This window comes from Noviherbaspirillum aridicola (assembly GCF_019656455.1).
GTDB classification, from domain to species: Bacteria; Pseudomonadota; Gammaproteobacteria; order Burkholderiales; family Burkholderiaceae_D; genus Noviherbaspirillum; species Noviherbaspirillum aridicola.
On record NZ_BPMK01000022.1, the window covers coordinates 1 to 57129 of the forward strand.

A 57129-nucleotide genomic window follows, 5' to 3' on the forward strand; every position below is an offset into this window, starting at 1 on the left:
GGTGCCAGGAATACAATAACGACCGGCCGCACAGCTCACTCGGGTACCTGACGCCAAAGCAGTTCGCAGATAGTTTTTTAACCGCAGACTCTAATTTGGTTTCGTACTAAATTGGGGAGCAGGTCAGCTTGAACCAATATAGCATAAGGACACGAAGGTCCATTTTTACTGGTCAAACATGTTGTCTTGGCGCAACTTCCGTGTATTCGCGGGTAGGACTAGCAACCGAAAAGCTGCGGGCATTAGTAACGATTTTTCAGGTATTTCTTTCGTGTCTAGAAATGATAACGGGGCAGAACTCTGCTCCCGGCAGCAAATACTCGAGGCAGAAATTTATCGCGCTACCGAAGGCAGAAAAGTGATTATTTTTGAGCCAGACGTGCTTGAATATCAGCATCAAGTAGAGCTGTTTCGCCGGTTAGGCTTTACTGTCGACGGAGCACAGGACCTGTCGGACATTGTCTCGCTCGTCCGGCACTCGTCTGTAATCGACCTGCTAGTTATTGCCGCTGACCGTCACATCGCACGAACTGGTGCCGTTATAGTAGACCTCTGTAAGTTGCTTCACCCTCGAGCTCAAATTCTTCTTGCGCTTCCCTCCGATAGTGCGGTGAACACCAGTGAGGTGAAAAGCTGCGGCGGGGAGGCTCTTACCAAACCCATGCCCGTCGCAGCAGTTATCGCAGTGGTACTGAAGCTTTTTAACCGGGCGACTGTCGCATAAGACAGTCAGCATACGAATGCTTGCGCTAGGCTCAATACGTTCCTATCTACCGGTCTCACCCACGACTTCATGAAACTCAAGGCACACCTTGCACTACTCGCTTTAGCCGTTCTGCTGCCGGTTGCAGCTTTCTCGGCATTTGCTATAAGGTCTCTGCTGAACTCGGAGCGAGAAGCTGCGATGCACAGCATGCACGAGCTTGCGCGCGCTTCGCTACTCGCAGTCGACCGGGAACTTACTCATGCCATGGCGACGGCGAATATGCTAGCGCTATCCGCCCTTCTCGCCAAAGGTGACCTAGCTGGCTTTCACGCACAAGCAATCGCTGCAAATAAGGGACGGCCTACAAACACAATTCTTTTCGACGAGAACGGCAAGCAACTCCTCAATACACTCATTCCATTCGGAACTACTATTGACGTAGACAATACGAAGAGTTTTCCGCGCATACAATCAGTCCTTCAGACAGGAAGGCCAAGTATCTCCGACTTAGTTGTAGGCGAAAGAACCGGCCATCATGTCGTGGGAGTGGCTGTCCCCGTATTCCTTGCAAGTGGTAAACGGTACGTGGTAACCCAGCGGATTACGGCCGAGCATCTGAGTGAAGGCTTGCCGAAGACAAACGTGCCGTCCGATTGGTTGATTGCCGTCTATGATAGAAGCGGAACGATTGTTGCAAGGAATCGGAATCCGGTGAAGTACGTTGGTACGCCGCCCGTAGAGCCACTGCATAAACTTGTTCTTGCTCGGGATAGAAACGAGTTCCAGGTCCCGATGCGAGAAGGAGGCGATGCGATAGGCGTGCTCGCATGGTCTGATTTCTCAGGCTGGTCGGCCGCGGTTGGCGTCCCTGTTAAGACCATTGAAGCCGCAGCTACCAAAGCTGTCTCTGTAACGGCACTTGGTCTCATAGCTGCGATTGCCTGTGCAGTTATCGGCGCCCTTATCCTTAGCACCCGAATCTTGCGAGCACTCGAGGGTGTACGCGCTTCCGCAGCGCTGCTGACTGAGTGTAAAGCGCCGCCCGTGATAGAGACCGACATAGCGGAGGTAAGTGAAATTCATCAGACCCTGCATCACGTGGGGAACGTGCTTGAACAAACAGAGGCGGCGCGTACTCGGCATTTATCGGAAGCTCAGAGCGCACGTGCGGTAGCTGAGGCGCAAAATAAAGCGAAGGACCAGTTCTTGGCGATGCTCGGCCACGAACTGCGCAATCCACTAGCTGCAATAAGCGCAGGTACGACTCTGCTACAATTTGCTACTGATAGTTCAGGTAATAACAAGGCAGTTGTAGATGCCATCTCGCGTCAAACCGACCATCTCAACGCACTTGTCGACGATTTGCTCGATGCCACAAGAGTAATGACAGGTAAGCTTGAGTTGAAGCTCGCTGTTGTTGACCTCGGCCACGCGGCTCGTTCGTCGCTTGACGCGTTGATGGCGCGCGGAATTGCGAAAGACTCCACCGTCAAGTGCGATATCTCCTCAGTGTTCATCAAAGCAGACCGCACCAGACTCGACCAGATGCTGACAAACCTGCTTGAGAATGCGTTCAAATACACTGAGAGGGGTGGCGCTATTGCAGTAATGGTCGCGGAAGAAGATTCGCGCGCCATATTTCAAGTATCAGACAACGGGGTTGGAATCGATAGCCTAGTTTTACCGAAGTTATTTGATGTCTTTGTGCAGGGACCTGTTACGAACCGCAGCAAAGGTGGCCTGGGTATCGGCCTTGCAATCGTCCGAGCTCTCGCCGAGCTGCACGGCGCCCAGGTGACCGCCACAAGTGCGGGGGCAGGGAAAGGCGCGACCTTCGGCCTTGAGTTTCCCTTAGTGGGAGCGTATACGGAACCTTCGTTTGTCAGGAACGCTCAGCTGCCGAATCAGCCGTGCAAAAAGATTTTGGTCATAGAGGACAACGCCGACATACGAAACCTCACGTGTCAGCTCCTCGAAACACTTGGACATGAGGTAATTGCGGCAGCGGATGGCGCAACCGGCATTCTCCGTGCAGAGCAGGAAGGGCCGTCCGTGGCACTCGTTGACATCGACCTCCCGGATACGTCTGGTCACAACATCGCTCGACATCTTCGAGCGAATCCTGCCACATCTGGTATTAGGCTATTTGCTCTTACGGGATACGGTCAAGAATCAGACCGGGAGGCTGCGCTAGAAAGTGGATTTGAACGCCATTTTACTAAGCCGCTCGGCATTGAAGAATTGGGGCACGCTCTCGAGCAATGATGGCCCGGAGAGAATTATTGTCATAGGCATTGCCATCTTCGTAGTTCACTTCGAATTTGCCTTTTTCTCTGAAACGTCGTGTGTGGCTTCTCGCGCAGTGCCTAAAGTCGACTTAACCTTCTCTCCGGCCTGCTCGATTGGCCCTTTCCCGGTATTGGGGTCGTCCTTTCGTTCGCAACCAGCGACTCCTACAAGGCTCACCAACACCGGAAGGATGCGTAGCCCGTGCAAGCAGGCGGCTAACAACTGATTGACCTCGCTCTTCTTATCTGAACGCATATTACTTCCGGATATAGTGCCTTAACACTGCCTCTATCTCTTCTGGTTTCATTTGCCTCGCAGTGCGTATCAACTGACCCTCACTTTCACTAGACCTAGTGCCGTTCGTACCGATACTCTACTAGCTCTCCGGTAAGCGGGCTGACTTTCTGGCGCTCGTATTTGCGACCTACCTGTCTACGAGATTGAGGTAGAACACACCGCGTCAGGAATGACAGGGAAAGGCGCCTGTTTTCCGCTAGCCTACACGTGTAGTTTCGACATCCGCCGCCAGCCGGAGAAGGACGATGGTTAAAGTCAGCTCGCAACCTCGCAGAACTGAACTCGGGGTCTCCTTTCTTGTGAAGGTCTCGGGTAAAGAGCACTCTTGCTTGATTTCAAAAGGCACTCTAGATTGGCTCGCTGCCAGAGGTACTGTCGACACTAGGGATTCTGATGAGATGGATGTCTTCCATGCCTTCGAGCGCTCTGTTTTGCGCGCTGCATCCAATGTCATAGCTGTCAATAGCGAAAGAAAGTTGTAGGTCCTGACTGCAAGGGTAATCGAGAAGTGCTCGAATGACCTGTGAACGACATCTTCTGTTCTCCCCCAGTTGTTCGATGCCAAAAGTTCAGTATGCGCGGCTCGCCAATAGCGTAGGCAAGAGAAGCTGGGCAAGTTGATTGAAGAACAAATCGAACTGGCGTCGGTCGAATGTACTTTATAACCAGATGGATGACTGCACAATGAAGAGAATAGTCGGAATGTTGGCGGCTCTTGGGTTGATAGCAGCCCCTACTGCATGGGCAAACGCTGAATTGGCCAAGGCGAAAAATTGTATGGCGTGTCATTCTGTTGACAAGAAAATGGTCGGGCCAGCTTATAAAGACGTTGCAGCAAAATACGCGGGACAGAAGGGAATTGAGGACAAGCTAGCTCAGAAGGTGATTAAGGGGAGCAAGGGGGCGTGGGGCGACATACCGATGCCCCCCAATGCGAACGTGAACGAAGCCGAGGCACAAACGCTCGTGAAGTGGATTCTCAGCCAAAAGTGAGGGTAAAACAGTATCGGCTACCTAAGCGGCAACAAGGCGCTTCATCCATTCCAGCAATACCGTAGGTAGTAGGTCTGGCCGAGGAAGTAGCGCGTACTGGTGAGCACCGAATACTGCCGGTAGGTAGCTTGCAGCCTGCCTGTCTATCGTCAGGCAGAACGAATTCATTCCCTGAAGTCGTGCTTCGGTGACTGCCTGACGCATGTCTTCCACGCCGTACCGGCCCTCGTACTCATCAACATCGTTGGGCTTTCCGTCAGACAGTAGGAGCAATAGACGGTGACGCGCCGGCTGACGCATCAGAACCGCGGTCGCATGCCGGATGGCAGCACCTGCGCGGGTATAGTGCTCTGGTTCGAGTGCCGCGATTCTTTGGGCTACATCGTTGTTATGGCTCTCTTCAAATGATTTGACTGCTCGTACTGTGACGCCATGCGGCCCTTCCCCGGAAAATGCCATCACTGAATAGGGCTCGCCCAGTCCTTGTAGCGCGATAGACACAAGCAGCAGCGCTTCCCGTTCGACGTCGACAATTCGCTTGTTGGCCGACACCCAACCGTCCGTCGAGCCGCTTATATCGATAAGCAGAACAATGGCCATATCGCGCTTGGCAGGACGATACGTCTGATACAGGGCCTGGGCCATTGGCATGCCAGCCTTGAAGTCGGAATAGCTGTCTATGTACGCCTGGAGGTCAATCTCTTCGCCTTCCAGCTGTTTGCGCATCCGGACACGTTGTGCCCGAAGCATCTCAAAGCGCCGGCGCACGACCTGCAGCATCCCGCGGTATTCATTCAGTGTACGGTCGACCCACTCCTGCGGTCCCTCGACAGGTGGCAGCAAGCGGACCGTCGCCCCCGCCTCGTGGTACGCCCCTATGCGATAGTCCCACTCGGGGTACCGCAGCTTCGACTCGGCTTCCGCTGCCTGTCCGGATTGCTGCCTGACCCGTGGCACCGGCGCATCCTCGGACAGCAAGACTTCCTTGGGGCGACCGGGCGTGGATACCAGCCGGGCCTCTGGAAGCTCCGACAACGAGTCCGCGAACTCCTCAGCTGCTGTACTTTCATCTCGGTCCGTCGGCCTCTGCATCCCTATGGGGTCTTCCGCCTGTTCGTGGGGTTGGGATGTCTGCACCATCCATGCGCCCTGTTTCTTGTCGTCCTCATCATCGCAGGCATCCCGTACCTCGGGACGCCGTGACAGCGTCGCACTGCGAGGCGGGGAGGCATTTGGCTCGGTATCGTCAGAACTGCTGCTTGCAGACATTGACACGCTTGTCGCTTGTGCCGGGTAGAGCTCCCCAGTCCATAAATCTTTGAAGAGCAAGCGACTTTGCTTACCAAGACCTGGAGAGCGCCGCGCCAGCTCCTCGGAAAGTCCCAAGGAGAGGTCCAGCGTTGCCGAAGGCGAGTCCGGTACGGGATGAGCAGAACTTTGCGTTAGTAAGGACCTGACAAACTCCTCTAATGGGCGGCGATATGCGGGAAAATCCCGCAAGGGCGGCCGGCATGTGAGAACTTCCGCGGAAAGGGTGTCCAGCCCGGTCCGCGTGCCTGGTAGAAGTTCGACGAGCAGCTTGTCTGCGGCATGGGCCTCAAGAACCAGGTAAATGGCTTGGTGCAGTGGCGACGTAGCGTTCACGATATAACCGGCACTGCCGCGTCTGGCACGGGCGGCCTGCTGTAGGGCGAGGATTCGGTAGCGCTCCAATGCATGTGGGCCGGACAGACTCCCGGGAAGCCAGATACTCTCGCCGTCGGTGGCGGGAATAGCCGCCTGGACGCGTGGCCCCTCTTTTCGCCTAAATACTTTGGTAAGGAATGTCGCTGGCGCGGGTGGTTGAGCGACCTTTAGTGCGTGGCTCCGGCCAAAAGCCGCGGTAATCAGCAGGTCAAGGCGCTGGGCGACGTCTTTAAGATAGATGCGGTCATCAACCGCCGAATCCTTCCGATGCCGCCGCCAGAGCTCCTGTACGTAGACCGTCGCATGTTTGGCGACGTCAGAGATAACTTCTTCAGCTTCGGGCACCGTACCTCCTTGTGGCCCTAAACGAACGTGGCGTCGACGAGGTCGCGCATTCCGCCTACCAGTGACTGGTCATCCGAGAGCGGCGATACCAGGGCCGAATAGCACGCTTCCTTCACTGAAATTCCGCTTGAAATCAGACGCGCCGCCGAAATCAACAGCCGGGTGCTCGGCACTTCCGCGAGACCTCGGTCTTGGAGTGCACGCAGACGGTGCCCAAGTGACACCAGCGCCGTCGCAGTGGCGTGGTCACAGCCCCCTTCACGCTCGACGATATCCGCCTCACGCTCTGCCGGCGGAAACTGAAAATCGAGCGCGACGAAGCGCTGACGTGTACTAGGTTTCAGGTCTTTCAGCATACGCTGATAACCCGGGTTGTACGACACCACAAGCTGGAAACCGGGCGCGGCCTCGATGGTCTCCCCGGTTTTATCGATAGGAAGGACTCGGCGGTAGTCGGTCAGCGGGTGAAGGACGACGACTGTGTCCTGCCTGGCTTCGACAACTTCATCCAGGTAGCAGATTGCGCCCTCACGGACCGCGCGAGTAAGTGGCCCGTCCTGCCACTGCGTGCCGTCGTGGCGAATCAGGAAGCGACCAATCAGGTCGCTCGCCGTGAGGTCATCGTGGCAGGATATGGTGATGAGCGGACGCTTCAAGCGCCATGCCATGTGTTCCACAAACCGGGTCTTCCCGCAGCCTGTCGGTCCCTTGAGCATTACTGCCAGATTCTTCGCATGGCACTGCTCGAAAATCCGGACTTCGTCCCCCGAAGGCAGGTAATAAGGCTCAGTGCCATCAGGAGTGTTGCTGGTAATGGTCATGCTCTGGCCGCTGCCCCTGCGGCGGTGCGCGTGGTGCGCTCCGGCTCAGTAGTAAGCTCGAACCGTGGCGCGTGACGGAAGAAGTCCACGATAAAGAGGATGACGCCGACCGCAAAGAGCGAGGCGGTCGCAATGAGCATCAGGAAGTGCACCTGAATCTTCAGCTGTGCGTCCAAATAGCCGAGACCGAGAATTCGCTCCAGGTAGACCTGCCCGATGCCGGCGGTGGCGAAGGAGAGTGTCATGCCGAACATACCCGCCAACTGAAGCCAGAACGACCAGTAACCAAGCTTCGTACCTTGCTCGGGACGTCCTGGTGCCATGGCCGGCAACGCGTAGCTAATCATCGCCATGACAATCATCGCATAGGCACCATAGAACGCGGCATGGCCGTGCATGGCTGTAATAAGCGTGCCGTGGGTCCACTTATTGACCGACGGCCACGTATGGGCAAGGCCAAGCAATCCTGCACCAAAGAGCGTGAACAGGGCGCTACCGACCGTCCAGTGCAGCGCGAGCGTATTGGGATGGGCCATTCCCGAGCGACGGATAGCGGAATACGCATAAATCGACATTGCCACCAGGGCGACCGGTTCCAGCGCGCTGAACAGGCCACCGATGGGCAGCCAGTAGCTAGGCACGCCGACCCAGTAGTAGTGGTGCGCAGTACCGAGGATGCCAGCGATGAAAACCAGACCCACAATCACGTACAGCCACTTCTCCATCACTTCCCGGTCGGCTCCAGACAGCCGGATGAGCAGGTAGGCCAGGAAGCCGCCCTGAATCATCTCCCAGACACCCTCGACCCAAAGGTGGATGGTCCACCAACGGTAGAAGATGGAGACGGTGTAGTTTTCGTAATGCAGCAGTGCCGGGAGGTACAGCACTGCTGCCCCCGCCACGCCAAGGAGCAGAACCCCTTCGGTGGTGGTGAACCGGCCGGATTTCTTAATCGTCATGCCAATGTTGTAGAGGAACATGAGCATCACGATGACAATGACGATTTTGTGTGGCAGCGGCTGCTCCAGGAGCTTGTTGCCAGTGCCATACCGGAACAGGTAGCCGATGACGGCCGTGACACCCATAACAACCCAGAGGGCGAGCTGTATGTAAGCCAGCTTGACGCTATGGATTTCGGTGCGGGATTCGTCCGGCACCATCCAATAAGTGGCGCCCATGAAGCCGGTCAGCACCCAGACGATAAGCAGGTTGGTATGGATGACCTTGGTGACGTCAAACGGCAGGATGTACAGCAGCGGGTCGGGACCCAGATACTTGGCGGCTGATAGCAGGCCGAACACGATTTGCAGGCCGAACAGCACCATCGCCACCGCAAAGTACCAGTAAGCGACTGATTGGGATTTGTAGCGCATTGTGGCTCCCCTGATTACTTGAGCGAGGCGAGATAGGCAGTCAGTTGGTTCAGTTGCTCGGGCGTCAGTGCCTTCTCGTAGGTGTTAGGCATAAAGGAGACGCCGTTAGCTGAATACATGGCACCAGGAACCAGATGGGCGCTGGGATGCGTAATTGATTCCTTGATGTAGCCCTCGACGTCCTTGGCCTTGCCCTTGTATTCCCCTGAGGCGAGCGTCTTCTCGGCCCTCGTTGCAAGTCCCGCCAACGTCGGTCCTGCCATGTTCACCCCTGGCGCGATGGAATGGCAGGCGTTACAGGCAGGGGATGCAGACCTGAAAATTCGCTCGCCCAGAGCAATCGGGTTCTCCTGGCCACTAAGTGGCCGAGCACCCGGAGGGGTTTGTCCGGCTTCTTTGGGCTGACCAATGGTCTGGGCCTGCCGTTCTGCAGACATGTCGGTTCCTGGAATCGAGGCGCCGGTCACGAGGATGGGGCGCGGAGGCCAGCCCTGGTTATCGACTTTGCTGACCCAGTCGAGAAACGAGATAAGGTTCTTGATTTCGTCATCGCTCAGGTTCTGCTTGGGCATGAGCCGGCGGTGCTTCTGCTCGTCGTAGAACTGAGAGGGGTCCTTCATGTACGCCGTCAGATACGCTTCACCGCGGTGCTGGGTAATTTTGGTTAGGTCGGGTGCATAGTAAGCACCCTCTCCAAAGAGCGTATGGCAGTTGATGCAGTTGTACTTGTGCCAGACGTTCTGGCCCAGTTTCACTTCCTCGGTAATGTTCTCCGCGTTCGTCAGTTTCGGAAACTGACGGTGACTATCGACGGTGAGGGCGAGGAAAACAGCGGCTGCAATCCCCGTCGAAATGATGGCGAAATGTCGTGCCTGTCTTTTGTTCATCGTCAGCCTCGCTGGTTAGACGCCTATGCCTGACCAGTAGGCGATGGAGATGTAGCCCGAGTAGAGCATTGCAACGACCATCAACAAGACGACGACATAGCTAAAAAGCTTCAGCGGACCATGCATGAGGAGGCTCCGTTTGTTGTTTCTGCATTTTCAAGAGCAGCGTCGCACCAGTACTGTGCAGCTTGACAAGAAAAATGCTGTGGCTATCCCCAATGACGAGTCTTATTTGCGAATAGTCAATATGCCCGAGTTTCCCTGTCACTACAGAATTTCTGTCGCCAACAATACAGCTGCCCGCTCTAGTTCTTGGAAGAAGGGAACACGGTAGCGCCAAGCGCACTTATTCGGCCGTTTCCAAACTTTGCAGAGCTGCGGTGTCAAAAGCGTACGAACGGAGCCAGGAGCGTCAATGAGAACCCCTCCTTACCAAATCGACTGTCAGCGCGGGCGACTTGCCGGGAAGTCATTGGACGACATAAATGCGCTGAGAGACCGTATTCACTATCTACGCAGTGCACGTAAAGACCTCTCGGCGAAACGAGCCTACTTCAAGCCCGGCATTTCGGCTGACGAAGGAATGGGCGCGCTAGATGCCGAACTTTCTCAGCTTGTGAGGAGAATGTGCGAGCTATATCGCCACAATGCCGAGTGAACGGAATTGCAAGAGAATGTGCTGTCCGAGACTCGTTCAAGACAAGCTCGCAATAGGACTGCGCTTGCTCTCAGCCTTCGCCTCTGCGCTATACCGCTTGTGTGTAACCCAAGCGACTTTCAGGTCCAGTCTTGCAAGCGCAAAAGCAGACGAGATAGCTCCGTATCGAGAATATCGGCGATATCCGAGGCCGAAACATCCGGACCAAACATCAAGTGTTGCGCTCGTAGCGAATCACGGGCGTGCTTCAGCCACTCAATCCGTTGGCGTAACTCTTGTAGATGGGGGGCCGGCTGCGTATCGTTGAATCCACGGTACAAGGAGGCGCGTGGCTCTTTAGGAAGATGGTGCATAAGGTGTCCGTTGTCGGTACACGTTGGGACACCAGCGGCGACGAGTCAATCGTGCTGCTTTGCTTGAGACAGGTCACAACATGGCGGCTTTGCTCCTGCAGTAGCGCCAGAATTCCGCCGTTGGCCTGCTTCAAGCTGCGCCTTCCACGGTTGACCAGCTCACTAGAGAAGTTCTTGCGCCGGCGGCGTCATTTCCGATGATTTTTCTCGAGGAGGTCTGATGAGACAGCTACTCCAAGTTCTTCTACGAAGATTCGCTTCTGGTTATCGTCATCGACGACATGACTCACAACGACCTGCTACACCACGCATGTCTCTCGCCTGTTTCCACAGGCCGGGTACTAGAAGGAACTTCGCCCGCGCGCAATTCTCTGTCTAGCAGCACTTCTTGACACTTCGACCCATAGCGCATGGATGCTACTTCGTCTTCGCAGGCCGCAAGCATCGCCACTGCCTTCGCCCTATTCCCGTATCCCGCCGCACTTCTTGCTCCCGACTCGTCCGTCTTGGCAGCAAATCCGGCGTTTCTCAAGCTTCTCGCCGCGGAAGCGGATTGCATAAACCGCCAAGTGTGCGACGTGTTTTCGTGCACAACACACTGTAAAGACGACCTCAGCGGAAGAGTTCAAGACGCGATTACCGAAGCTCTGCAGAAAAAGGAGCCTTCCCAGTTTCGAGTTGCATCAACGGTGTTTGGGGAAGGAGATGGGGACACCGGAAGCGCCCAGTGGCTTTTTACGCACAGCCCAATTCTGAACGATGTGGGTGGGGTAACTCTCATCCTGCAGACATGTTTCCAAGTGTTGTCTATTGGAGAGATTGTGGGCCTAGAAGATACGACTGGGGGCAATCCGGTAGACGAGCATGCGCGCCCTAACGTCGAGCCCACACGAAGAACTGTCCCGAACTCCGACCATGCCAGTGGGTTGCTCAGTAACGACGAGCGTACGCGAATGCGGCTCGTATTCGACCAAGCCCCTGGTTTCATGGCAATCCTCGTCGGCCCATCTCTAACATACGACGTCGTCAACAAGGCTTACTATCAGTTAGTTGGACACCGTGACCTAGTCGGCAGGCCCGTCCGGGAAGCACTTCCGGAACTGGCAGGCCAGGGATACTTCGAGCTTCTTGACGAGGTCGCGTCAAAGAAGGAACCGTTTGTTGGGCACGAGATGGAAGTTCGCTTCCAACGCACGCCAAACAGTCCGCTCGAACAGATTTTCATCGACCTGCTTTTCCAGCCAATTCTAGAACCCGACGGCACCTTCATCGGCATCTTTATCCAGGGACATGACGTCACTGGACGCGTGCATGCTCAGAAAGCCCTTAACGAAAGTAACGAGCGCTGGCGCGTAGCTGTCGAGGGTTCGCGGGACGGCGTGTGGGATTGGAATGTGCTCACTAACGAGGTCATATACTCGAAACGATGGAAAGAGATACTAGGCTATGACGAGAGTGAGCTCCAGGACCGCTTCTCCACTTGGCGCGAGCTTCTTCATCCGGAGGACCGGGACGTTGTACTCGAGAAGATGAATACAGCAGCACGCGACGATGTTCCATTTCACGTCGAGTATAGACTGAAATGCAAGGACGGCTCCTGGAAGTGGGTGCTATCAAGAGGTATCGTCGTAGCACGTGACGACCGTACTGCGCTACGACTAGCCGGAACGATGTCCGACATATCAGGGAAGAAGGAATCTGAGGAAGCGATATGGCGGCACGCCAGCTTCGACGCACTAACCGGACTTCCAAATCGCAGGCTCTTTCGAGATAGACTAGAGCAAGAAATCAAGAATGCCGAACGCTCAAGAACAAGCATGGCCGTCATGTTTATCGACCTTGACCGCTTCAAGGAAGTCAATGACTTGCTTGGCCATGATGCAGGAGACCGTTTGTTGAAGGAAGCATCGGCGAGGCTGCGTAGCTGTATTCGTGCTTCAGATACGGTAGCTCGTCTCGGCGGAGACGAGTTCACAGTGATTCTTCCCGACCTATCTGACAATGCTCATCTTGAGCAAGTCGCCGAGAAAATCATCCATTTTATCTCGCTCCCCTTCCAGGTCAACGGCGATGCCGCCTACATCTCCGCGAGCATCGGGATTACTGTCTATCCGAGAGATGCCAAGGACGCAGAGGAGCTTATTCGAAATGCGGACCAAGCCATGTATGCGGCGAAAAATGCAGGCCGCAGCCGGCTGCGTTTCTTCACGCGGGCAATGCAGAAAGACGCTCAAATGCGCCTCCGGCTGGCACGAGACCTTCGCTCGGCATTGTCGAAGAGGCAGCTGCATGCCTTCTTTCAGCCGATAGTTGACCTGAAGACCAACAGCATCGTTAAAGCCGAAGCGTTACTTCGCTGGGAGCATCCTACTCGTGGATGGATATCGCCGACCCTATTCATCCCACTAGCCGAAGAAACAGGACTAATTCACTCGATAGGTGACTGGATACTTGGTGAAGCGGTAGCTTACTCGAAGAAGTGGACCAAGCATCTCGGACGCCCCTTCGAAATAAGTGTGAATCGTTCTCCTGTTGAATTTATGGTGGGTTCCAGCGACTTCGCGTGGAGGCACATTTTTGCGGATGGCGGACTAGACGGTTGTGGCATCTCCGTCGAGATAACCGAAGGCGTGCTGCTCAACGCGTCCAGCCACGTCGCCGAAACACTGCTGCAGTTCCGAGACGCGGGCATTCACGTCGCTTTAGATGACTTCGGCACCGGGTATTCGTCGATGTCCTACTTGCTAAACTTGCACATTGATTACCTAAAAATCGACCAGTCGTTTGTGCGCGATATTGTGAATAACCGGGGAAGTCAAACAATTGCCGAGACCATGATAGTGATGGCCCACCGCTTAGGGATGAAAGTAATAGCGGAGGGTGTGGAAAATCAAGAGCAAGCGGCGTTTCTACGTGAGGCGAGCTGCGATTTTGGACAAGGCTATCTCTTCGAGAGGCCGCTTCCCGCAACGAAGTTCGAAGAACTTCTCGAAAGTGGTCCAATCGCGGTCCTGCAAGAAGCCGCAAGCACTCCCAAGCCTAGGACAAGCGTTCACCGCAGGGACGACGGGTCACTGGTTGGTATATGAGTAAAGCCGATGGTCGAGGACTATAATTCGATGAATCGACGTCACTGAGTCGAAAGCAAGAAGTATAGGGAAAAGTGCAATAGGTGCGCCTCCGCCATTCTTGCTTCTATTTTAGAAGCCCGGCTGTGTATGTGTTAAGCGCTCTTGTAATGTCGGCATATCTAAAAGGCTTGGGAAACACTAAATTGAAGCCTGCAGCAATGGCAGCAGACCTATCATCGTCGCTGACGTATCCAGTAATAGCTACCAGCGGTATTTCAGATAGTTCCGGGTCTTGCCGCATCTCTCGCGCCACATCCAGACCACTCATGCTTCCGAGATTCAAGTCGCAGAAGATGATACTTGGCTTTAAGGCTCTGGCTAGTTCGAGTCCTGCTCGGCCAGTGTGTCGAATGTGAACCTCACACCCGTGTATCTCAAGGATATCTCCCAGAAGGCGAGCAAAGTCCTGGTTGTCTTCAACCACTAACGCTCGAGTATTGATTGTCCGGGTCTCCATTAATCATCCTTCTCGGTGAGCTGCGCCTGCCCTCCTTCATTCGCCACAATTTCGTTCAGCAGGCGCACCAATTCGACTGTATTGACCGGCTTAACAAGATGGTGCTCGAAAACAGCATAGTTTACTGCATCAATGTCCTGGGACTGTCCATACCCACTGACAGCAACGAGATGTGTGCGCGCTGTTGCCGGCAAGGAGCGCAGTTGGCGGGCCAGTTGGTAGCCGTCAATTTCGGGCAATCCGATGTCTAGTAGACACACGTGCGGCTGAAAGTCACGCGCTCGATTCAGCGCATTAGTCGGGTAGTACTCCACCGTAGTCTCAAACCCCGCCGAGGTAAGAAACATACCAAGCATGTCGGCGGCGTCGATATTGTCATCCACCAGTAGGACCCTACATGGCCAGTTAGCCCTAATCGAAGCAGGCCGGTTGCCTTCGACCGTGCCAGCGGCTTTTTTCACGGAGATTCGAGGCAAAGTGACTGTGAAGGTACTTCCCAAGCCGACGCCTTGGCTACTGGCTCCAACAGTACCGCCGTGTAGTTCTACTAGGCTCTTCACCAAGGCAAGGCCAATACCAAGCCCGCCTTGAGCGCGGTCCGCAGTCCGCTCTCCTTGTGAGAAAAGCTCGAAGGCGCTGCGCACAAGGTCGGGGGTCATGCCAATTCCGTTGTCACGGACGCAGATTGTTACACGATGCGGGTCGGCTTCAAGGTTCAAGTCAACACGCCCCCCATTTGGTGTGTACTTCGCCGCATTGCCAAGCAGGTTCGCCAGTACTTGAACGAGTCTCTTCTTGTCCCCCAACACCATGGCCTTCTCCAGAGGGAAGTGCATATTGAGAGCATGGCCGCGCTCCTCAGCGAGCGGCCGAATCTGTTCGACGGCCTCAGTCACCACCGCCTGAATATCAACCGGTTCTTTCTCCAACTTAGCCAGGCCCCGCGTCACTCGTGAGACATCTAGCAAGTCGTTCACTAGTTCCGTCATGTGGTGCGCGTGTCGAGCTATTACCTCACTTATTTGCCTTGTGCGGTCGTCCACAGAAGGCAACATCGCCAACAGCTCGGCGGCAGCGCTTATGGGCGCAAGAGGATTACGTAACTCGTGAGCAAGCATTGCGAGGAACTCGTCCTTGCGGCGGTCAGATTCCTTCAATGCCTCCTGATTGAGCTTATGTTCGTGTATGTCTGTGCACGTTCCCATCCACCGAATAATCCGACCGCTTTCGTCCCGTACAGGAAGCGCCCTCCCTAAAACCCACCTGTACTCCCCAGAGCGGTGGCGTAACCGATACTCAATTTCATATGGCTCACCGGTTTCTAAAGAATTGCGCCAGAGTTTCCAAGCGCGCGCTTGGTCGTCAGCGTGAAACATGTCGTTCCAACTGGCCCCATCGGTAGAGCCAACCGGCATTCCCGTGAAGTCGTACCATCGCTGATTATAGTAGTCGTGGTACCCGTCTGGACGGGTGGACCAGACCATCTGCGGCATGGCATCCGCAATTGTGCGGAACTTGGCTTCACTCTCCCGAAGGGCCGCTTCGCTGCGAACCTGCTCGGAGATGTCCATTTGCGCAACCACAGCGCTAACGATATCGTCGTGTGAATTTCGAACTGGACACGCTCTCAGAAGGATGGTGCGCCGCGAGCCAGGCATTCCGAAAGGTTCGATATCGACGACGTCACCTAATACTTCCTCTCCTCGCAATGCTCGCGCTATTGCCCACTCGTTTGGTTGAACGCGTTGGCCGTGGCGCTCCGATTGGTCCGCCCACCAACCTTTCCATTCCCCATACTCATCTACCGACTCGGATTGAGGATAGTCTCCCCAAAGGCGCCGGTTCTCGGCGTTGGCTAAGATAATGCGGCCTGATTGGTCAGCGAAGCTGATTCCAACAGGAGCGGCATCGAGTAGAGCATTCAAACGGCCTTGCTCAGTGCTTGCCAACCTGGCGGCATCTCTGGCTGCTTGCTCATTTAGCCTACTACGCTCTTCTGTGCGCTGATGCTCAGTAACGTCGTAACCTTCGATAAAAATTCCGCTGACGGCCCCGTGTTCATCGCGCATCGGCTGAAAAACGAAGTCGATGAAGATGGTGTCTAACTGCGCGTGTGGTTGCCTCTGAAGCTGGACTTCCATCCTGCGGCCAATAAATGGCTGCCCCGTCTGATAAACCTTGTCAAGAATCTCGAGGTAGCCCTGACTAGCGAGCTCCGGGAAGACCTCCTTCACAGACTTCCCCGCCAGCTCCCGTTGTCCAACGAACTGCAGGTATGCGGGGTTTGCTAATTCGTAGACATGATTGGGACCGGCGGTGATAGCCATGAAACTAGGTGTTTGTTCGAATAAGCTGTATAGCCTCTCGGTCTGCCGGTTCCGCTCTCGTTCCAATAACACGCGGTTCGTCGTCTCGACCAGTCCGCAGTGAAAGCCCTGGATTGTCCCGTCCTCATCTCGAATTGGCGTGTATGTAAAGCTGAACCACGCTGCCTCGTCCCTATCAGCGCGATGAAGAGTGAACTCGGTGTCTTCAAAACGTAGCGATTCACCAGCTAATGTTCGCTTCACTAGAGATTCGATATCCGGCCAAATGTCGGACCATATCTCCTTCAAGGGGCGGCCAAGGGCGCGCGCACCCTTTTCACGCAGTATGACAAGGTACGCGTCGTTATAAAGTAGACACAGTTGAGGGCCCCACGCTACGAACTGTGGTGCTTTTGAATCAAGTACTAGACGTACGATAGCCCGAAGCGATTGGGGCCAGGTAGCAGGGGGGCCAAGTGGTGATTCAGCCCAATTGTGTGAGCGCATCTGCGCACCAACGATGCCGCCGTCGCCTAGGAAAACGCTCGGCAGTTCAAATGTTTGAGTCACTTGTTTGCGGTTCCTATTTCTGATGCTAGCGCGAACTTATGCCTGGCTGAAACAATTTTTTCCGCCTGGAACAAGTTGTGCGATTGTTAAGTTTGAGCGCGATATGGGCTTTCACGTTCCCATTTCTAGTCCACGCGCGGGCTGACTAGTTCGGAAGCGACCGGTGGTTCTCACTCATGTCGGCCTGCAGTCGCCATCGCTGTCAGCAATTGAAACACATCCGTCCCGAGCGAAGTCTGGTGCCGTATCGTCAACTAAGCCGTTCGGCCCGACAGTGATGCTATTATGATAAAGAGTCGGGATATCATGTACCATGGGCAACTGACCTGCAACAACTGAATGGGCCCTATCACGACCAGCAAGCCCTCACCGGCGCGCGCTAACTCCATACTGACTAGCTGGTGTCCTTCGGGAATTGCACGAACACCGCTGTGCCCGACCAGTTCGCGAGCAGAGGCAATTGAACGCCCTCTGTAGCCAATCGCTCTTGCACAAGAAGTGCAATACTTGCTGAAGTGCAATTGTGAACACCTTTACCTGGATTACTCTCTACCTCGGCAAATCCTAGACTGCAGTGTCGACAAAAGGCGCCGAAGCAAATGCAAAGCGAGCTAATGACCTTGCGTACGCTCATCCAAAAGAAGCTACGCCACCTCTCCTTGCGACGGAACTCCCCGGAATATCCGGTGGGTACCGATATTCTCCTGCAGGCCGCCGCGGCAGGCCTGCAGGTGGAGGGAGACGTAACACTGATGCAGCTTTCTGACATTGTCGATTTGCGCCTGCGGGCTGAAATCCTAGCTGCCTACGGTGCCGAGCCCTCATCAAAGAAACCGCCCCCACAGTGTGACGGTAAAGACTGAACCAGGTGACAGCAAAATGACGCTCCCCTCGCAGCCGCAGGCACTGCCAGTCAGCTGTGGAACACTCGTCGTCAGCAGAAAGGGCGAAGTCCTTCTTTGCCACGTTACGGGGACCGAGAAGTGGGATATACCGAAGGGGATGCAAGATAGTGGCGAGTCCCCGCTAGAGGCAGCGATGCGCGAGCTATTGGAGGAGACGGGCCTTGTCTTTGACAAGGGGGTCTTCGAAGACCTTGGAAGCTATGACTACCGTCGAGACAAGCGCCTGCATCTTTTTCGTGTACGAGCCCCCGCAGACCTAGATAGCCTTGGTCACCTAATCTGCACTAGCCATTTTCCTCATCACGTGTCGGGAGAGCCGACACCGGAAGTTGATGGTTTCTGTTGGGCCGCTCGAAATGAAATTAGAAAACTGTGCTGGCCGAGAATGGCCGCAAGGCTACTCTCGCTAGACTGGTAGAACCAGGGCGTTCAGCGATAAGTGGGAGTAAGAAAAAACCCCGTGCCCCTACCACGGACACGGGCAAGCCAGTTCAGACACCGGAGAGATACTGTTCCGATTTCGGGACGACAGTAAGGTTCCAGAATCGTATGCAATCGACGTCGCCTCCTCAGTCGACGTTAGCTATTCACACGAATGCACGTGCAGCGTCTCCCCGGGCGCTGCGCTGCCGTTGGACAGGACTGGCTTCATACGACTTCTGCCGCGAGGTCCGCTGTAATATAGAACCTATCTCGTCCAGCTTGCTTTGCCAAGTACATTGCTTCGTCAGCCGTCGTGAGCAAGCCATCCGGCGTACTTTTCTCGGCTTTCTACCTGAACGCTAGAATCATCAGGAAAAACGCAATGAAGCCGCCGACCCATTTCAACGTCACTCGCAGCTTCTCAATATTCGTCGTGAGAGCATCAATGTTTGAGACGCTGACATTTGGCTCTATCGCGGACGTAAGAACCGCAGGCGTGTCATCTGCTGGAAGCTCTGCGTCCTCTTCCTGGTCTTGCTGAGGACGTAGGTCAGCATCGGCTAACGACAAATTGATGGAAGTCACCTCCCCGTGAGCCATCTCGGGGTTTTCGACTGTGTTGTCTTCTCGATTTGGTCTAAGAAACCAATCTGTTCTTGCTGACGGCGGCGCCCAGTTTTCGTCTGCGTAGATTCCACTTAATGTCAGACCCACAGACATCCGGCGTAAGGATTTGGAAGACACCGCGGACGCAATCTCGTCGAGCATGTCTGGTGATACCTCGCACTCGACAAACCATTCGTTATCGTTGCCAGTTTCCCAATCGCTGCGCAAGAAGCCTACGGTGGCGCCAGTGAAACGGACCGGTTTGTCATACTTCCTTGACCAATCTTCGCGTCGTTCCCGACCCTCTATGTCTAGCGTTCGAAAGGCAATTGTAAGCCTGCGTGTTTTGTTGTCTGGCTCCCCAATAATGGAAATCGACCTACCTTCGAGTGAAGCAGTGCCGAGCACATAGAGCGACAGGTTCGGCGGAGCCGGAAGGTCCTCGTTGAGTAAATGTATTTGGCTTCCGCCGCGGTGCACCTGAAGCTTCTCAACATCTAAACGCATTGTTCGTACAGGGTTGAGGTAGTACGTTTCTTCTTTTCCCTCCGGCGTCTCGATGACCAGCTTACCTTCCGCTTCAGACTTCACCTGGACAATATACCTCTGTGCTTTCATCACATTACTCGATTTCAGTTAGATTCCTGCGCGCGTGGAGCGGCAGTGAGTATCTTCGACCCAGCTAGTTGGGCAGGACGTTCCGAGTGTCCATTCGGAGCCATCACTTAGTGTTTTGGACCGAGAAAGCCTCTAATGTGCTCCTGGGCGAACGCAACCTGCTCTAGCCTTGCTTTGATGCCGCGAGAGAGTTGGGCGTAGGTGAAGGAGCCAGGTGACTGCTCGGGTGGCAGGATTCCAATGAATTGAAACGGCTGGACTTGGCTCTGTTTCACTGGCTTGCTACTCTCGGCCAGTTCAGCGACTAGCCGGGCCCACTCGCTGCTAATAAGTGCACTAGCAAAGTTGGCTCTTCGAAGGTCGCCGGCCTCGATAGCGGTTGCAAGCGTGTCGAGAAAAGTATCAACGGAGGTGTAACGAGTCATAGTGGGCAACCGGTTTGTTCTGTTGTTCGTCTCAATAGCTGCCGTCGCTGCCAGTCCTTGCGTCCACTACTGCGTCGTGAAAATCATGCTCGTGAACGAGGACAATGCGCTTTCCCTGCTTCCGAAGTTCCACTGCCTTCTCCACTTTGCGGCCGTAGCACGCATACGCCCAGCAGGGATTGCCGTCAGCGCCAATGACTAGATAATTGACCTTGCCACTTACGCCACTCACGACTACGCCACCCAGTCCCTGCACAAAGCCGGAAAGCTCGCTGCGACTATACTTCGACGACTCGCCCGTGAAGCAGAAAGTCGAGTTAGCAAACGAAATTTCTGGGCAAACTGCGCAAAGGCCAGTTAGAAGCGCGTCCTCCGACACAAGCGGTGAGGTGATTGCCCGGTCATCGTAAAGTGCGACAAACTCGGTGAAGAAGCCCTGGATAAGCCGGTGCTCCTGCTCGTCGATACGTCCATCGGCTAGAACTTTTGTGACGAGGCTGTCAATTTCATCGTATGGCCAGCAAGTCTTCAGGTGCCCATGGTTGGCAAGCCAAGCAGACAAACCACGAAGCTCATCCTCCGTCACCTCGCCGTCTGCAGCAATGGCACCAACTAACGCGTGCAGGCGCTGCATATCGGCTGTAACCAAGTCGAAGAACTGGGTGCTCCGCAGACTCTCGCAGAGCCAAACAATGTCCTGCTGCTCGTCTTCCGTCAGAACTCCATCTTCGAGGGCCCGAATGACAACTGGGACCAGCTCATTGAAGGGGTGCTTCCCTGCGACCTCGAGGTGCTCCCCTACCCAGGCGCGCAAAAAGCCTACCTCCGTGACACTAATTCTTGCATCAGCCGAGATGCCCTCGACGATTCCAAGCAGCGAGTTGATGGACTTTTCGAGGCGGGCTTTGCCCGTAAAGTGAAAGTACGACGGCAGGTCCTTCTGCATGCGAGCTCCGGTTCGTATCGTTTTTCAAAGCTCAAGTCTACCCGGCAGGTGTTTCAATCAGACATACCATAAATATGGGGGAGAGGCTCGAGCGAATGGCCGCAAGGGCCGACTAACTCGGCCACGCTACACCTTGTTTCTCCGCTACTTCGGCGGTACTAACGGGAGGAATATGACGAGGTATATGGATGTCTGGGAACTGGCTGATTTTCTGGGTCAATCCCCGGCGGCCGTCCTACGGCAACTTAAAGCGAACCCCAGTCGGCTGCCTCCACGGTTATATATTCCGCCTGGGAAGTTACTACGCTGGCGCCTATCCGATGTTGAGCTTTGGCTTAATGAACAGGCTCAGCTAGGACGAGATTACAAAAAGTGCAAGTAACGGACGCGCGGTGACCATTAAGGCCTTTGAGGAGGTGGGCGATAACTAGTCCATCTGCTGCCTCAGCAGTAAACTTACTCCCCCTCCAGCTGTCAGTCTTCCCGAGCGGACGTTACCGGGCCACCTGACACATCTAGCGTCCGGACGTCCATCGCCCTCAAACACTGCAAAAGAAACGCTGCAGAAAAGGTGCCCCGCGAAACTTTACTTGCTACCGACCGCTCGGTTTCCGCAACGCCCATCCCATTCAGTCGCCGGACGAGCTCCTTATAACCGATATCTCGGATTTTCATCTCGAAACGAAGCGTGCGCCGCGCCTCACCCTTCCAATCAACCTTCTTCTGCACTGTTTTATTGCTCATTTGCAACTAAATCGCGTAGGCGCGTTACGGCAGATACATCTCATATTTGAGATGTATCTACGCATTTATGAGAAACAAATCGTAGATTTGCGATAAATGGCTTACCGAGGGTTTTCAGTGTCTATACGTCGAACCCGCATTAGGGGAACAGAGCGGTAAGTGCCACGTGCGTAAGCATAGAGGAATTGCCGCGTTGAGGACATTGAATTGCATAAGGGGAAAATCTATGAGGGGCATCCGGAAATGGACCGAGGGGGCTATCGAAAGGCTGCAGCTAGAAGGTCGCGGCAAGGGCACGAAGGAAAAGTATCTTCCTTGGATTGAAGCTACCGAGATGTCGTCTTTGGGACGCAGCCGACGGGTACAGGGCATTAAAGTGCAGCGCGAGCACCACTTCCTATCGGACGTCGAGTGGAATCTGTTTCTGCTACTCGAGTACAGCCAAGACGTCGTCGACATCCGCGAACAGTACCCGCTCGACCGAGAACTCACCGTAGAAATTGCGGCAAGCCTCGGGATTCGTCATCCCTACTACCCTGGCACGCACGTCCCAACTGTTATGACGAGTGATTTCCTCGTTACTCGCTCCTATGAAGGGAGGCTTGTGCATGAGGTGTTTGATGCCAAGCGTGAGCAAGAGGCCGAAGATGCGCGCTCGATTGAAAAGCTGCAGATTCAGAGAGCCTATTTTAATGGGATGGGTTACCGGCACCATCTCGTCTTTCATTCCTCAATTCCCACGTTGAAGGTAAAAAACGTAGAGTGGGCTAGACAGGCCGTCCCCAAACTGGGCGAGCTAGCAGAATTTACGGATTGCTTGTCTGACGCCGCTACGACAATGCGCGCCGAAATTCAGCAGTACTCCAAGCGCAGCATCACTCTCTCCCAGTACTGCACCGACTTCGACTATCGCACCGGATTCCCCCGTGGGACTGGCTTGCGCACGGCGCGGATTCTTATCCATAGCCATGAAATAGCCACCGACCTGAATAACCCCGACCTACCCAACTCTCCGCTATCCGCCTTCCGAGTCATAGTGCCCGTCGTTGCAGCCACTCGCCTCGGAGCCAAATAATGCTATGCCGGAACGAGGTCTTCGTTGACCACTCTACCGGTCGCCGGCTGCGGCTTCTCCATATTGACGTTGATAGCGACGAGGCGGTGACATTCGACATGAGCGCGCCAGACAGCGCGCTACCAGTCGTCGAGTCTTGGAATCGTCTCGTGGAAATGGAGCAAAATGGCAGAGTAACTCTTGACGAGGGCCAAACTGCTCTTGCGAACGAAAAAAGAGCAAGCGTCGCAGCCCAGCAGCGACGCGACGCGGCGTTCAAACGGATTGAGCCATTGGTGAAGAAAACCGAGTTATTTCACAAAGAGACGCGGTTCTCACTTATCAGAGAACGCGCAGCAGAGGTCGGATGCTCGGTCATTACGTTACTGAAGGACCTCCGCCGGTACTGGTTTGGCGGCCAAACTAGAGCCGCGCTTCTCGCCAATTTCCATCGATGCGGTTACAAGGATGCATCCCATCGGAGCACGGCAGGGCGCAAGCCAAGCCTCTCCAGCTATGACATCTACCAAATAACGCAAGCCGACGAAGTGCGCATGCATGCCGTCATCAAAAACGTCTATTTGCGGGCCAACGGGCTGAACAAGTCCACTATCACCGACGCTTACGACCGACTGCTCCAGGCACATTACTCATACAACGATGGTAACGGCAAACGGCATATCAAAGAAAAAGGTGAGCGCCCCACATATCGACAGTTCTCCAGCTTCTTGCACAAACATTATTCGTTCGAAGCAATTACTCGCCGCCGTAAGGGAAATGCCGAGTTTGAGCGCGACTTTTCAGCAAAACTTGGCAGCGCTCTGCAGGATTGCCTCGGTGTCGGCCATATGTACGAAATTGACGCGACGATTATCGACGTCTACGCGGTATCCAAACACGACAGGTCACGCATTATTGGCAAGCCAACGTTGTATCTGATTGTTGACCGGCGGAGCAGGCTCATAGTCGGATTCTACGTAGGCCTAGAAGCGCCTTCCTGGCCAGCCGCGATGCATGCAATTCTGTCGATAGCCGAAGACAAAGCCGCGCTTTGCGCCCGCTACGGAGTTGAGTATTCGCCGGCCGACTGGCCCGCGCATGGAATTTTCCCCGGAATGTTTCTGGCTGACCGCGGCCCGGAAATGACCTCAAAGAACAGTAGCAACATCGTTACCGGACTCGGAATAACCGTCGCGAACCTTCCTCCGCAGAGGCCGGACTACAAGCCAAACGTCGAATGCGGCTTCAAACTGCTACACCGTTCGATTGCCGATGCTACTCCCGGTTACGAGCCGCCAGCAAATGTCATGAAGCGACAGGGGAAAAAATATGACAAAGATGCTTGCCTGACGCTCGACGAATTAATCTCCATAATCCTAAAGGCAATCATTAGTTATAACAAGAAGCCTATGCCGGGATATGAGCTACCAGTCGCGGATATGTTGAGCGGGGTCCTTCCTGTACCCGCAGCCATCTGGGCCCGCGAGGCACCGGCACGGGCCGGTGCTCTCACTCGATACTCGGTAGATTTTGTACGATTCTCGCTCTTACCCGACGATAAAGCAGTTGTGACAGGCGAAGGAATTCGGTTCAAGGGCTGCTACTACAAGATGCCAACCGCCGAACAAAATGAATGGTTTGTCAGGGCTAGGAAAGGCACTTATTCAGTCAGCGTTTCTTATGACAGGCGCATAGCCGATTCTATCTACATTCACGACGAGAGAGACCCCCAAAAATACTATGTCGCGAAGCTAAAAGACAAATGCGCCGACTATCTGGGACTTTCATTTGCCGAGGTCGAAGCGTACGAGGCAATGAAGCGCAAGCAGCAACCAGTGTACGAGCAGATGACCCGCCAGTTGACATCTGAGCTCCACGAACATGCTGACGAGGTGGCTGCGCAAGCCAAGAAGCTAACGCTGGTTGCAACACAAGGTAAATCGCGGTCGGCCCGCAAGGCGGACACTGCAGAGGAACGCCAGACCGAACGGCGTTTGCGGCGACAGGTGGAAGCTGCTATTCCGGACCAAATGCCGACCAATTACGTACAGCACGCAGACGCGATTGCTCCACGCATTTACGACCCGGAGCCTTGCGATGCTACCAGCGTCCCGGCGGACAGTGTCATTACGCCTCCGCGTAAAGACAAGCCACTTACATTGCCAGAGAGACTCAGACTGAAACGGATGGAGATTGAGAATGAAACAGCATAATTTTGCCGCAATTGTTATTGATGCGCAGTACTCAGAGCAACGTATTCCTCGATACAAAGGGAACCCCCTGATTGAAGCCTTACCGCCTTCACTGGATGACTACGAACTCGCAGACGCCTTGACGCAGAAGCCGCAGTTCGAGGCAGAACAGCGGCACTGGCCCATCCATGAGCGCATGCAATTGGTATCTGGTCTTTCGAGCTTCATGCTACCTCTTGCGCGGCATATCGAACTAGCCCGAACGTTAGATACACTGATGCGCGACGGCTATGTTGGCCGCGAACCGAGGACGTTGCAGCATACGCTCACGCTTCAGAAGATTTACGAGAATCAGAAGGCCGGTCGCTCGTTTGACTCCCGACTGGCGTCCACTACTCCCCAGCTGTCCACGTCGCTCATCGGCATTTCTGGGGTTGGAAAGTCGACGACTGTCGAGCGAGTTCTGTCAATGATGCCGCAGGTGCTATATCACGCTGAGCTCGGCGTCTGGCAGATTCCGTATTTGCATATTGAAACCCCACATGACGGCGTTAGCGTAAAAGGGCTAGCACATTCGATACTACGAAAAATTGATTCGTTGATTCCAGACGCGAATTACTACGAACTGTATGCGCTCCGGGGTAAGCCTAGCGTCGAAACTCTCATGAACCACGTCGCACGAGTCATGCATATTCACTGTGTCGGGCTTCTTGTCGTGGATGAGATTCAGAATCTGGAGAACGCGCGGAAAGACAAGCAAGCGCTTATGACGCTCCTTGTGTCAGCATCAAATGAGCTGCGCGTGCCTATAATGTTCATTGGAACAAACAAAGCTCGTCATATACTTGGCCTGGACTTCCGCCAAGCGCGGCGCTCGGCGGGAAAAGGATGTGCGTACTGGGACCGCTTGGGGAGGGGGATTCCCGAAGAGCCCGACGAGTGGGACGACTTTGTGCGCTTTCTGTGGCCGTTCCAGTGGACGAACAATCCAGTAGAACTGACCCCCCATCTTTCCGATGTGCTCTATCACTACTCGCAAGGGATAATCGACATCGCAATCAAAATCTTCGCCGCTTGTCAGTGGCGGGCGATGCTCGACGGCTCCGAAACTATTACGGCTCAGCTCATCGACTCTGTCGCAAAGAAGGAGCTGTCGATGGTAATGCCAATGATTGCAGCTCTACGAATGAATGATTTGAAAGCGCTGGAGGCTTACGACGATATCGCTCCGCTCGGATTTGATGTGATGCTCCGAAACGCCGAGAACCAATTTCTCGGCAAACGACTCCGAGCCGCTTCTACGAGGCCTGGCGACGCGAACTTTGCCCCTTCGGTGACTGCTGCTCTCACCGGTCTCGGAATTGAACAAAGCCGCGCGGAAGGTGTAGTTGCGGATGTCGAGTCGGATGGACAAGCAAAGAACGCGCTAGAGGGCGTTACGCTTGCCTTGAAGCGCTTTCAAGCTCCGACGAAGGTTAGAATAAAGCAACTCGAGATAAGGCCAGAGACGGTATATGAGCCGGGCGACCTCAGGAATGCTCTCAATTTAGCCAAAGCCGAGCAGACGACGGTGTTGGAGCAGCTCCGCCGAATGGGCGCGGTGTGTGACGTCGGTAAAGTACTGCCAGTGTAGCCCGATGCTCTACTTCCCGCGCCCCCTTCCTGACGAGTTACTGGGTAGTTTGTTAGGAAGAGCGTGCCGGGAAACCGGCCTGACACCCACAAAGTTACTCTTTGCAATCACGGGCGAGCGGATGTACCAGAGCTCAGTCTTTCTCCCAACGTTTCTACGTCGGTTGGCCTCGCTCACTCAATCCGACGTCGAGTACCTTTTGTACGGCCACAGTACTTTTCCCTACGCGGTTAGCTTCATGCCTGCGAAGCCTGCAGGGCAAATCCTTGGAAAAATATTGAGTGCCCAAGCGAGCAAGAATGACTACGGTTCGCTTATGCAAACGGTCGTGAGTGGAGTACCCTTTCGACGCAAATGCGACAAGTGTGCGGAAGAGGAACTGTACAAATTCGGTATCACATACTGGCATCGGAGCCATCACTTGCCCGGTGTGCACTATTGTTTGAACCACCGGCGGCGACTCAATGAGACTGGAATTCCCATCCGGCGAATCAGCGGTGCGCTCTTTCATGCAATGCCACACGAAATTGACGGAGCAACGACGCACCTCGACGTTTCGGAAGACTTACTCTCGGAAGTTGCCGTGCACTCCGTGAAGGCGCTGGAGTATCGAGGTACGCATGCAGATACCTACTTCTGGCTCAGCCGTTTTAGGGAACTTGCGGAAAGTAAAGGATACGTTAAATCCTCCACGTTCGTTGCTACCAGACTGCTCGCGCACGATGTTTTAAGTGCTTTCGGTACCAGATTTCTTACAGAAGCGGGATGCAACTACACCCCTGACAATCCTAACGCATGGCCGGCGCGGCTTGTAAGGCCTTGCACGAAACCGGAATATTCTGCCCCCAAGCACATTCTCCTTTTCACGTTCCTTAGTACATGCGGCAACGCGGCGTCTCGCGTCCAATACCGGAAACCCGGCCCGAAATCAAAGTGCCAAAGTTAGTTCGAGCAATCTAAGCGTTTGTTCAGCAAGCGTCCCTGCACGCTTTCTGTCGCAAGCTTGAGTCCATGACAGCCGTTTTGCCACTACAAGGCTAAAGTCATTAGCTACACCCCTCATTTCTAGGGGGTTGGCATGAGATGGATTCAAGGGTTGAAAAGGGATGGCAATAGTCTTGTTGTCGAGGCGGTAGACAAGGGAGGAACCCCGGTAACACATGCGGTTCACATCCTCAGTGAGCTTCCTGACATCGGAGGAACTAAGAAAAAAATAAAGTTCGACACCGTGCTTCAAGACTGGAAACAAGTTGGAGCGGATGGTTACATGCGCGCCATGGGCATTGCGGCAGCCTGCGAACAGCGACACGTCGTATTCGAACTCGTCAATGACGGCTTTACTTATCTCTTGCCGGCGCAAGTGGTTCTCAAAGCTTTCTTTCGTCCGCTAAAGCAAATCTCAAGTCATCTCTTCAGGCCGCAAGGCCTTGAGCAAGTCTGCGTTCCCAACTTCGTCGCAAGTAATGTCAACTTCCTGATGACCGGATTGAGCCATCGGACACAGGCGTGCAAGTCGTTGCAGCGTCCGCTGTCCTGGTTCTGGTGCTTCCCGTCAGCGCGTCGTATGTGGAACAGTGTCTATGACTATGCCCGGCGCGGAATACTCGGTTGTGACCTCGCCCTCGGTAGTGCCCGGATTGTTGTCACGGGTGTGAAGAAGGGCGGAGCATTCCTCGTCACCGAAATGACTGTACTCCAGGTAATCTCGGATGAAACACCATATGCTTTCGCTCTCGGCCATCCTCAAAATATTGTCTTCCACGAAGGCGTTGCCTTCCGAGGCCGCACGTTGTCAGACTTTGTCGCGCGGAAGGACAGCGCGATAAGCGCAGTCAACGGCGATTGGAGTCTCAGTGATAACGAGTGGCGGCACATCTATCCGCTGTTTGAGCAACAAGAAAAAAGAGGAAGAAAACATCGCAGGCATGAGCTTCGCGCCCTCCTGGACGGAATTTTGGGAAAACTTGGCAGCGGCATCCCCTGGATGAAGTACTCGTTTACAGCAGGCACTTGGTCCAACGCCTGCAAGTTATACGGCGAATGTCGCAAAGATGGTCGGTGGGACCAAATCGAGTCAATCTTGCGTCGCTCTCGAGATAGCGCGGGGTAACAAACGTAATGGGAAACATCGGCCGGCATGATTGCCGGTTTTTTTCTTGTTGTATGTCCAGTTCAGGTTTTAATTGGAGACCCGTGTAACACACGTGCGACCGGAAGTTCAGATGAAGATTGTCAGCTCAATACGGTGCGTGTTGGAAAATTCAAGCAAATCAGGTGGTTACAAACACGAGCAGTTCAGGTTTTATTTGTCGCGAACCAGCGCGAAGTGTGTTCCTGCCAGAAAAACCCCCTGAATTTGCTTGCAGCCTGCAGCTATCGCCGTACAAGGTGAATGAGGTGCCAGCCTTCAGGCCATTCGCGGAGGAGCTGGCGGACTGAACCCAAGTGACCATACCGCGCAGAAGACGCCAATTCGAGCGCCGTCCGGGTGAAGCACCAGAGTCCCCACTCGCGCATACCCGCGGAGTACGCGGCCGGCCGACGGTATCGAACGTCGCCAAGTCGATGTGACTGCGTGCATGCCGTTGTTTGACAGCCCATGACCTGGAAAAACAGAATAGCGAGCGGGGGAAGCCGGCGCTCCCCTCCCCGATTCATCTCCCACACACGCACAAAGGCTTGCCATGTCCAGCACTCAACTGAGAATTCCCGCCGATTCGCCACTGTCCTGGCAAGCGAGGCTGACCCGGCTCGTCGTGCGCCTGTTCTTCAAGCCTGTCCTCGGGCCGCGCGTGCCGATCCGCTGGCAGCGTCGCATGTGCGAGGCGATGAAGTACACGCTTGTCCGGCCTTCGGGGGTACGGCGCGAAGCGGTTTCGGTGGCAGGCATCAGGGTGGAAAAGCTGAGTACCGATGCCGCCGCCCGCGACCGGCGCGTGATCGTCTACTGGCACGGCGGCGGCTACGCGATCGGATCGCCCGGGATGCTGCGCAGCGTGACGATGCGGCTGGCGGGGCTGACCGGCCTTCCGGTGTATGCGCCCGCCTATCGGCTCGCGCCCGAGCATCCGTATCCCGCGCAACAGGAGGATGGCATGGCGTTCGTGCGCGCGCTGGCGGCGGAAGGCGTGGAGGTGTCCGACATGATCTTCGCCGGCGACTCGGCGGGCGCGAACCTGGCGCTGTCGGTGGCCCTGCAATGCCGCGACGCCGGACTCGGCCGTCCCCGCGGCCTGGTGCTGATATCGCCATGGGTGGATGTCCTCGCGGAGCGGGACGACGGCCTGCACCAGGATGCGATGCTGAGCGCGGCATGGAGCAGGCAGCTGGTCGAGGGCTATCTTCCCCGTGGAGCGCGCGAGCGGTATGCATCGCTGGCCGCGAGCGACTTCAGCACGATGCCGCCCACGCTGATCCAGTTCACGTCCGCGGAAATGCTCGCGCCCGACGCGCGCATGCTGGCGCGGATGATGCGGGAGGCAGGCGTGGCGGTATCCCTCGACGATGTGCCGGGCATGTGGCACGACTATCAGTTGCATGCCGGTCTCGTGCCGGAAGCCACCCAGGCCCTGCGCCGCGCGGCGCAATTCGTCGGGTCGCTCGCGTAGGGCGGAGCCGGCGAGAATGTGCCGCCGCAGAGGAACACTGCAACGCCTCCCTGCTTACCGGTCTGCCCGCACCGTCAGGATGGCGGGCAGTTCGACAGGATTCACTGGTTTGACCAGGTGCATGTCGAACCCCGCGGCCGCGGCTTTGCGCTCGGTGTCCGGGCCGCTGTAGCCGCTCAGCGCGACCAGCCGCACACCGCGGGTTTCCGGCGTCATGCGCGTGCGGCGAGCGACTTCGAAGCCGTCGAGCCCTGGCAGGCCGATGTCGACGATGGCGACGTCGGGACGCTCCTGCAGCATCCGCTGCAGTCCCTCCTCGCCGGTCTCGGCCACCTCCACCTGGTAGCCGTATGCCTGCAGGAGATTCTTCAGCGTCATGCGCGCATCGACGTTGTCTTCGATGAGCAGCACGCGTGTGCCCGGTACCTGGCCGGCGGGGACGGTGCCGCGTCCACCTCGTTGTTCGGGCAGGGAGACGCCCGCATCCAACGGCAGCCGTACCGTGAAGGTGCTGCCATGCCCGATGCCCTCGCTGTATCCCTCGACGGCGCCGCCATGCATTTCCACCAGCTTCTGCACCAGGGTGAGGCCGATGCCCAGGCCGCCTCGCGCGCGGTCGATCTCCGTGTCGACCTGAACGAACATGTCGAATATCCTGGACAGCATGTCGGGCGGGATGCCGCGACCAGTGTCCTTTATGCGCAGCACGCCCCATGACCCGCTGGCCGCGGTTTCATTGCCCAGCACGATATCGACCCGGCCGCCCGACTCGGTGTACCTCGCCGCGTTCGCGAGCAGATTGGTGAGCACCTGTTCGAGGCGCGTGGCGTCGCCCCACATGCGGTAGGCGCCCGGCGTGATGCTGGTGCTTACCGCCAGTCCGCGCTCGTCGAGGAGTCCGCGCACCGCGTGCAGCGCGCTGTCGAGGATGTCGCGCAGGTCCAGCGCCTCCCTGCGCAGGTGGACCGCGCCGCGGCTGACGCGCGACACGTCGAGAAGATCGTCGACGAGACGGGTCAGATTGCCGAGCTGCCGGTAGCAGACGTCGCGCAGCTCCGCGGCCTTCGATGCATCGTTTCCGACGATGGCGAGCAATTCCAGCGCGGTGGAAATGCCGGCGAGCGGATTGCGCAGTTCATGCGCAAGCATCGCCAGGAACTCGTCCTTGCTCTGCGCCTCGTCGCGTGCGGTCTGCGCATACCGCATCAATGCTTCGTTCGCGTGCCGCAACTCCCTGTTCTTTTCGTCGATATCCCATCCGCGCTGCAGGATCTCGGCTTCCATCTGCCGGTTGCGGGCGCTCAGCTCGGCGCTTTGCTTCTGGCGGCTCTCGTTCTCCTCCTGCAGGCGCATGTAATCGGTCACATTGCGTACGCCGTGGATGATGTAGATCATCTCTCCGTCCGGCGCGATCACCGGCGTGTTGACCGGGCTCCAGTAGCGCACTTCGAAACCCATTCCGTCGCGCCTGGGGACGTCGTAGCGCTGTATCACCATCGTGTCGGGCGAGCGCGTCGCCACCACGCGCAGCAGTGACGCGCGCAGGTTGCGCGTAGAGTTGGCCTCCGGCGTATGGGGGTTGTCGGGAAAGGCGTCGAATACGCCTCTGCCCAGCAGGACTTCCCGTGTGGTCAGCGTGTCACGCCGATAACCCTTCGTCACCCCGACGATGGTGAAGTCCGCATCCGGGAGCAGGATGAGAAACGAACCCGGGGAGCTGTCAAACAGCAGCTCGAAATGCTGCACGGGGATATCGCTGGTGTGAGTCATCGTTGGACGCGGGCCGCCGCGGCGGGCGGCCGACGAAGGAAGTTTCAGATATGACATGACACCACGGCGGATGTTCCCTGCGTCACAGCCCGCCGCACTCGCGCTCGCCGGCGACAGCCCTGCCGGAAGAATCGAAAACGGTTCGCGCGGAAATGCCGTCCCGCCACTCACACGCGATATCGCAAACCCGCGCGCGGTTGCGTCAACCATGGCGAGGGACCGCTGTCGCAGCAAGGGATAACTCGTGATTGACCAGGTGAACGACAGATGCCTCGCCCAACTTCCTTGCGCAACCCGGACAGCCTGCCCCGGCCGCCCTTCGACGACCCGGCAGCCGATGCTTTCATACGCGGCCAACTGGCGCGCCTGCGGAAGGCGCGCGACACCCTCACGCGGGAGCGGCCTGCGGTCGGCCCCGACGTGACGGTGGATGAAGTCGTCGAGATCTTCGACGACGAGATCGCGCGCCTGCTGCGACAGCTCGCCTGAAAGAAGCGGACCGGCTCAGCGCCCGCGCTGGGACATGCGCCCGAGCGCGATCGCGAGCGCGGCGCCGCCCAGCGCTTTCACCAGCGTCGGATTGCGCGCGTAGAAGCCGCTCATCTGATCGATGATGCCGGGATTCTCGCGCTCCGCCTCGCGCGCCAGTGCCTGGAATTCATCCGGGCTCACGCGGTCCGCATCCTCCGGACTCACGCGCATCTGCTGCTGCCCCAGCATGCCGTTGAGCAGGCCGCCGAGCCCGCCTCCACCGCCGCCGATGCCGCGGCTCAGCATGGAGCCGACCACCGCCGGTCCGAGCGCGCCGAGCAGCTGGTTCATCATGCCTGCGCGCTGGTGCGAATCGGCCTGGCCGAAAAGCTGGCCCGCCATGCTGGCGAAAGGCGGCGTCTGGTCGGAGCGGAACGCGGCCGACAGACCGTCGGCCAGCTCGTCGTGATGGGAGGATTGCGCCACTTCGTCGAAATGCTGTTCCACTTCACGGGGCGCCTGCTGAGGGTTCATGCCGCCGTACTGCTGCAGGATCTTGCCGATATCAAAGCCGAATGCCATGGTGTTCTCCTTCTCCTTGCCTCAATGAACGGGGCCGCCCGCGGCAGCCCCGTGCTCCGGTCCCGACTCAGTGGCGGCGGTTGCCGCTGACGCGCTCGGTGCCGTAGCGCACCGCGTCCTTCACCTTGTCCCACGCGTTGCCGGGGTGGCTGGATTCCCAGTCGCTGCGCAGCTGCGGCTCGACCTCCGACCAGCGGCCGCTCTGGTAGCGGCCCGAGGTCGCCGCGCTCGTGCCGTAGCGGTAAGCGGCGTCGTAATCCTCGTAGCGTCCGCCCGAGGAACCATAGGTGGACTGCCAGTGGCGACGGAAGTCGGTGTCGTCGAAACCGCCGCCCGCCGCGTCCGCCGACAGCTGCTCCACCTGCACGTCGGTGCGGCGGACCGTATCGTTGATCTGCTCCGTGCGCTGGGACACTTCCTTGCCCACCACGACTTCCTCGACGACGCGCGCGGTCTTGGACACCACCGCTTCCTCGGCCGTCTCGCTCAGCTCCACCGAGCCCTCCTTAAATGCCGCCAGGTCGGCGGAGGTCGCCGCCTTGTCGACCGGGTGGCGCGCGACCCGGACATGTTCCTCGCGCAGCTGCACCGACTCGTGCACCGGGATTTCGCGCAGGCGCCGGACGACACGCACGCCGCCGCGCTGGACTTCGCGCTTGCCGACCTTCAGCTCTTCCTCGACGACCGGGATGCGGGTGCTGTCGCTCGCCTGCGTGGTGCGCGCGGCGTTATAGCGCTCGCGTTCCTGCTGAATCTCCTGCTCGCTGTAGCGCGGCGCGCTTTCATCGTGGCGCGACCATCCCTGCTGCTTCCAGTGGTTGACGCGCTCGTCGATGTCGACCGGGTGGAAGCGGCCCATGATGGCGCTGACGCGGTCGGCCTCGCTCTCGTTGTCCACGTCGGCGGTCACCACATAGCAGCCGCGCCGCACCGACTCCTGGTAGATGTGCCGGTTTTCATTGTCGGGGTCGCCGCCGAAGAGCGAGTAGAAGAAGCCGCGTATGCCGCCGCCGGAGGCGTGCGAGTCGCCGGATACCGCATCGGAGCGGGTGCCGGCGTCGTCGCGCGCCGGATTGAGCTGCACCCTGCTCCGCGCCAGGCCGCCTTCGGACACCAGGGCCTGCACCGCGGATTCGGCCTCGTCATAGTCGTCGTACACGCCGACCACCGTATCCGTCTCGTTGCCGGCGCTCGCCGACGCGCCGCCCGGGCGGTAGATGTGCATGCCGTTGTTGCTGCGCCAGTGCTGTTCCAGGAAGTGCGCGTCCTCGTCGTTACGCGGCTTCACGCCCATCAGGATGCCGCCCTGCTTGAGGCCGCTCTCGTAGTGCTTGACCTGTTCCTCGGGAATCCCGTAACCGATCAGCGCGCCGAGCAGGCCGCCGGTCGCGGCGCCCGCGCCCGCGCCCGCCAGTGCGGCGGCGATCGGGCCGGCGATGACCAGGCCCAGTCCCGGCAGCGCCAGGCTGGTGCCGGTCGCGGCGACGCCGGCAAGCACCGCGCCGAGCGTGCCGCCGACCGCGCCGCCGATGCCCGCGCCCTCGGCCGCCTTGGTCCCGAGTTCGGTATGGGTGGAATCGTCGCTGAAGTGCTTCTTCCTGGTCTCGTCCGACATCAGGACGTTCACGTCGTCCTTCGTATACCCGCGCTGCGCAAGACCGCTATAGGCGCTCTCGGCGCTGTTCCTGTCGTAGAACAGACCGGTGAGCATTCCGGAATTGTCTCGTTTCGTTGCTTCCATGATTTTCTCCTTTTCATTGGGCCAGGCTTCGGCCCTGTGCCGTTACAGGAATTGAAACAGGTAAGGCGTAGGAGGCCGGGGGCGGTGAGTGGTTCCGGGCGCGGCACGACATGCCTGCCCGCACTTCTCGGGAAGAACTGCCGTGCGACCGCAAGTGCCGCGGGAAAAGGAAGGGAAGATGTCGGCCGGGTTATGGCGCGCGGACACTCAGAGCCAGCGCCGGGTCTTGCGCATGTAGTCCCGGTAGCGGGCGCCGTGCCGCTGCAGAAGGAAGGCTTCTTCCAGACGTACCTGCATCTGCATCAGCACGTCGGCGGCGACGATCATCGCCGCGGTGAGCGCGTTCGGGCGCAGCAGCAGCAGGCCGAGCATGCTCAGCCGCATGCCGAGGAATATCGGATTGCGCGACCAGGCGTACAGGCCGGAAGTGACCAGCGGCGTGCCGTGTTCATGGTCGATGCCTATGCGCCAGGACCTGCCCATCTGCGACTGCGCGACGACGGTCCAGAGCAGCGAAGCGATCAGCAGCGCCCAGCCCGCGAGCCGCACCGTAGGGTGCGCCATCCATTCCAGCACGCCGAGCAGCCGGTCGACATCGGACCGGAAAGCCTGCGCCACCAGGTAGAGGCCGAGACCGGCGAGCACCAGGCGGAAGCCCGACGTGACGAAGCCGTATGCGTCATCCGTCGACGGCAGCACATAGGGATTGAGGCCGGTCTGACGCCAGACGCGGACCGAGGGCCAGACAAAGGCCACGGCGAGGTAGGCGAGGAACAGCAGGGCGAGAAGCGGTCCTTCCATGATTCGGCTCCTTTCGGTCAAAGCCGTCATTTGAATCCCTGTAGCCGCTACAGGGTCAAGCGCGGAAACCGGGAGCGTGGAAACCTCAGCCGCCGGCCCGGCGCGCCAGCTCTTCACCGACCTGCGTCGCGATATAGCTCACCCGCGCCGGCCGCAGCACGTAGCGCACCCTGTGCCGCATCAGCACCTCGGCCAGTCCTTCGGCCCGCTCCGGGGCGGCATGCCGGCCGAGGATGAAGACCGGCACCGCGCCGCCGTCGCGCGCGCGTATGGCGGCGACGACCCGTTCCAGGTCGCCCGGCGCCGGCCAGTCGGCGGTGGCATCGAGCACATAGGCGTCGAAGGCGCCGTTGCGGTGGGCTTCGAGAAATGCCGCGGCCTCGTAGAAGACGACCGGGGCGACGCCGCTATCGCGCAGCATCGCGCACAGCGCATCGCCGAGATAGGCGTCGCTGTCCAGTACGGCGACGGAAAACGGACCGGGCAACCAGGGAGGATTCTGTCTGTCTTGCATGGAAACCGATAGGGAGCGGGACGGGTTTTGCGCGGGGTCCATGATACGCGAGCACGCGCGAAGCGCAGGGCGGCGGCTGGTGCAATGTTTGCTGCATTTCCGTTGTCATTTTCTTCCGGAATCGAGCCATGCTCCCTGCCGCCCTCTATGCGACCGTGTTCAAGAATTCACCGATAGGCTGCTATCTGCTCTCGACCACGCCGGAGATCACGATCCTCGACGTCAACGATTCCTTTCTTCACAATGTCTCGCTGACCCGCGAATGCATGATCGGCAAGCCGCTGTTCGAGGTTTTCCCCGACAATCCCGACGATGCGGAAGACACCGGCATCGAAGCCCTGCGCGCGTCGATACGCCGCGCCGTCGCCACCGGCCAGCCGCAGGTGATGCCGGTGCAGAGATTTCCGATACAGAAGACGCTCCCGGATGGCGGGGTGGTTTTCGAAGAAAGGTTCTGGAGCGCCTCCAACACCCCGATCTTCGACGAGGCGGGCGAGATGGTCTGCATTTTCCACGCCACGGTTGAAATTACACGGCAAGTGCAGGCGGAGGCGGCGCTGCGCGACAGCGAGCGCAAGGCCGTCGGGGCCGCGCGGCTGGCCGAGGCCGAACGCCTGCGGCTCAATGCCGTCCTCGACGCCGCGCCGGTCGGCATCGGCGTGGCCGACGCCGGCGGCGCGATTCTTCTCGTCAACCAGGAGTACCGGCGGATCTGGGGCGAGGCCCTGCCGTGGCCGGAACGGATAGACGACTACGGCAAGTGGCCGGGCTGGTGGGCCGATCCGCCGGAACGCCGGGGACGCGCGCTGCAACCGCAGGAATGGCCGCTGGCCCGCGCGCTGACGGGCGAGGAAGCCCCGCGCGACGTGATCGAGATCGCCACCTTCGATCCGGCGGCCGGGCGCAGGACCGTCTTCATTTCCGCCGCGCCGATCCGCAGCGGCGACGGCAGCATCGAGGGAGCGGTGGTGGCGGTGCTGGACATCACGGCCCGCGTCAGGGCCGAGGAAGCCCTGAAGGATGCGAACCGCCGGAAGGACGAGTTCCTGGCGATGCTCGCGCATGAATTGCGCAATCCGCTCGCTCCGATTTCGGCGGCCGCGGACCTCCTGTCCCTCGGCCGGCTCGATGCCGAAGGCGTGCAGCGCACCAGCGCCGTCATCTCGCGCCAGGTGCAGCACATGACGGGCCTGGTGGAAGATCTGCTGGACGTGTCGCGCGTCACGCGCGGCCTGGTCACCCTGCACAAGGACAGGCTGGACCTGAAGCGCATCGTCGCCGATGCCGTCGAGCAGGTGAGGCCCCTGATCGAGGCGCGCGACCACAGCCTGACCGTTCACGTGCCGCCGGAACCGGCCTTCGTGTCGGGCGACCAGAAGCGCCTGATCCAGGTACTGACCAACCTGCTCACGAACGCGGCCCGCTACACGCCGCCGGGCGGCACGATCTGGCTGAACCTGGATGCCGAGGGCGACTTCGTGCGGGTCAGCGTCGCCGACAACGGCATCGGCATGCAGCCCGACCTGCTGGCGCGGGCATTCGATCTGTTCGCGCAGGCCGAGCGAACCGCGGACCGCTCGCAGGGCGGCCTCGGCATCGGACTGGCACTGGTGAGAAGCCTGGTCGAGATGCATGGCGGCCATGTGACGGCGCGCAGCGATGGACTCGGCAAAGGAAGCCGCTTCGTGGTCTGCCTGCCGCGCGCCGCGCATGCCGGCGCCTCGGTGACGAGTGACGCCTCGGATCGCGCCATCCCCGATACCGACGCCGCCGGGCGGCTGAAGGTGATGGTCGTCGACGACAACGAGGACGCGGCGGAAATGCTGGCGATGCTGGTCGAGGCACTCGGACACCGGGTCTTCGTCGAACATGGCTCGGTGCGCGCGCTGCAGCGCGCTCAGGCGATCCGGCCCGATGTCTTCCTGCTGGACATCGGCCTGCCAGACCTGGACGGCAACGAGCTCGCGCGGCGCCTGCGCAGCCGCCCGGAAACGGCCCGCGCGCTGCTCATCGCGGTGACCGGCTACGGCCAGGAGCAGGACAGGAAGGCTGTCCTCGAAGCGGGCTTCGACCATCATTTCGTCAAGCCCGTCGACACCGCGAAGATCGCCGACCTGCTCTCCGCGGCGGCTGGTTCGGGACCACCCGATGACAGGGAGAACCGCACGGCGCCCGTGGGGAGCATGGATGCCGTGCAACGGACGACCTCCGGCCGCAACGGCCAGGCGCGTCGCTGACGCGGCCGGCTGGCGCCGATTCGAGTCCTGTATTTTCCGTGCGGGAGTGCAAGAGCCGCGCTCCGTTTGCACGGCGGCAGCACTTGAACGAAATGCCTCTCGCGCCCTCAAACCTGTTATCAGTTATTCAATAACAAGTTTTGTGAGGGCCTATGCAGTCAATCATCGTCTTTTCCCATCTCCGCTGGGACTTCGTTTATCAGCGCCCCCAGCATCTCCTGTCCCGCCTTGCAAAGCACTTCAACGTGGCATTCATCGAGGAACCGGTTTTCGAACCGGGAGAGCCCCACGTCACCGTCACCAGCCCGATGCCCAATCTGACCGTATACCGCGCGCACACGCCGGTCGAGCAGACGGGCTATGCCGACGAGCAAATCCCTTACATGCGCGACCTGCTGGCCGGACTGGCGGCCGACCACGCCGCGCCCGTCGTCTGGTTCTACACGCCGATGGCCCTTCCGCTGCTGGACGCGCTCTCGCCGGCCGCGGTGGTTTACGACTGCATGGATGAACTCGCCTCGTTCAGGAATCCCCCGCCCTGCCTGCTGGACCGGGAGGCGGAGCTGCTGCGTATCGCCGACGTCGTGTTCACCGGCGGCCCCAGCCTGTACAACGCGAAGAAGGACAGGCATCCCAACGTGCATTGCTTTCCGAGCAGCGTCGACGTGGCCCATTTCCGCCAGGCGCTCGACCGCAACCTCGCGCACCCGACGCAGCTGCCGCTGTCCCGTCCCCGGCTCGGCTATTACGGCGTGATCGACGAACGCTTCGACCCGGACATCGTGGCGGCGATGGCAGGCGCGCATCCCGACTGGGAAATCGTGCTGGTCGGCCCGGTCGTCAAGATCGACCCGGCCAGCCTGCCGCGCCTGCCCAACATCCACTACGCCGGCCAGGCTACCTACGACGAGCTTCCGAAGTATCTCGCCGCCTGGGATGTCTGCCTGATGCCCTTCGCGATGAATGAATCCACCCGCTACATCAGCCCGACGAAATCGCTCGAATACATGGCGGCCGAACTGCCTATCGTGAGCACGCCGGTGCGCGACGTGGTCGAGGCCCACGGTGATGTGGTGGAGATCGCCTCCGGCCCCGAGGAATTCATCGCCGCCTGCGAGAAGATGCTCGCGCTGCGTCCCGACGAGATGCTGGCAAGAGTGAGGGCGATGCGCCAGAAACTCGCGCGCACCTCCTGGGATGCGACGGCGACGAAGATGCAGTCCCTGCTCAATGCAGTCTCGGGCCAGCGCAGCACGACGGCCGCGGTGAGCAGCAGCGGCTACGGCGGTTGAGGATTGCCGCCGGCGCTCCTCCGGCGGCTGACCAGCGCTGGCGGGCGCGGGCCTGAACGCTCTCGCGAGACGGGCAGGCTCGGAAACGCTTCGTTCAGATACGCTCCAGTCTCCGGTCCTCGCCTGCGCGCGTCACCCTGGCGACCGGGTCCGGTCCGGATCATGCGGGTTTGAGCAGAGGCGGCTTGCGGCGCAAACCGGCCCTGCTACGCTTTTCTCCCAGAACCTGCCTCAGTTCATCCATCGATCTGCCGGAAGACTGCGCCATCACCAGCAGCAGCGACGGCGACACGGAGATGCGGCCGGACCTCAGCCCGCGGAGCACGGGAAGCGAGATCTGCAGCAGGCCGGCCAGGTGCCGGTCGCTCGGCGCATGCAGCCAGTCCGCCAGCGTGTCGAGCAGACGGGCCGGCGAATAGCCTGCGCCGTCGATGTTGCGGATGCCGCTCCGCGGGACGTCAAGCGTCTGTTCTTGCATGGGTTCCTCGATCCTGTTGTCCCTCAAGGGAGATCGCGGCGCGGCGCATGATCCACCGCCGCACTGTCCGATCCCCATGCACTTTCGGACAAAAAATCGGTATGAACGTTGCACGGACGGAAGCGAAAAAAAGTCCCGACCATGCGGGACCTCAAGACAGGATCGGGTACGGCGGGATGTCAGCGGCGCGCGCCCTGCTGGTTGGCCTGCGCCTGGATATGCGCGAGGTTGGCTTCATGCGCCTGCATCTGCAGACCGAGCGGCGTCATGTCCATGTTCGCCTGCTCGAGCTGCGGGAAGAATTCATTCTCCTCTTCCTCGATATGATGCAGGGTGGCTTCGACCACCTGTTCGAAGATCGTGAAAGCCTGCGGGTCGCTGAGCGAAATGCGCTTGAGCTCGGCAAGCATCTCGTCGGTCTTCTGGTGCTCCTGTTCGAAGTGATCGATCATCTCCGGATTCACGTCGCGCACGCCGGGATAGAAAACGCCTTCCTCGAGCAAAGAGTGCGTTTCGAGCAGCATCAGGATCTGCTCCGCAGCATTGATCTTTACCTGATCGCTGTCAGTATTGCGGTAGGACTCGACCAGCGTGCGGACCATCTGGTGGTCCCGCAGCAAGGCCTCGACGGGGCGGTCGACGGGAAAGGAGTTGTTGCCTTCATTCATGGTGCTGTCCATCTGGGGGCTCCTTCAATGATTGATGGCGATACGGGACGGGAAGAACCGGGCCGCGGCCGGCCCGGAATGACCGGAATCGCGGGACTCCATTTCGAGTTGACGCGGCGGACCGAGTTCAAAGCCGCGCGATGCGGTGCAGGGTCGAACGACCGGTACCCGGTGCATCCTTCGATGGTGAAGCGCTCGGGCGGCTGCGACGGCCTGCGTGTTCCGTGCCCGGGAAACGGCGAACGCTGCCATCGTCGGTACGGCCGATGCTAGGAACGGTCGCCGTCCGAACGCCGCGCGCGCGCCAGCACCCGGTCCAGTTTTTCCTCCAGCGCATCCAGCCTCGCGCCGATCGTCTCTCCCTCCGCGCCGTCCGCCGGGATGATCGATATCGCGCCCGAGGTTTCCAGCACCGCGTACTTGATCTGGCTCAGCCGCTCCAGGCCCTGGCTCTCCCGCGCGGTCTGCAGGATGTCGCTGTAGGTGACCCGCGCCCGCTTCATGTTTTCCTGCAGGATCTCGCCGCGGTCGACGAGCACCAGGGGCACGCCTTCTGCAATCTTTTCGAAGACGCCATACCTGGCCTTGAGCACGGACAGACCCAGGTCGAGCATGAGAAAGGTGAGGATCACCGTCAGTCCCATGACCACCGACTTGTCTTCGTCGACCAGGGCGTTCTGAACCGCCTCGCTGATGATGAGAAACAGGATGAAATCGAAGGCCGACAATTCGGACAGCGAGCGTTTCCCCAGCACGCGAAACAGGATCAGCAGAAAGAGGTAGATGCCCGCGGTGCGGAAGATGAGTTCCATGATGGGTCTCCGGCTAGGGATAAACGAACTGGCTGAAGTGCAAGGCCGGCGTATCCTCCACCGCCAGCCATCCTTTCAGGCGCCAGTACTTCTGCGGCGAGAAATGAAACGTCACCACCGTCCCGGCACCGGGCTGGGTATTGAACACATAGGTGACCGCGCCGTCTTCGTTGATCTCGCGCTCGGGCGCCGGCGTGATCCGCTCGAACTGGACGTGGCTCGCATACTCGCTGTCTATCTTCAGGCGGGTGTGCTGCGCGCCGGCGGTGAACGACACCCGCATCATGTCCGGCGAGTGGTAGCGAAGAAAGCGGTCGTACTCGAGCAGGAATTCCCCGCGCTGCGAGGGCAGCTTCACCTCGCTCAGCGGTCCGCCGCGTCCGAACAGCCCGAACGTGACCGCGATCAGCAATCCGGTCAGGACCGCCCATCCGATACGCTGCATGACCCATTCCCGCTGCTGCTGCCGCGGATCGTCGTCGATCTCCAGGTCGAATCCCGCCTTCTTTTCCATCCCGCGCCTCGCCATGCTGACTGCAAAGGTTTGCCGCAAGCCGGCCGCTTCGTCACACCGGGCCGGACGCCCCCAGCCTCCCGGCGTCGAAGCGTCGCTCGCGCTTGTACATTTCGAGCGCCTCTATCGCCTTGCGGCGTATTCCCGGCTCGGCGGGAGAGTGCCCGGCGTCGTGCACGATGTGCAGCACCGAGCCCGGCCAGGCCTTGTGGATGCGGTACGCGGCCTGCGGCGGCGCGATGAGGTCGTGGCCGCCCTGGATGATCATGACCGGCAGATGGGCAATGCGTGCGATGCCTTGCTCCAGCTGTCGCTCCGTCAGGAACATCTCGTTCCTGAAGTAGAACGCGTCGAGCCGGCCGGTGCCGTACACCACCGTGTCATCCTTCGACGCCTGCTCCACCAGGTCGGGATCGTGGCGCAGCAGTGAACACGCCTCGGTGTACCTGAACCACCTGCGCGCCGCCTCCATGCGCAGGCCGGCATCGTCGGAAAACAGCCTCTTCTCGTAGGCGGTCAGGAGATCGCCGCGTTCCGACTCGTCGACCCAGCCCGCGAAATCTTCGTGCGCCTTGGGAAAGAAGCGGTGCATCCCGTACAGGAACCATTCGATCTCATCCGGGCTGCCGAGAAAGATGCCGCGCAGGACGAAGCCGAGGCAGGCGTCGGGATAGCTTTGGCCATACGCAAGCGAGAGCGTCGTTCCCCAGGAACCGCCGGTGACCAGCCATTTCTCCACGCCGAGCATCCTGCGCAGCGCCTCCATGTCTTCGACCAGCAGCTGCGTGGTGTTCTCCCGCACCTCGCCGACCGGCGTGGAGCGATAGGCGCCGCGCTGGTCGAAAAGAATGATGCGGTAGGCGTCGGGGTCGTACCAGCGGCGCTTTTCCGGCGACGAACCGCCGCCCGGCCCGCCATGCACGTAAACGACGGGAATGCCGTCCGGGTTGCCGCTTTCCTCCCAGTAGAGGTCGTGGATGCCGCCGACCCGCAGCCTTCCGGTGCGGCGGGGTTCTATCGGCGGGAAAAAATCGAGTTCGGGCGTGGCGTCCATCAGCGTGTCGTCGGTTGTCCTGGCATGAGGGCGCCGGCGGCGCCTCGGCTCATGGACGGCAGACATTGAATCGGCGCGGTAGTGCCCGGCGCCGCCGGCGATGCCGGTGCCGGTGCCCTCGCCCGCGCGCGGCACGGGAACACAAAAATCACTTGCGCGTCTAAGGCATGCGCGAAACCTCGTTGAAGCGACACTCGTCGGAAAGGAGGCAATCATGTTGTATCGATCGACGTTTCCGCAGGATCTGTTCTCCGAGATCGCCAGTCTCCAGAGGCAGATCGAGCAATTCTTCGACCTCTCTCCCGCCAGCATCCGCGGCCTCGGCCGTGGCGGCTTCCCGGCCCTGAACATCGGCCACACCCCGCAATCGATGGAGCTGTATGCGTTCGTTCCCGGGCTTGACCCGGCATCGATCGAGGTGGCCGTGGAAAGCGGCGCGCTCACCCTGTCCGGCTCCCGCGCGGACGCCCTGTCAACCGGGGAAGACCGCGCCACCGTGCACATGAACGAACGCTTCGCCGGCCAGTTCAGGCGCGTGGTCAGCCTGCCGGAGGACGTGGACCCGGACGGCGTCAGCGCGCGCTGCCAGGACGGCGTCCTGCACGTGAGCATACGCCGGCGCGAGTCGGCGCAGCCGCGCCGCATCGAAGTGCATTGAATGGAGGACATCATGAACGACACCACCGAACTCGCACGCAGCAATGCCCGCGCGGTGCCGTCGACGCCCGATGATGGCGAGCGCAGGGACGAAGCCGCGGCCCTGGCGCCGGCGGTCGATGTCATCGAGGACGGCGCCGGCATCACGCTGATCGCCGACATGCCCGGCGTGCCGAAGGACAGGCTCGGCATTCATCTCGAGGCCGACAAGCTCTCGATCGAAGGCGAGATGGCGCTGGACCTGCCGCAGGACATGGCGTCGCGCTTCGCCGAGGTGAAGATGCCGCGCTACCGGCGCAGCTTCACGCTCTCGAATGAGCTCGACCCGGAAAAGGCGAGCGCCGAGCTGAAGAACGGCGTGCTCACGCTGCGCATCCCGAAGGCCGCGCACGTGCAGCCGCGCCGCATCGAGATCAGCGCCGGCTAGGCCGGCGCCATTCATCGCAACGCTGATTCTTCTGTCGCAAGGAAAGGAGGCAAACACCATGAAAACCCGTTACTGGCACGACTGGCTCAACCTGCTGCTCGGCGCATGGCTGTTCGTTTCCCCGTGGGCGCTGAACTTCACGGACGAGCTGCCCCGGGCGGCGACCAACGCGTGGATAGTCGGCGCCGCCATCGCGCTCATCGCGGCCGCTGCCCTCTACGTGCCGAAGGCATGGGAAGAAATTCTCAACTTCCTGCTCGGCGCGTGGGCCATCGCCTCGCCCTGGCTGCTCGGCTTCGCGGGCAATGCGACGGCGACCAACAGCACGCTCGCCACGGGCATCCTGGTGGCAGTGCTGGCGCTGTGGGCGGCATTCAGGTCGGGTGCCGTCGACCACTGGCGGCACGGGCGTCACGCGTAGTCGCAGCCGAGCCCGCGCAACCACGCCTGCCATACCAGCCGCCGGCCCCTCCGGCCGGCGGCGCAGGACTTGCTCAGCCCCCGTGATGCCCGCCGCGGGCGGCGGGGGCGGCGCCTTCTCCCGCCGCGCGCCGCGCGGCGCTGCCCGGCGCCGGCTCATCGAAGCTCTGGTAGCCGTCGTCAGTCCAGCGGCCGGCGCGCTGCGAAACCTCCAGCGGTCCGTAGTCCCGCACGATGTCCAGCGCCTGCTGGCGCCGCGTCTCGCTGCCGGCCTCTATTGACAGCACGCACTGGTTGCGCGGCGGCGCGTCGTCATCGCTGCGCATTGCCGTTCCTGCGCCGTCCTGCCCGGTGGAAGCATTGCCCGCCTCCGGGCTCAGCTGCACATCGGCCGGATTGAATCCGGCGCCCTCCAGCGCCTGCGCGGCAAGGCGCGCCTGATCGTAATCGGCGAAAACGGCGACCACAAAGTTCTCCATATGCATTGCTCCTGTCAGGTTGTGCGCGATCGGGTACGACCGCTTCCGGCCGCAGGGGTTTGCATATTTCGTGCCGATCCCGCGCGCAGCTGCTCAGCCGGGCGCCTTGCGGCGCGGTGCGGGCATGAATCGCTGCCAGAACCAGCCGGCGCGGCCGCTCTGGCCGGTGACCAGGTACTCGAATGCATTGATATTCTTCAGCGGCAGTTCGAGCGCGGCACGGACCGCGTGCTGCCCGGCCAGCAGCAGCGAGTCGCCGGCCTGCAGCGGGAATTCCTCGTCGGGCAGCAAATGCACGCTGCCGCCGCGTTCCACCATCAGGACGATGACCGGAAGCCCGGTGCTGCGCTGGGCGCTGTCGGCGATCAGCTGGCACAGGTTCAGCCGGCGCCCCTTGACCAGCGCCTCATGCACCGCCGGCGCGCCGGCGGCGTCCAGGTGCACGCCCCAGACCTCGGGCAGCAGCCCGTCCCAGAGGTCTTCCAGCCTGCCCGCCAGGGTGCGGCACCAGTCCTCGTCCATGCCGCGCACCCGCGCCAGAAAACGGGCCAGCAGCGGGGTGGTGAGGATGGATATGCATTCCTGCGCCACTACCCGGGTGTGCACCATGCTGAAATCCGCGCGAAAGGTATCGAACAGCAGGTCGTTGGCGGCGTGATTCTGGCGCAGCACGATGAATACGTCCGGGTTGAGCCGTTTGGCCATCATCGCGATCGAGAGATTGTCGATGTCGTTGTTGCTGCCGGCGACGATGCCGGCCGCATCCGCCACGCCGGCCTGCTCGAGTATCGCCGCCTCGCTGCCGAGGCCGCGCACGAGGCGGCCGTTCTCCGGCTCGTCGGCATCGGGATCGATGACGGTCAGATCGATGCCCGGCAGCGCGAGATAGCGTGCCACCGCCTGCCCGAAGTGGCCGTAGCCGCAGATGATCCAGTGCCCGCGCGGCGGCCGGTGTATCTCCGGCACCGGCGTCGCCGGCAGGCCGGTCAGGATTTCGATCAGCCGGAAGCGTTCCGGCGCCGAGACCGCAAGCGCGAGGTATTCGGCGAAGCGCTCGTAGGCATTGACGATGTGGTGCGTGCCGAAGGATGCCATGTTGGCGGTGACCGCCGGGCTGCGGGCGCGCGCCAGGATGGGGATGTCGGGATTGAGCAGCCGCACGTTGATCGCGATCGCCAGGTTCACCACCTCGTCGTTGGTCACCGCCAGCACGCCGCGGCAGTAGCGATGCCGCAGCCCGGCCATCAGCAGGTTGCCGGAATGCCGCGCGTCGCCCGCCAGCGCCGGGTCGTTGGTCTTGAAGTCTTCCAGGTCGAGTTCCTCCACCCGCTGCGCATCCTTTTCCAGGATGACGAAATCCAGGCCCATCAGGTCGAGCGCTCGGCAGATCAGGCTGCCGGTCTCGCCGCAGCCGCAGACCAGGTAGAACGGCGAGCGTATGCGCGCCACCCGCCGCTCGAAGCGGGACGCCACCAGCGTGTGCTGGAAGGCCTTGTCCTGCAGCAGCGCGAGCAGGGTCAGGATGGAGTACGACCAGGCGATGACGGTCAGGTAGATGGTGACGGTGGCCCACAGCCGCTGACCGTTGGAGAAGGCGGAGGGGATTTCGCCGAAGCCGATGGTGGTGGCGGTGTAGCTGACGAAATAGAAGGCATGGAAGATGCTCATCGGCGGTGCCGGATTGCCGTCCGCGTCCGCCCCGGGCACCAGGGCCAGGCCGAGCACCGAGACCGCATAGACCACGATCAGCACGATCAGCGGCGCCCGCATGCGGCGCAGGACGAGGAAGAAGACGCTGTTCATGGTCAGCGCCGCATCATCACCGTCTCGATGATCAGCAGCACGAGCGACACGATATTGGCCAGCAGCGCGCCGCCGGAAAGCGACACGATGCTCGCGGTGGCGTCCTCGGTCATGCCCGTGCCCGTCACATGCACGACCACCGCCCACAGCACGGCGGCGGCGATGAGCTGGATGTCCGCCACCAGGCTGGTCGACAGGTGCACCGCGCCGATCTGCGTGCGGTCGCCGAACTTGAGCACGGTCGCGATCAGATTGACGACGATGGCGGCGAACAGCTCGTAGACGTTGTGCAGTTCCGGGCGATCGATGTCGCCCAGGAAAAACCCGAAGTTGAGCGTGGCGGCGAATACGGTGAAGAAAGCGAAAACGACCTTTTCAAGATTCATGTGTTCCTCTCGCGCAAGGCGCTCGGCAAGTGTCCGCTATGCATTCTGATTTGACTTCGGGTTGCCGGAACTGATTCTGCGCAGGAGGTCGAACATGAGTCGGCGCCGCCCGGCGCCGTGGCATGTCCATCCTATGCGGGAGTCGAAATGAGCGGGAAATTACTCGGAAACGAACTGGCGATCGTCACCGGCGCCGATTCCGGCATCGGCAGGGCGACCGCGATCGAGATGGCGCGGGAAGGCGCCGACGTGGTGATCACCTGGCGCAGCGACAGGGCCGGCGCGGAACAGACGGCGGCGGAAGTGGAAAAGACGGGCGCGAAGGCCGCCGTCTTCCAGCTCGACCAGCGCGATTCCGGCAAGGTCCGGCAGCTGTTCGACGAGGTCAGGGCGCGCATGGGCGTGCCGACCATCCTGGTCAACAATGCCGGCATGGACGGTTCCGGCAAGCCGGTCAGCGACACCACCGACGAGGAATGGGAAGCCACGCTGCGCACCAATCTCTTCGGCCCCTTCTACTGCTGCCGCGAGTTCATCCGCATGCTCGACGGCAGCGGCCGCCACGGCACCATCATCAACATCACCAGCGTGCACCAGGAAATCCCGCGCGCCGGATCGGCGGCCTATGACGCATCCAAGGGCGGCCTGCGCAACCTGACCACCACGCTCGCGCTGGAGGTGGCCGAGAAGAACATCAACGTCAACAACATCGCGCCCGGCATGGTGCTGACCCCGATGAACCAGGAAGCCGTTGACGATCCGGCGGCGCGCCACAGGCAGGTGCAGTCGATCCCGATGAAGCGCGCCGCGATGCCGGAAGAGATCGCGCACGCCGCGGTGTTCCTCGCCAGCGAAAAGGCGCGCTACATCCACGGCACGACCATCGTGATCGATGGCGCGCTGATGCTGTTCCAGGGACAGGGAGCGTGAGCCGGCGCCCGCGCGCTCCGTGCTCATGGAAAAGGAGACCGCCATGCATCCCGATTACCCGCCTTTTGCCGACCGGCGCGACGCCGGGCGGCAGCTTGCCGCCGCGCTGACGCATCTGCGTACGGAGCAGCCCGTGGTGCTGGCCCTGCCGCGCGGCGGCGTACCGGTGGCACATGAAGTCGCGCTCGCGCTGCAGGCGCCGATGGACGTGCTGCTGGTGCGCAAGATCGGCGCGCCCGGCTTCGCCGAACTCGGACTCGGCGCGGTGGTCGAGGGCGACCCGCACCAGGTCGTGCTCAACGGCGACCTGGTGAAAAGACTGGATGTCCCGGCCGGCTACCTGCAGGCCGAAGAACAGCGCCAGCTGCGCGAGATCGCGCGGCGACGCGAGGTGTATTGCGGCGGGCGGTCCCGGATGCCGGTGCGGGGCCGTACCGCGATCGTGGTCGACGACGGCATCGCGACCGGCGGAACCATGGCCGCCGCCCTCAGGGCGCTGGCGCAGGAGGGCGCGGGCAGGCTGATTTTCGCGGTGCCGGTGGCGGCGCCGTCCACGCTCGATATGCTGGGCGGGCAGGCCGACGACGCCGTGTGCCTGCTGGCGCCGCCCGACTTCCAGTCGGTGGGACAGTTCTATGAAGACTTCGCGCAGACCACGGACGAGGAAGTGCTGGCGCTGCTCGATGCCGCCGCGGCCGCGTCCCGTGCGCCCGTGCCGCCGCCCGGCCCCGGCCGGCCCGATCCCCGCGCGTCCCCCTGAGAGGAGCCGCGCGTGGAGCTCCTGTTTCTCGGCACCTCGTCGGGAACGCCGACCAAAACCAGGAACGTTTCGGCACTCGCGATCCGCTCCGAAGGCGCGCGCCACTGGTACCTGGTCGATTGCGGCGAAGGCACGCAGCACCGCATCCTGCACACCCGCCTGTCGCTGACGGGCCTGCGTGCGGTCTTCATCACGCACATGCACGGGGATCACTGCTACGGGCTGCCCGGCCTGCTCGCCAGCGCCGGCATGCTCAACCGTACCGAGCCGCTGCTCATCATGGGGCCGGGCGCGCTGCAGCGCTTCATCGCCGGCGTCATGGAAACGACGCAGCTGCGCCTGCCGTATGCACTGGAATTCGTCGAGGTGGAAGACCTCGCGCCGCTGTCGCGGCTGCCGGACCTCGCGGTGCAGCCGGTCGCGCTGTCGCACCGCTTGCCGTCCTACGCGTACAGCTTCACCGAGAAGTCCGTGGAGAACCGGCTCGATGTCGCCAGGCTGGAGCGCGAGGGCGTCGCGCGCGGTCCGCACTGGGGCCTGCTGCAGCAGGGCGGCGAAGTCACGCTCGCCGACGGCCGCGTGCTGCGCGGCGCGGACTACCTGCTGCCGGCGCGCAGGCCGCGCAAGCTGGTCGTCGGCGGCGACAACGACACCCCCGCCCTGCTGCGCGACGCCGTGCGGGACGCGGACGTGCTGGTTCATGAGGCGACCTATACCGAGGACATGCTTGCCCGGGTCGGTCCCGGACCGCAGCACAGTTCCGCCGCCCGGGTCGCCCGTTTCGCGGCGGAGGCCGGCATCGCCGGCCTGGTGCTGACCCACTTCAGCCCGCGCTATCAGGGGCAGGAGCGCGGGGAGCGGAACGGCGGATTGTCGGTGGCCGACATCGCCGATGAGGCGCGCCGGTTCTACCCGGGCAGACTGTTCCTGGCGAACGATCTCGACCGCTTCATCCTCGACCGCGAGGGACATCTGGCGACGGACCCGCCGGGCCCGTGAAGCGGCGGCCGCAACGACCGTCAGTGCAGCCGGTGCGGCCCGCTTTCCTCGACATCGTCCGGCTCTTCCTCATCGAGGTCGTCCGCGAAATCGTATTCCGACAGCCGCACTGCGAGATCGACCGCCACGTCTTCGCAGGTGAAGCTGGTCACGGGCGATCCGGTGGTGTCCTCGACCCAGTACAGCGACACTTCCTGCTGGTCCGGCGTGCGGACCGGGCCTTCCATCACGAAGTAGCGGCCGAAGCGGCAAACCTCATGCTTCGCAAGAATCTCCATGGCTGCCTCCGTATCCTTCGCTCATTACACGCCGGGGAAGGGGCCGCATGTTGAGGCGGATCAGAAGCAAGACCGGCGGGACGGTGGACCGTGAACGGTCATCCGGCGAGGCCGGAGGCGGGTACCGCGCTATTTGACCTTGCCACCCGCCATCCTGAGCAGATGCGCGAGATCCTCCCTGCCGATATCGACGGCCCAGTCTTCCGCCCACAGCGCCAGCGGGTGCATGGCCTGCAGCAGGCGGCGTCCGTTCTCGGTGAGGCCGTAGCCGCCGCCCTCCTCCAGGTCGACGACGCGCGCGTGGCGCAACTCCTTGAGGCGGGCGCTGAGCACATTGGGCGAGGTGATCTGGCAGCGTTCCTGCAGCGCGCGGAAGGATTGCCGCTCGCCGCCGCGCAGCTCCCACAGGATGCGCAGCGACCAGCGTCGGCCGAGCAGGTCGAGGACGACCATGACCGGCTGGCCGGAGCTGGAGTTGCGCACCGGACTGCCGGGCTCGATGACTTTCTTTTTTGTCGGCATATTCCCTTGACCCGTCACGGTCTGACCGCTATCTTTCAGATAGCGCTATCCGAATGATAGCTAAATTAATTACGTTGGGAGCATACCGGAAGGAGGAGACCATGGATGATTTTCTGGAGCGGACACGCCAGGCCCTGGCCGCCCAGCCGTTCACGCAGTTGCTCGGCGCCACGCTGGAGCGGATGGATGGCGAAGGCGTGGCGCTCGCGCTGCCCCTGCGCGATGAACTCAAGCAGCAGAACGGATTCGCCCACGGCGGCGTGCTGAGCTACCTCGCCGACAATGCGCTGACGATCGCGGGCGCGATGGGTCTCGGCCGGGCGGTCCTCACCAGCGAGTTCAAGATCAATTACCTGCGGCCGGCGGTGGGCGCGACGCTGGTGGCGCGGGCGACGGTGATCCACGCCGGCAGGCGGCAGGCGGTGTGCCGCTGCGACGTCTTTGCGCGGGACGGGCACGGCGAAAAGATCGTCGCCACCGCGCAGGGCACGATTGCGAAGGTCGACGAACTGCCCGCCGGGTGAGCGCCGGCCACCGCCCGTATTGCCTGCCGCGCCAGGTCTCACTACACTGGCGACCGTTTGCGCGATGGAAGGAGCGGCGATGGGTGGTCGGAGCGGCCCGCGGTACCAGGGAAGAATAACGACCTGGAAGGACGAACAGGGATTCGGTTTCATCACCCCCAACGGCGGCGGGCCGCCGGTGTTCGTGCACGTGAAGTCGTTCGCGGGGCGCGGACGGCGCCCGGGGGAAAACGACCTCGTGACCTACGAACTCAGCGCCAATGACAAGGGGCAGCCCCGCGCCGGGAACGTCGCCTTCGTGCGCGCCCCGGCCGCGCGCCGCCGTTCCGCCGACTCCCCGGGGAGGGCGCCGGCGGTCGCGGCGGTCGCGTTTCTCTTGCTGCTCGCCCTGTCCGTCCTGGCCGGAAAGATGCCGGCGCCGGTCCTCTATTTCTATCTCGGCGCGAGCGCGGTGACGCTGGTCGCCTACCGTCTCGACAAGTCGGCGGCGCGATCGAACCGGTGGCGAACCAGGGAAAGCACGCTGCATCTGTTCAGCCTGCTCGGCGGCTGGCCCGGCGCCCTCATCGCCCAGCATAGCTTCCGTCACAAATCGTCGAAACTATCCTTCCGCCAGGTCTTCTGGCTGACCGTCGCCGCCAACTGCGGCGCGCTCGCCTGGCTGGCGTCCGCCTTCCGATAGGCGGTTCAGGCCCCCATGTCCGGCGCCGGCATCGCTTCGGGCTTGAGCCGCGCGATCGCCTGCCGCAGCGCATCGAAACACTGCGGATCGAGCGCGGTGCCGACGGTCTGCGACATCATTTCCAGCGCCTTCGGTATTGGAATCGCGCCGCGGTAGGGGCGCTCCGCGGTGATGGCATCGAAGATGTCGGCGGTGGTGATGATCCGCGTCTCGATGCCTATCTCGTCCGCCGGCATCCCGCGCGGATAGCCGCCGCCGTCGAGGCGCTCGTGGTGCGCGGCGGCGACCCGGGCGAGTTCGGAGAATGCGCCGATACGGGAGAGGATGGTTTCGGTATGGACGGCATGCATCTTCACCGCCTCCCATTCTTCCCGGTCGAGCTTGCCCGCCTTGTCGAGCACGCTGTTGCTGACGCCGAGCTTGCCGACATCGTGCAGCAGCGCGCCGCGCTTGAGCCAGCGCCGCCGCGCCGGCGACAGGCCGAGCGCTTCCGCGATCATGTCGGTGTACAGCGCCACGCGCGCGCTGTGCCCGCTCGTGTACGGACTCTTGGAGTCGACCACCTGGCCGAAGGCCGCGGCGATATCGTCGAGATAGTCGTCGTCGAGCGGCACCTCGTGGCCCGCCGGTTCCAGCGCGCGCACCGCGCGGTCGACATCGGGCGATGCGAGCGTGGCCCAGAAGCCGCCGTCTTGCGCGGCGACGCGCTCGAATGCCTGCACCAGGCGCGGGTCGAACCAGGTGCCCGAGCGGCGCCGCACTTCAGCCATTGCGGCCTGGCGCCCGCCCGCGGTGTGGAAGACATCGACCACCTGGGCCAGCAGGGCGATGCGGGCGTGCACCGGAATCGCTTCGCCGGCCAGGCCCTCGGGCTTTCCCTTGCCGTTGAAATGTTCATCGAGGCTGTAGATGCCCGCCGCGACGCCCTCGGGAAAGCGCAACAGCCTGGCGATCCCGGCGCCGCGCTGGCAGCGGGTGGCGATCAGTTCCTGCGCGATTTCACCGCCATGGCGCAGGATGGTCAGCACGCTTCGGAAACGCTCGGCCAGGCCGGCCTTGAGCCCGGTATGGGTCAGCACGAACGAGAGCACCTGCGGCAGGCTGTCGCCCACCGTCTTGAAGTCGCGCTTGAATGACAGGTCGTCGGCGAGATACAGCTCGCAGATGCGCGCCGCGTTGCTGCTGCAGCCGAGATCCTTGAGCAGCAGCGCGTAGTAGAGCTCCCACAGCTGGTCGTCGGACAGCCCGGCTTCCCGCCCGACATGCATGCCGATCCAGCAGCAGCGCACGCAGTGCCCCGGCGGCTGGCCTTCGGTGATGTCGAGCGCATAGCTCATCGCGCCGATGAGTTCGGAAAGCCTGATCGCCTCGGCTGGCGGATGCATGGGTGAAGCGAGGGCTTGCCGTTCCATTGAATGCCTTGTCAGTTCGAATGAATGTTCATCTTGCCCAGGCCCGGCGGGGCGGAGGGAGCCGGCATCGGGCACTGCAGCGCGTCCAGCATGGGCGCAAGCTCCGCCGGCGGCACCGGCCGGCTGATCACATAGCCCTGCACCTGGTCGCAGGAAGTGCGGCGGAGGAAATCAAGGTGGTCGGTTCTTTCCACGCCCTCGGCGACCACGGTCAGGTTCAGCGCATGTGCGAGATCGATGATCGACTCGGCGAGGATGAGCGGATTGATGTCCGCGCCCGGTTGCTCGTCGAAAAAGGTACGGTCGAGCTTGAGGCAGTCCAGCGGGAATCTGCGCAGGTGGGACAGCGAGGAATAGCCGGTGCCGAAGTCGTCGATCGACAGTCTCACGCCGAGCGCCTTCAGCTCGCGCATGACGGCGGTCGCGAGGTCCTGGTCCGCCATCAGGGCCGATTCCGTGATTTCCAGCTCCAGCGCATGCGGCGGCACCCCCTCCTCCGCCAGGATCCGGCGGACCGTGCCGACGATCGCATGGTCGTTCAGCTGGCGCGGCGACAGGTTCACCGATACCGCGACCGGGCGTCCGCCGGCGCGCCACGCGGCCACCTGCCGCACGGCTTCGCGCAGCACCCAGTTGCCGATCTCGAGGATGCAGCCGTTTTCCTCGGCCAGCGCGATGAAGCGCGCGGGTGGAATGTTGCCGAGCTTGGGATGCCGCCAGCGGATCAGCGCCTCGACCGAGACGACCTGGAGGCGGTGCATGCTGACCCGCGGCTGGTAATGCAGCATGAACTCGCCGCGCCCCGCCGCACCCCGCATGTCCTGCTGCAGCGTATGCCGCAGCAGCGCCTGTTCGCGCATCTCGGAGGTGAAGAAGCAATAGGTCGAACCGCCCTGCTCCTTGGCGCGATAGAGCGCGGTATCCGCCGCCGACAGCAAGGCTTCGCTGGTGGCCCCGTCCTGCGGATAGAGACTGATGCCGACCGAGCCGCCGACCTTGAGTTCCTGGGCATCGACGATGATCGGCGCCGACAGCGCATGCAGCAGCTTCTGCGCGATGCGGGAGGCCGACAGCCGCCCCTTGCGGCAATGCGCGACCACCACGAACTCATCGCCGCCGAGCCGGGCGACGAGGTCGTCCGGCCGCACGCAGCCACGCAGGCGGCGCGCCACTTCGCGCAGGAGTTCGTCGCCGAAACGGTGGCCGAGCGAATCGTTCACTTCCTTGAAGCGGTCGAGGTCGAGAAAGAAGACGCCGCGGGGAGTGCCGTCCCGCCGGTCTGCGAGGAGCGCCGACAGGTGGGTATCGAGCACGCTGCGGTTGGGCAGGTCGGTCAGCGTGTCGCGGGTGGCGAGCTTCTGTATCTGCTGCACCGTCCTGAACTCGCGCGTGACATCCGTCGTCGCGCCCCGGAAGCCGCGGTACTCGCCGTCGATGCAGTAGGGTTCGCCCGACATCCGGACATGCCGGATGATGCCGGGATACTCCGGCAACGCGACCGCGAACACCAGGTCGCGAAAGGGCTCGCGCGCGGCGAAGCAGCGCAGGAATTCGAGCACGCCGCGCTCGTTCGGATCGTGCGCGGTGTAGCTCATCGGACGGCCGATGATCTCGTCTGGACGCAGGCCGAGGCGCTGCTGTATGCCCTCCGAGATGAAGGTGAACACGCCTTCCGTGTCGATCTCCCAGTACCAGTCCGATGACAGCTTGGCGAGGCTGCGGAAGCGTTCCTCCCGCAGCGCCAGTTCGCGCTCCGCCTCGACCTGCGGCGAAATGTCCCTGCCCACCGCCACCAGCCCCTTGCGCTCGCCCGTCTGCGGATCGCGCACCGCGCGCAGGCTGATGCTGATCCAGAACACGCTGCCGTCGCGCCGGCGTCCGCGCGCCGTGGCGATCCCGCGCTGCCGGGTCGCGCGCGTGGCGACCGCCCGCTCGAGATCCTCCGCCACCAAAAAGTCGGACGCCTTTCTGCCGACCATCTCCTCCGGCTGATAGCCGAAGAAATCGCGGTGCGAAGGAGAAACGTAGATGTAGCGGCCGTCCGTATCGAGATGCGCGATCATGTCGCCGGCGTGCTCCGTCATCAGCCTGTGCTCGGCCTCGCTGTGCAGCAGTCGCTCGCGGCTTTCGTGGTGGGAGGTGATGTCGCACAGGCTGCCGACGAATCCGATGACCGCGCCGGACGCGTCATGCCGGGGCGCCGCGTTGCTCAGCAGCCAGCGCACGCTGCCGTCGCTGCGCACGATCCGGTATTCCATCGTGTGATGCCGGCCGGCGCGCGCGCTGGCCGCGCCTTCCTCGAACAGCAGCGCATCGTCGGGATGGACGTAGCTTGTCCAGTCGTCGAAGCTGAATGCCTCGGGCGCGACGATCGCCGCCGATCCAGGATCGAGATAGATGCAGCGGCGATTCGTGTCCATTTCCCAGACGACGGAGCGCGCATCGTCTGCAAGACGGCGGGTGCCGTCCCGTTGATCCGTTTCGGGCGTCATATGGATGGTCGTGGTTGTTGGATGCCCGCGGAGCGGTCATGGGTCTCCCGCCGACATCAGATCATAAAAACTTGATCTAAGGCAATAGCGACGTGAGGGTGGCGTGGCGGGCGCGCACGTCGGTGCCGGCCCATGCCAGCCGGCGCTAGCCCGCGCTCGTCTCCGCCAGCGCCCTGAGCGCCTCGGAAAAATCGTAGGGCTTCGACAGGAGCTGCACGCCCGGCAGCGCAATCCGCTGCTCGGAATAGCCGGTGGCGAGCACCACCCTGACGTGCGGATAGCGCTCGACGACCGCCCTCGCCAGGTCGACCCCGCTCAGGCGGCCGGGCATCACGATGTCGGAAAACACGGCGTCGACCGTGGCGCCGCCGTCCAGCAGGGACAGCGCCGCCTCGACGCTGTCGGCGCGCAGCACGGTATAGCCGGCATCTTCCAGCGCCGGGATGACGGCTTCGCGGACCAGCGGATCATCCTCGACGAACAGGAGGGCGCCGCGCGCCGGTTGCACGGCGGTAGACGCCGTCTCGGGCGCCGGCTGGACCGTGTCCTTCGCGGCCGCCCTCGGCAGGTAGATGTCGATCGCGGTCCCCCGGCCCTCGGTGCTGTGCAGCAGCAGGGTGCCCCCCGACTGCCGCGCGAAGCCGTAGGCCTGCGGCAGCCCCAGCCCGCTCCCCTTCCCGACATCCTTGGTCGTGAAGAAGGGATCGAGCGCTCTCGCCATGACTTCCGGCGACATCCCCAGCCCGGTGTCGGCCACCCGGATATGCAGGTAATCGCCGGCCGCCAGCCCGTCCGGCGCGCAAGCCAGCGTCTCGTTGCAGGCCTCGATCGTGATGCTTCCGCCCGCCGGCATCGCATCGCGGGCGTTGATGACGAGATTGATGAGCGCAAGCTCGAGCTGGGTGGGATCGAGCGTGACCGGCCAGAGGCCGTCGGGCACGCGGGTTTCCAGCGTGACGTTGGACGGCAGGATGTTTTCGACCAGCTGCTCGAACACGCTCACATGCCGGCTCAATGCCACGGTCTCCAGCCTGGCGTCCTGGATGCGGCCGAAGGCGCTGAGCTGGCCGGTCAGGGACGTGGCGCGCTGCACCGCCTTGTTGCAGGTGTCGATCAGGGACTGTACCCGCTCCTGCGTCGAGATCATCCGCGCCAGCTGCAGCGCGGTCGTGAGCGTCTGCAGCAGGTTGTTGAATTCATGCGCGATGCCGCCGGTCAGCCGGCCGAGCGCCTCGAGCTTCTGGCTGTGCAGGAGGGCGCGCTGCGCGCGTTCCGTGTTGGCCACGGCCTCGGCCACGCGTTGCTCCAGTTCCTGCTTGTTGCGTCGTATCTGCCTGCTCGCATCGGCGATCCTGGCGCCGACCGCGTCGATTTCGGTCAGCCCCTGCGGCCGGTATT

The 57129-nt window shown here is 60.8% G+C and carries 50 protein-coding genes (1 of these 50 only partly in view); 23 read left to right on the forward strand and 27 right to left on the reverse strand.

Features of this window, described 5'->3' with window-relative positions; all coding sequences use genetic code 11:
* The 3 genes from NCCP691_RS21645 to NCCP691_RS19885 form a co-directional block, all read left to right on the forward strand.
* Positions 1-110, forward strand: a 110-nt coding sequence (locus NCCP691_RS21645; protein ID WP_217021575.1) for an integrase core domain-containing protein, incomplete at its 5' end; no start/stop codon positions are given.
* A 683-nt stretch (positions 111-793) separates the two neighbouring features.
* Positions 794-2971, forward strand: a complete 2178-nt coding sequence (locus NCCP691_RS19880; protein ID WP_220810314.1) for a hybrid sensor histidine kinase/response regulator — start codon at positions 794-796, stop codon at positions 2969-2971.
* Positions 2972-3976: 1005 nt separating this feature from the next.
* Positions 3977-4285, forward strand: coding sequence for a c-type cytochrome (locus tag NCCP691_RS19885; RefSeq protein WP_220810360.1), 309 nt, complete (start codon positions 3977-3979; stop codon positions 4283-4285).
* Between the two features lie 21 nt (positions 4286-4306).
* On the opposite strand, the gene NCCP691_RS19890 is transcribed toward NCCP691_RS19885, so the two are convergent.
* From NCCP691_RS19890 to NCCP691_RS19905, 4 genes are read right to left on the reverse strand one after another with little or no spacing between them, the layout of a single operon-like run.
* Entirely contained in the window at positions 4307-6316 is a 2010-nt protein-coding gene (locus NCCP691_RS19890; RefSeq protein WP_220810315.1) for a nitric oxide reductase activation protein NorD, read from the reverse strand.
* 17 nt (positions 6317-6333) lie between these two features.
* Positions 6334-7137, reverse strand: coding sequence for a CbbQ/NirQ/NorQ/GpvN family protein (locus NCCP691_RS19895; RefSeq protein WP_220810316.1), 804 nt, complete (start codon positions 7135-7137; stop codon positions 6334-6336).
* Positions 7134-8510, reverse strand: a complete 1377-nt coding sequence (locus tag NCCP691_RS19900; protein ID WP_220810317.1) for a cbb3-type cytochrome c oxidase subunit I — start codon at positions 8508-8510, stop codon at positions 7134-7136. Before NCCP691_RS19900 ends, NCCP691_RS19895 begins: the two co-directional genes overlap by 4 nt.
* A gap of 14 nt (positions 8511-8524) precedes the next feature.
* The gene (locus tag NCCP691_RS19905) at positions 8525-9397 is read right to left on the reverse strand and encodes a c-type cytochrome (protein ID WP_220810318.1); all 873 of its coding nucleotides are present in this window, start codon (positions 9395-9397) and stop codon (positions 8525-8527) included.
* A gap of 1421 nt (positions 9398-10818) precedes the next feature.
* Between NCCP691_RS19905 and NCCP691_RS19910 the strand changes: the two genes are divergently transcribed.
* A complete protein-coding gene (locus tag NCCP691_RS19910) occupies positions 10819-13497 on the forward strand; it encodes a putative bifunctional diguanylate cyclase/phosphodiesterase (RefSeq protein ID WP_220810319.1) in 2679 nt (892 codons plus the stop codon).
* Between the two features lie 106 nt (positions 13498-13603).
* On the opposite strand, the gene NCCP691_RS21650 is transcribed toward NCCP691_RS19910, so the two are convergent.
* Positions 13604-13996 (reverse strand): response regulator, encoded by a 393-nt coding sequence (locus NCCP691_RS21650; RefSeq protein ID WP_220810320.1) that lies wholly within the window; start codon positions 13994-13996, stop codon positions 13604-13606.
* Positions 13996-16809, reverse strand: coding sequence for a hybrid sensor histidine kinase/response regulator (locus tag NCCP691_RS19920; RefSeq protein WP_238482521.1), 2814 nt, complete (start codon positions 16807-16809; stop codon positions 13996-13998). Before NCCP691_RS19920 ends, NCCP691_RS21650 begins: the two co-directional genes overlap by 1 nt.
* A gap of 662 nt (positions 16810-17471) precedes the next feature.
* Here NCCP691_RS19920 and NCCP691_RS19925 point away from each other — a divergent pair.
* Positions 17472-17735, forward strand: coding sequence for a hypothetical protein (locus tag NCCP691_RS19925; protein ID WP_220810322.1), 264 nt, complete (start codon positions 17472-17474; stop codon positions 17733-17735).
* Positions 17736-17751: 16 nt separating this feature from the next.
* Complete coding sequence (locus NCCP691_RS21655) at positions 17752-18195, forward strand: NUDIX hydrolase (protein ID WP_220810323.1); 444 nt, start codon at positions 17752-17754, stop codon at positions 18193-18195.
* 353 nt (positions 18196-18548) lie between these two features.
* On the opposite strand, the gene NCCP691_RS19935 is transcribed toward NCCP691_RS21655, so the two are convergent.
* The 3 genes from NCCP691_RS19935 to NCCP691_RS19945 form a co-directional block, all read right to left on the reverse strand.
* Entirely contained in the window at positions 18549-19424 is an 876-nt protein-coding gene (locus tag NCCP691_RS19935) for a hypothetical protein (protein WP_220810324.1), read from the reverse strand.
* Positions 19425-19880: 456 nt separating this feature from the next.
* Positions 19881-20795, reverse strand: a complete 915-nt coding sequence (locus tag NCCP691_RS19940) for a BRCT domain-containing protein (protein WP_220810325.1) — start codon at positions 20793-20795, stop codon at positions 19881-19883.
* Positions 20796-21269: 474 nt separating this feature from the next.
* Positions 21270-21539 (reverse strand): DUF6471 domain-containing protein, encoded by a 270-nt coding sequence (locus tag NCCP691_RS19945; protein ID WP_220810326.1) that lies wholly within the window; start codon positions 21537-21539, stop codon positions 21270-21272.
* Between the two features lie 226 nt (positions 21540-21765).
* Between NCCP691_RS19945 and NCCP691_RS19950 the strand changes: the two genes are divergently transcribed.
* The 6 genes from NCCP691_RS19950 to NCCP691_RS19975 all read left to right on the forward strand — a co-directional run bounded on the left by NCCP691_RS19950 (position 21766) and on the right by NCCP691_RS19975 (position 30026).
* On the forward strand, positions 21766-22614 hold the full coding sequence (locus NCCP691_RS19950) for a TnsA endonuclease N-terminal domain-containing protein (RefSeq protein WP_220810327.1): 849 nt from the start codon (positions 21766-21768) through the stop codon (positions 22612-22614).
* Positions 22615-22712: 98 nt separating this feature from the next.
* Entirely contained in the window at positions 22713-24806 is a 2094-nt protein-coding gene (locus NCCP691_RS19955) for a TnsB C-terminal domain-containing protein (RefSeq protein WP_220810328.1), read from the forward strand.
* Positions 24793-26418 (forward strand): AAA family ATPase, encoded by a 1626-nt coding sequence (locus NCCP691_RS19960; RefSeq protein ID WP_220810329.1) that lies wholly within the window; start codon positions 24793-24795, stop codon positions 26416-26418. Before NCCP691_RS19955 ends, NCCP691_RS19960 begins: the two co-directional genes overlap by 14 nt.
* 4 nt (positions 26419-26422) lie before the next feature.
* Complete coding sequence (locus tag NCCP691_RS21660) at positions 26423-27364, forward strand: TnsD family Tn7-like transposition protein (protein ID WP_220810330.1); 942 nt, start codon at positions 26423-26425, stop codon at positions 27362-27364.
* 132 nt (positions 27365-27496) lie between these two features.
* Complete coding sequence (locus NCCP691_RS19970; protein ID WP_220810331.1) at positions 27497-28528, forward strand: transposase; 1032 nt, start codon at positions 27497-27499, stop codon at positions 28526-28528.
* A gap of 574 nt (positions 28529-29102) precedes the next feature.
* Positions 29103-30026 carry an alpha/beta hydrolase gene (locus NCCP691_RS19975; protein WP_220810332.1) on the forward strand — a complete coding sequence of 308 codons (924 nt, stop codon included), beginning with the start codon at positions 29103-29105 and terminating at the stop codon, positions 30024-30026.
* A 54-nt stretch (positions 30027-30080) separates the two neighbouring features.
* Here the strand turns inward: NCCP691_RS19975 and NCCP691_RS19980 are convergent, their stop codons facing one another.
* The gene (locus tag NCCP691_RS19980; protein ID WP_220810333.1) at positions 30081-31796 is read right to left on the reverse strand and encodes a hybrid sensor histidine kinase/response regulator; all 1716 of its coding nucleotides are present in this window, start codon (positions 31794-31796) and stop codon (positions 30081-30083) included.
* Positions 31797-32063: 267 nt separating this feature from the next.
* Here NCCP691_RS19980 and NCCP691_RS19985 point away from each other — a divergent pair, with 267 nt between their 5' ends.
* Entirely contained in the window at positions 32064-32285 is a 222-nt protein-coding gene (locus NCCP691_RS19985; protein WP_220810334.1) for a hypothetical protein, read from the forward strand.
* Positions 32286-32300: 15 nt separating this feature from the next.
* Here the strand turns inward: NCCP691_RS19985 and NCCP691_RS19990 are convergent, their stop codons facing one another.
* The 4 genes from NCCP691_RS19990 to NCCP691_RS20010 form a co-directional block, all read right to left on the reverse strand.
* Positions 32301-32849, reverse strand: coding sequence for a hypothetical protein (locus tag NCCP691_RS19990; RefSeq protein ID WP_238482517.1), 549 nt, complete (start codon positions 32847-32849; stop codon positions 32301-32303).
* Positions 32850-32916: 67 nt separating this feature from the next.
* Positions 32917-34590 carry a YsnF/AvaK domain-containing protein gene (locus NCCP691_RS19995; protein WP_238482518.1) on the reverse strand — a complete coding sequence of 558 codons (1674 nt, stop codon included), beginning with the start codon at positions 34588-34590 and terminating at the stop codon, positions 32917-32919.
* 207 nt (positions 34591-34797) lie between these two features.
* Entirely contained in the window at positions 34798-35391 is a 594-nt protein-coding gene (locus NCCP691_RS20005; RefSeq protein ID WP_220810335.1) for a methyltransferase family protein, read from the reverse strand.
* 85 nt (positions 35392-35476) lie between these two features.
* Positions 35477-35905 (reverse strand): response regulator transcription factor, encoded by a 429-nt coding sequence (locus tag NCCP691_RS20010; protein WP_220810336.1) that lies wholly within the window; start codon positions 35903-35905, stop codon positions 35477-35479.
* Positions 35906-36033: 128 nt separating this feature from the next.
* On the opposite strand from NCCP691_RS20010, the gene NCCP691_RS20015 reads away from it, so the two are divergent.
* Together NCCP691_RS20015 and NCCP691_RS20020 are read left to right on the forward strand one after the other, a co-directional pair.
* Complete coding sequence (locus NCCP691_RS20015) at positions 36034-38142, forward strand: hybrid sensor histidine kinase/response regulator (RefSeq protein WP_220810337.1); 2109 nt, start codon at positions 36034-36036, stop codon at positions 38140-38142.
* A gap of 152 nt (positions 38143-38294) precedes the next feature.
* Positions 38295-39434, forward strand: coding sequence for a glycosyltransferase (locus tag NCCP691_RS20020; RefSeq protein WP_220810338.1), 1140 nt, complete (start codon positions 38295-38297; stop codon positions 39432-39434).
* 160 nt (positions 39435-39594) lie between these two features.
* On the opposite strand, the gene NCCP691_RS20025 is transcribed toward NCCP691_RS20020, so the two are convergent.
* The 5 genes from NCCP691_RS20025 to pip form a co-directional block, all read right to left on the reverse strand.
* Positions 39595-39912: a hypothetical protein gene (locus NCCP691_RS20025; protein WP_220810339.1), complete on the reverse strand. Its 318-nt coding sequence runs from the start codon at positions 39910-39912 to the stop codon at positions 39595-39597.
* Positions 39913-40091: 179 nt separating this feature from the next.
* The gene (locus tag NCCP691_RS20030; RefSeq protein ID WP_220810340.1) at positions 40092-40592 is read right to left on the reverse strand and encodes a hemerythrin domain-containing protein; all 501 of its coding nucleotides are present in this window, start codon (positions 40590-40592) and stop codon (positions 40092-40094) included.
* Positions 40593-40849: 257 nt separating this feature from the next.
* On the reverse strand, positions 40850-41392 hold the full coding sequence (locus NCCP691_RS20035) for a DUF421 domain-containing protein (protein ID WP_220810341.1): 543 nt from the start codon (positions 41390-41392) through the stop codon (positions 40850-40852).
* A gap of 13 nt (positions 41393-41405) precedes the next feature.
* Complete coding sequence (locus NCCP691_RS20040; RefSeq protein ID WP_220810342.1) at positions 41406-41921, reverse strand: hypothetical protein; 516 nt, start codon at positions 41919-41921, stop codon at positions 41406-41408.
* A 37-nt stretch (positions 41922-41958) separates the two neighbouring features.
* The gene (gene pip, locus NCCP691_RS20045) at positions 41959-42960 is read right to left on the reverse strand and encodes a prolyl aminopeptidase (RefSeq protein WP_220810343.1); all 1002 of its coding nucleotides are present in this window, start codon (positions 42958-42960) and stop codon (positions 41959-41961) included.
* Positions 42961-43174: 214 nt separating this feature from the next.
* Here pip and NCCP691_RS20050 point away from each other — a divergent pair, with 214 nt between their 5' ends.
* Genes NCCP691_RS20050 through NCCP691_RS20060 form a run of 3 tightly spaced genes read left to right on the forward strand, consistent with a single transcriptional unit; the run spans position 43175 to position 44465 of the window.
* Positions 43175-43618, forward strand: coding sequence for an Hsp20/alpha crystallin family protein (locus NCCP691_RS20050; protein ID WP_220810344.1), 444 nt, complete (start codon positions 43175-43177; stop codon positions 43616-43618).
* A 12-nt stretch (positions 43619-43630) separates the two neighbouring features.
* Positions 43631-44044, forward strand: a complete 414-nt coding sequence (locus tag NCCP691_RS20055) for an Hsp20/alpha crystallin family protein (protein WP_220810345.1) — start codon at positions 43631-43633, stop codon at positions 44042-44044.
* A gap of 58 nt (positions 44045-44102) precedes the next feature.
* Entirely contained in the window at positions 44103-44465 is a 363-nt protein-coding gene (locus NCCP691_RS20060; protein ID WP_220810346.1) for an SPW repeat protein, read from the forward strand.
* Positions 44466-44538: 73 nt separating this feature from the next.
* Here NCCP691_RS20060 and NCCP691_RS20065 read toward each other — a convergent pair whose 3' ends face one another.
* From NCCP691_RS20065 to NCCP691_RS20075, 3 genes are all read right to left on the reverse strand, one after another.
* Positions 44539-44943: a hypothetical protein gene (locus tag NCCP691_RS20065; protein WP_220810347.1), complete on the reverse strand. Its 405-nt coding sequence runs from the start codon at positions 44941-44943 to the stop codon at positions 44539-44541.
* Positions 44944-45036: 93 nt separating this feature from the next.
* Complete coding sequence (locus tag NCCP691_RS20070; protein ID WP_220810348.1) at positions 45037-46746, reverse strand: potassium channel family protein; 1710 nt, start codon at positions 46744-46746, stop codon at positions 45037-45039.
* A 2-nt stretch (positions 46747-46748) separates the two neighbouring features.
* Positions 46749-47132, reverse strand: coding sequence for a DUF6394 family protein (locus tag NCCP691_RS20075; protein WP_220810349.1), 384 nt, complete (start codon positions 47130-47132; stop codon positions 46749-46751).
* Positions 47133-47279: 147 nt separating this feature from the next.
* On the opposite strand from NCCP691_RS20075, the gene NCCP691_RS20080 reads away from it, so the two are divergent.
* The 3 genes from NCCP691_RS20080 to NCCP691_RS20090 are packed head-to-tail and all read left to right on the forward strand — an operon-like array spanning position 47280 to position 49821.
* The gene (locus NCCP691_RS20080) at positions 47280-48062 is read left to right on the forward strand and encodes an SDR family oxidoreductase (RefSeq protein WP_220810350.1); all 783 of its coding nucleotides are present in this window, start codon (positions 47280-47282) and stop codon (positions 48060-48062) included.
* 43 nt (positions 48063-48105) lie between these two features.
* Positions 48106-48822, forward strand: coding sequence for a phosphoribosyltransferase (locus tag NCCP691_RS20085; protein ID WP_220810351.1), 717 nt, complete (start codon positions 48106-48108; stop codon positions 48820-48822).
* 12 nt (positions 48823-48834) lie between these two features.
* Complete coding sequence (locus NCCP691_RS20090; protein ID WP_220810352.1) at positions 48835-49821, forward strand: MBL fold metallo-hydrolase; 987 nt, start codon at positions 48835-48837, stop codon at positions 49819-49821.
* 20 nt (positions 49822-49841) lie between these two features.
* On the opposite strand, the gene NCCP691_RS20095 is transcribed toward NCCP691_RS20090, so the two are convergent.
* Positions 49842-50099 (reverse strand): hypothetical protein, encoded by a 258-nt coding sequence (locus NCCP691_RS20095; RefSeq protein WP_220810353.1) that lies wholly within the window; start codon positions 50097-50099, stop codon positions 49842-49844.
* A 129-nt stretch (positions 50100-50228) separates the two neighbouring features.
* Entirely contained in the window at positions 50229-50621 is a 393-nt protein-coding gene (locus tag NCCP691_RS20100) for a winged helix-turn-helix transcriptional regulator (protein ID WP_238482519.1), read from the reverse strand.
* Between the two features lie 101 nt (positions 50622-50722).
* On the opposite strand from NCCP691_RS20100, the gene NCCP691_RS20105 reads away from it, so the two are divergent.
* Positions 50723-51145 carry a PaaI family thioesterase gene (locus tag NCCP691_RS20105; protein WP_220810354.1) on the forward strand — a complete coding sequence of 141 codons (423 nt, stop codon included), beginning with the start codon at positions 50723-50725 and terminating at the stop codon, positions 51143-51145.
* A gap of 79 nt (positions 51146-51224) precedes the next feature.
* A complete protein-coding gene (locus tag NCCP691_RS20110) occupies positions 51225-51827 on the forward strand; it encodes a DUF1294 domain-containing protein (RefSeq protein ID WP_220810355.1) in 603 nt (200 codons plus the stop codon).
* Positions 51828-51832: 5 nt separating this feature from the next.
* Here the strand turns inward: NCCP691_RS20110 and NCCP691_RS20115 are convergent, their stop codons facing one another.
* The 3 genes from NCCP691_RS20115 to NCCP691_RS20125 form a co-directional block, all read right to left on the reverse strand.
* Positions 51833-53239, reverse strand: a complete 1407-nt coding sequence (locus NCCP691_RS20115) for an HD-GYP domain-containing protein (RefSeq protein ID WP_274387245.1) — start codon at positions 53237-53239, stop codon at positions 51833-51835.
* Between the two features lie 11 nt (positions 53240-53250).
* Positions 53251-55731 (reverse strand): sensor domain-containing protein, encoded by a 2481-nt coding sequence (locus NCCP691_RS20120; protein WP_220810356.1) that lies wholly within the window; start codon positions 55729-55731, stop codon positions 53251-53253.
* A gap of 145 nt (positions 55732-55876) precedes the next feature.
* Positions 55877-57129: the 3' portion of an ATP-binding protein gene (locus NCCP691_RS20125; RefSeq protein WP_220810357.1), read on the reverse strand. Its footprint extends 955 nt past the window's final position; 1253 of the gene's 2208 nt are visible here — the last part of the coding sequence; its start codon lies beyond the right edge, outside the window — the gene reads right to left on this strand; the stop codon is at positions 55877-55879.

Excerpts from the sequence above, each read along its gene's own strand:
- NCCP691_RS19880 (WP_220810314.1), top strand. The coding sequence starts at position 794 with ATGAAACTCAAGGCACACCTTGCACTACTCGCTTTAGCCGTTCTGCTG.
- NCCP691_RS19885 (WP_220810360.1), top strand. The coding sequence starts at position 3,977 with ATGAAGAGAATAGTCGGAATGTTGGCGGCTCTTGGGTTGATAGCAGCC.
- NCCP691_RS19895 (WP_220810316.1), bottom strand. The coding sequence starts at position 7,137 with ATGACCATTACCAGCAACACTCCTGATGGCACTGAGCCTTATTACCTG.
- NCCP691_RS19900 (WP_220810317.1), bottom strand. The coding sequence starts at position 8,510 with ATGCGCTACAAATCCCAATCAGTCGCTTACTGGTACTTTGCGGTGGCG.
- NCCP691_RS19905 (WP_220810318.1), bottom strand. The coding sequence starts at position 9,397 with ATGAACAAAAGACAGGCACGACATTTCGCCATCATTTCGACGGGGATT.
- NCCP691_RS19910 (WP_220810319.1), top strand. The coding sequence starts at position 10,819 with ATGGATGCTACTTCGTCTTCGCAGGCCGCAAGCATCGCCACTGCCTTC.
- NCCP691_RS21650 (WP_220810320.1), bottom strand. The coding sequence starts at position 13,996 with ATGGAGACCCGGACAATCAATACTCGAGCGTTAGTGGTTGAAGACAAC.
- NCCP691_RS19920 (WP_238482521.1), bottom strand. The coding sequence starts at position 16,809 with ATGCGCTCACACAATTGGGCTGAATCACCACTTGGCCCCCCTGCTACC.
- NCCP691_RS19925 (WP_220810322.1), top strand. The coding sequence starts at position 17,472 with ATGCAAAGCGAGCTAATGACCTTGCGTACGCTCATCCAAAAGAAGCTA.
- NCCP691_RS21655 (WP_220810323.1), top strand. The coding sequence starts at position 17,752 with ATGACGCTCCCCTCGCAGCCGCAGGCACTGCCAGTCAGCTGTGGAACA.
- NCCP691_RS19935 (WP_220810324.1), bottom strand. The coding sequence starts at position 19,424 with ATGAAAGCACAGAGGTATATTGTCCAGGTGAAGTCTGAAGCGGAAGGT.
- NCCP691_RS19940 (WP_220810325.1), bottom strand. The coding sequence starts at position 20,795 with ATGCAGAAGGACCTGCCGTCGTACTTTCACTTTACGGGCAAAGCCCGC.
- NCCP691_RS19945 (WP_220810326.1), bottom strand. The coding sequence starts at position 21,539 with ATGAGCAATAAAACAGTGCAGAAGAAGGTTGATTGGAAGGGTGAGGCG.
- NCCP691_RS19950 (WP_220810327.1), top strand. The coding sequence starts at position 21,766 with ATGAGGGGCATCCGGAAATGGACCGAGGGGGCTATCGAAAGGCTGCAG.
- NCCP691_RS19955 (WP_220810328.1), top strand. The coding sequence starts at position 22,713 with ATGAGCGCGCCAGACAGCGCGCTACCAGTCGTCGAGTCTTGGAATCGT.
- NCCP691_RS19960 (WP_220810329.1), top strand. The coding sequence starts at position 24,793 with ATGAAACAGCATAATTTTGCCGCAATTGTTATTGATGCGCAGTACTCA.
- NCCP691_RS21660 (WP_220810330.1), top strand. The coding sequence starts at position 26,423 with ATGCTCTACTTCCCGCGCCCCCTTCCTGACGAGTTACTGGGTAGTTTG.
- NCCP691_RS19970 (WP_220810331.1), top strand. The coding sequence starts at position 27,497 with ATGAGATGGATTCAAGGGTTGAAAAGGGATGGCAATAGTCTTGTTGTC.
- NCCP691_RS19975 (WP_220810332.1), top strand. The coding sequence starts at position 29,103 with ATGTCCAGCACTCAACTGAGAATTCCCGCCGATTCGCCACTGTCCTGG.
- NCCP691_RS19980 (WP_220810333.1), bottom strand. The coding sequence starts at position 31,796 with ATGACTCACACCAGCGATATCCCCGTGCAGCATTTCGAGCTGCTGTTT.
- NCCP691_RS19985 (WP_220810334.1), top strand. The coding sequence starts at position 32,064 with ATGCCTCGCCCAACTTCCTTGCGCAACCCGGACAGCCTGCCCCGGCCG.
- NCCP691_RS19990 (WP_238482517.1), bottom strand. The coding sequence starts at position 32,849 with ATGGCATTCGGCTTTGATATCGGCAAGATCCTGCAGCAGTACGGCGGC.
- NCCP691_RS19995 (WP_238482518.1), bottom strand. The coding sequence starts at position 34,590 with ATGGAAGCAACGAAACGAGACAATTCCGGAATGCTCACCGGTCTGTTC.
- NCCP691_RS20005 (WP_220810335.1), bottom strand. The coding sequence starts at position 35,391 with ATGGAAGGACCGCTTCTCGCCCTGCTGTTCCTCGCCTACCTCGCCGTG.
- NCCP691_RS20010 (WP_220810336.1), bottom strand. The coding sequence starts at position 35,905 with ATGCAAGACAGACAGAATCCTCCCTGGTTGCCCGGTCCGTTTTCCGTC.
- NCCP691_RS20015 (WP_220810337.1), top strand. The coding sequence starts at position 36,034 with ATGCTCCCTGCCGCCCTCTATGCGACCGTGTTCAAGAATTCACCGATA.
- NCCP691_RS20020 (WP_220810338.1), top strand. The coding sequence starts at position 38,295 with ATGCAGTCAATCATCGTCTTTTCCCATCTCCGCTGGGACTTCGTTTAT.
- NCCP691_RS20025 (WP_220810339.1), bottom strand. The coding sequence starts at position 39,912 with ATGCAAGAACAGACGCTTGACGTCCCGCGGAGCGGCATCCGCAACATC.
- NCCP691_RS20030 (WP_220810340.1), bottom strand. The coding sequence starts at position 40,592 with ATGGACAGCACCATGAATGAAGGCAACAACTCCTTTCCCGTCGACCGC.
- NCCP691_RS20035 (WP_220810341.1), bottom strand. The coding sequence starts at position 41,392 with ATGGAACTCATCTTCCGCACCGCGGGCATCTACCTCTTTCTGCTGATC.
- NCCP691_RS20040 (WP_220810342.1), bottom strand. The coding sequence starts at position 41,921 with ATGGCGAGGCGCGGGATGGAAAAGAAGGCGGGATTCGACCTGGAGATC.
- pip (WP_220810343.1), bottom strand. The coding sequence starts at position 42,960 with ATGGACGCCACGCCCGAACTCGATTTTTTCCCGCCGATAGAACCCCGC.
- NCCP691_RS20050 (WP_220810344.1), top strand. The coding sequence starts at position 43,175 with ATGTTGTATCGATCGACGTTTCCGCAGGATCTGTTCTCCGAGATCGCC.
- NCCP691_RS20055 (WP_220810345.1), top strand. The coding sequence starts at position 43,631 with ATGAACGACACCACCGAACTCGCACGCAGCAATGCCCGCGCGGTGCCG.
- NCCP691_RS20060 (WP_220810346.1), top strand. The coding sequence starts at position 44,103 with ATGAAAACCCGTTACTGGCACGACTGGCTCAACCTGCTGCTCGGCGCA.
- NCCP691_RS20065 (WP_220810347.1), bottom strand. The coding sequence starts at position 44,943 with ATGGAGAACTTTGTGGTCGCCGTTTTCGCCGATTACGATCAGGCGCGC.
- NCCP691_RS20070 (WP_220810348.1), bottom strand. The coding sequence starts at position 46,746 with ATGAACAGCGTCTTCTTCCTCGTCCTGCGCCGCATGCGGGCGCCGCTG.
- NCCP691_RS20075 (WP_220810349.1), bottom strand. The coding sequence starts at position 47,132 with ATGAATCTTGAAAAGGTCGTTTTCGCTTTCTTCACCGTATTCGCCGCC.
- NCCP691_RS20080 (WP_220810350.1), top strand. The coding sequence starts at position 47,280 with ATGAGCGGGAAATTACTCGGAAACGAACTGGCGATCGTCACCGGCGCC.
- NCCP691_RS20085 (WP_220810351.1), top strand. The coding sequence starts at position 48,106 with ATGCATCCCGATTACCCGCCTTTTGCCGACCGGCGCGACGCCGGGCGG.
- NCCP691_RS20095 (WP_220810353.1), bottom strand. The coding sequence starts at position 50,099 with ATGGAGATTCTTGCGAAGCATGAGGTTTGCCGCTTCGGCCGCTACTTC.
- NCCP691_RS20100 (WP_238482519.1), bottom strand. The coding sequence starts at position 50,621 with ATGCCGACAAAAAAGAAAGTCATCGAGCCCGGCAGTCCGGTGCGCAAC.
- NCCP691_RS20105 (WP_220810354.1), top strand. The coding sequence starts at position 50,723 with ATGGATGATTTTCTGGAGCGGACACGCCAGGCCCTGGCCGCCCAGCCG.
- NCCP691_RS20110 (WP_220810355.1), top strand. The coding sequence starts at position 51,225 with ATGGGTGGTCGGAGCGGCCCGCGGTACCAGGGAAGAATAACGACCTGG.
- NCCP691_RS20115 (WP_274387245.1), bottom strand. The coding sequence starts at position 53,239 with ATGGAACGGCAAGCCCTCGCTTCACCCATGCATCCGCCAGCCGAGGCG.
- NCCP691_RS20120 (WP_220810356.1), bottom strand. The coding sequence starts at position 55,731 with ATGACGCCCGAAACGGATCAACGGGACGGCACCCGCCGTCTTGCAGAC.